Origin of the sequence: Streptomyces albipurpureus (assembly GCF_023701525.1) — a bacterium.
Lineage (GTDB): Bacteria > Actinomycetota > Actinomycetes > Streptomycetales > Streptomycetaceae > Streptomyces > Streptomyces albipurpureus.
In genome coordinates, this window is record NZ_JAMQAW010000010.1 from 1 (window position 1) to 57,671 (window position 57,671).

General features: G+C 68.5%; 47 protein-coding genes. 18 read left to right on the forward strand and 29 right to left on the reverse strand.

Translation table 11 applies throughout. The features are described 5' to 3' along the window. Positions 1–188: 188 nt before the first annotated feature. From NBG84_RS12080 to NBG84_RS12095, 4 genes are all read right to left on the reverse strand, one after another. The gene (locus tag NBG84_RS12080) at positions 189–1,277 is read right to left on the reverse strand and encodes a YlbL family protein (protein WP_250919374.1); all 1,089 of its coding nucleotides are present in this window, start codon (positions 1,275–1,277) and stop codon (positions 189–191) included. A gap of 118 nt (positions 1,278–1,395) precedes the next feature. Then, positions 1,396–1,569, reverse strand: a complete 174-nt coding sequence (locus NBG84_RS12085; RefSeq protein WP_250919375.1) for a hypothetical protein — start codon at positions 1,567–1,569, stop codon at positions 1,396–1,398. Between the two features lie 423 nt (positions 1,570–1,992). Further along, positions 1,993–2,451 (reverse strand): molybdenum cofactor biosynthesis protein MoaE, encoded by a 459-nt coding sequence (locus NBG84_RS12090; RefSeq protein WP_250919376.1) that lies wholly within the window; start codon positions 2,449–2,451, stop codon positions 1,993–1,995. Positions 2,452–2,641: 190 nt separating this feature from the next. Next, on the reverse strand, positions 2,642–3,769 hold the full coding sequence (locus tag NBG84_RS12095) for an SDR family oxidoreductase (RefSeq protein WP_250919377.1): 1,128 nt from the start codon (positions 3,767–3,769) through the stop codon (positions 2,642–2,644). Between the two features lie 191 nt (positions 3,770–3,960). Between NBG84_RS12095 and NBG84_RS12100 the strand changes: the two genes are divergently transcribed. After that, positions 3,961–5,454, forward strand: coding sequence for a zinc-dependent metalloprotease (locus NBG84_RS12100; protein ID WP_250919378.1), 1,494 nt, complete (start codon positions 3,961–3,963; stop codon positions 5,452–5,454). Continuing rightward, positions 5,451–6,047: an NUDIX hydrolase gene (locus tag NBG84_RS12105; protein WP_250919379.1), complete on the forward strand. Its 597-nt coding sequence runs from the start codon at positions 5,451–5,453 to the stop codon at positions 6,045–6,047. Before NBG84_RS12100 ends, NBG84_RS12105 begins: the two co-directional genes overlap by 4 nt. A 223-nt stretch (positions 6,048–6,270) precedes the next feature. Here NBG84_RS12105 and NBG84_RS12110 read toward each other — a convergent pair whose 3' ends face one another. The 4 genes from NBG84_RS12110 to NBG84_RS12125 form a co-directional block, all read right to left on the reverse strand. Next, positions 6,271–7,011, reverse strand: a complete 741-nt coding sequence (locus NBG84_RS12110) for an AIM24 family protein (RefSeq protein ID WP_250919380.1) — start codon at positions 7,009–7,011, stop codon at positions 6,271–6,273. Between the two features lie 17 nt (positions 7,012–7,028). Continuing rightward, positions 7,029–7,709 (reverse strand): AIM24 family protein, encoded by a 681-nt coding sequence (locus tag NBG84_RS12115; RefSeq protein WP_250919381.1) that lies wholly within the window; start codon positions 7,707–7,709, stop codon positions 7,029–7,031. A 14-nt stretch (positions 7,710–7,723) separates the two neighbouring features. Beyond that, positions 7,724–9,340: a TerD family protein gene (locus NBG84_RS12120; protein WP_250919382.1), complete on the reverse strand. Its 1,617-nt coding sequence runs from the start codon at positions 9,338–9,340 to the stop codon at positions 7,724–7,726. A gap of 289 nt (positions 9,341–9,629) precedes the next feature. Beyond that, positions 9,630–10,256 (reverse strand): M48 metallopeptidase family protein, encoded by a 627-nt coding sequence (locus tag NBG84_RS12125; RefSeq protein ID WP_425608621.1) that lies wholly within the window; start codon positions 10,254–10,256, stop codon positions 9,630–9,632. A 268-nt stretch (positions 10,257–10,524) separates the two neighbouring features. Between NBG84_RS12125 and NBG84_RS12130 the strand changes: the two genes are divergently transcribed. After that, positions 10,525–11,772: a ThiF family adenylyltransferase gene (locus NBG84_RS12130; RefSeq protein ID WP_250919383.1), complete on the forward strand. Its 1,248-nt coding sequence runs from the start codon at positions 10,525–10,527 to the stop codon at positions 11,770–11,772. Positions 11,773–11,845: 73 nt separating this feature from the next. Then, the gene (locus NBG84_RS12135; protein WP_250919384.1) at positions 11,846–13,240 is read left to right on the forward strand and encodes an ABC1 kinase family protein; all 1,395 of its coding nucleotides are present in this window, start codon (positions 11,846–11,848) and stop codon (positions 13,238–13,240) included. Between the two features lie 598 nt (positions 13,241–13,838). Here the strand turns inward: NBG84_RS12135 and NBG84_RS12140 are convergent. The 5 genes from NBG84_RS12140 to NBG84_RS12160 all read right to left on the reverse strand — a co-directional run bounded on the left by NBG84_RS12140 (position 13,839) and on the right by NBG84_RS12160 (position 17,679). Continuing rightward, positions 13,839–14,045, reverse strand: a complete 207-nt coding sequence (locus tag NBG84_RS12140) for a hypothetical protein (protein WP_250919781.1) — start codon at positions 14,043–14,045, stop codon at positions 13,839–13,841. Between the two features lie 92 nt (positions 14,046–14,137). Further along, a complete protein-coding gene (locus NBG84_RS12145) occupies positions 14,138–14,461 on the reverse strand; it encodes a hypothetical protein (protein ID WP_250919385.1) in 324 nt (107 codons plus the stop codon). Then, a complete protein-coding gene (locus tag NBG84_RS12150) occupies positions 14,458–14,826 on the reverse strand; it encodes a WhiB family transcriptional regulator (RefSeq protein ID WP_250919386.1) in 369 nt (122 codons plus the stop codon). Before NBG84_RS12150 ends, NBG84_RS12145 begins: the two co-directional genes overlap by 4 nt. A gap of 192 nt (positions 14,827–15,018) precedes the next feature. After that, entirely contained in the window at positions 15,019–15,345 is a 327-nt protein-coding gene (locus NBG84_RS12155) for a hypothetical protein (protein WP_250919387.1), read from the reverse strand. A 165-nt stretch (positions 15,346–15,510) separates the two neighbouring features. Then, a complete protein-coding gene (locus NBG84_RS12160) occupies positions 15,511–17,679 on the reverse strand; it encodes an ATP-dependent DNA helicase UvrD2 (protein ID WP_250919388.1) in 2,169 nt (722 codons plus the stop codon). A gap of 381 nt (positions 17,680–18,060) precedes the next feature. On the opposite strand from NBG84_RS12160, the gene NBG84_RS12165 reads away from it, so the two are divergent. Then, positions 18,061–18,318: a mycoredoxin gene (locus tag NBG84_RS12165; protein WP_250919389.1), complete on the forward strand. Its 258-nt coding sequence runs from the start codon at positions 18,061–18,063 to the stop codon at positions 18,316–18,318. A 307-nt stretch (positions 18,319–18,625) separates the two neighbouring features. Here NBG84_RS12165 and nudC read toward each other — a convergent pair whose 3' ends face one another. The 5 genes from nudC to NBG84_RS12190 form a co-directional block, all read right to left on the reverse strand. Then, complete coding sequence (gene nudC, locus NBG84_RS12170) at positions 18,626–19,600, reverse strand: NAD(+) diphosphatase (protein WP_425608622.1); 975 nt, start codon at positions 19,598–19,600, stop codon at positions 18,626–18,628. A gap of 43 nt (positions 19,601–19,643) precedes the next feature. Continuing rightward, on the reverse strand, positions 19,644–21,041 hold the full coding sequence (locus NBG84_RS12175) for a dipeptidase (protein WP_250919391.1): 1,398 nt from the start codon (positions 21,039–21,041) through the stop codon (positions 19,644–19,646). 10 nt (positions 21,042–21,051) lie between these two features. Then, positions 21,052–24,714: a UvrD-helicase domain-containing protein gene (locus NBG84_RS12180; protein WP_250919392.1), complete on the reverse strand. Its 3,663-nt coding sequence runs from the start codon at positions 24,712–24,714 to the stop codon at positions 21,052–21,054. A 494-nt stretch (positions 24,715–25,208) separates the two neighbouring features. Next, positions 25,209–28,955 (reverse strand): UvrD-helicase domain-containing protein, encoded by a 3,747-nt coding sequence (locus NBG84_RS12185; RefSeq protein WP_250919393.1) that lies wholly within the window; start codon positions 28,953–28,955, stop codon positions 25,209–25,211. Between the two features lie 140 nt (positions 28,956–29,095). Further along, complete coding sequence (locus NBG84_RS12190) at positions 29,096–29,677, reverse strand: MGMT family protein (protein WP_250919394.1); 582 nt, start codon at positions 29,675–29,677, stop codon at positions 29,096–29,098. Positions 29,678–29,979: 302 nt separating this feature from the next. Here NBG84_RS12190 and NBG84_RS12195 point away from each other — a divergent pair, with 302 nt between their 5' ends. The 3 genes from NBG84_RS12195 to NBG84_RS12205 all read left to right on the forward strand — a co-directional run bounded on the left by NBG84_RS12195 (position 29,980) and on the right by NBG84_RS12205 (position 36,587). After that, entirely contained in the window at positions 29,980–32,961 is a 2,982-nt protein-coding gene (locus NBG84_RS12195) for a lysylphosphatidylglycerol synthase transmembrane domain-containing protein (protein ID WP_250919395.1), read from the forward strand. Between the two features lie 135 nt (positions 32,962–33,096). Next, the gene (locus NBG84_RS12200; RefSeq protein WP_250919396.1) at positions 33,097–34,764 is read left to right on the forward strand and encodes an alpha/beta hydrolase; all 1,668 of its coding nucleotides are present in this window, start codon (positions 33,097–33,099) and stop codon (positions 34,762–34,764) included. A 227-nt stretch (positions 34,765–34,991) separates the two neighbouring features. Continuing rightward, positions 34,992–36,587, forward strand: a complete 1,596-nt coding sequence (locus NBG84_RS12205; RefSeq protein WP_250919397.1) for an alpha/beta hydrolase — start codon at positions 34,992–34,994, stop codon at positions 36,585–36,587. A 590-nt stretch (positions 36,588–37,177) separates the two neighbouring features. On the opposite strand, the gene moeZ is transcribed toward NBG84_RS12205, so the two are convergent. The 3 genes from moeZ to NBG84_RS12220 form a co-directional block, all read right to left on the reverse strand. Then, a complete protein-coding gene (gene moeZ, locus NBG84_RS12210) occupies positions 37,178–38,356 on the reverse strand; it encodes an adenylyltransferase/sulfurtransferase MoeZ (protein WP_250919398.1) in 1,179 nt (392 codons plus the stop codon). 63 nt (positions 38,357–38,419) lie between these two features. Next, positions 38,420–39,325 carry a spherulation-specific family 4 protein gene (locus NBG84_RS12215; protein ID WP_250919399.1) on the reverse strand — a complete coding sequence of 302 codons (906 nt, stop codon included), beginning with the start codon at positions 39,323–39,325 and terminating at the stop codon, positions 38,420–38,422. After that, the gene (locus NBG84_RS12220; RefSeq protein WP_250919400.1) at positions 39,313–40,281 is read right to left on the reverse strand and encodes an NAD-dependent epimerase/dehydratase family protein; all 969 of its coding nucleotides are present in this window, start codon (positions 40,279–40,281) and stop codon (positions 39,313–39,315) included. The genes NBG84_RS12215 and NBG84_RS12220 overlap by 13 nt, the downstream gene beginning before the upstream one ends. Before the next feature lie 359 nt (positions 40,282–40,640). Here NBG84_RS12220 and NBG84_RS12225 point away from each other — a divergent pair, with 359 nt between their 5' ends. After that, positions 40,641–41,234: a hypothetical protein gene (locus tag NBG84_RS12225; RefSeq protein WP_250919401.1), complete on the forward strand. Its 594-nt coding sequence runs from the start codon at positions 40,641–40,643 to the stop codon at positions 41,232–41,234. Between the two features lie 393 nt (positions 41,235–41,627). On the opposite strand, the gene NBG84_RS12230 is transcribed toward NBG84_RS12225, so the two are convergent. Together NBG84_RS12230 and NBG84_RS12235 are read right to left on the reverse strand one after the other, a co-directional pair. Beyond that, on the reverse strand, positions 41,628–43,139 hold the full coding sequence (locus NBG84_RS12230) for a DUF3152 domain-containing protein (RefSeq protein ID WP_425608623.1): 1,512 nt from the start codon (positions 43,137–43,139) through the stop codon (positions 41,628–41,630). Between the two features lie 9 nt (positions 43,140–43,148). Further along, entirely contained in the window at positions 43,149–44,123 is a 975-nt protein-coding gene (locus NBG84_RS12235; protein ID WP_250919402.1) for an alpha/beta fold hydrolase, read from the reverse strand. Positions 44,124–44,278: 155 nt separating this feature from the next. On the opposite strand from NBG84_RS12235, the gene NBG84_RS12240 reads away from it, so the two are divergent. From NBG84_RS12240 to NBG84_RS12255, 4 genes are all read left to right on the forward strand, one after another. After that, positions 44,279–44,518: a hypothetical protein gene (locus tag NBG84_RS12240; RefSeq protein ID WP_250919403.1), complete on the forward strand. Its 240-nt coding sequence runs from the start codon at positions 44,279–44,281 to the stop codon at positions 44,516–44,518. A 156-nt stretch (positions 44,519–44,674) separates the two neighbouring features. Further along, positions 44,675–45,328 (forward strand): TetR/AcrR family transcriptional regulator, encoded by a 654-nt coding sequence (locus NBG84_RS12245; RefSeq protein ID WP_250919404.1) that lies wholly within the window; start codon positions 44,675–44,677, stop codon positions 45,326–45,328. A 130-nt stretch (positions 45,329–45,458) separates the two neighbouring features. Next, positions 45,459–45,686: a DUF3107 domain-containing protein gene (locus NBG84_RS12250; protein ID WP_250919405.1), complete on the forward strand. Its 228-nt coding sequence runs from the start codon at positions 45,459–45,461 to the stop codon at positions 45,684–45,686. A gap of 610 nt (positions 45,687–46,296) precedes the next feature. Next, positions 46,297–46,566 (forward strand): hypothetical protein, encoded by a 270-nt coding sequence (locus tag NBG84_RS12255; protein WP_250919406.1) that lies wholly within the window; start codon positions 46,297–46,299, stop codon positions 46,564–46,566. A gap of 11 nt (positions 46,567–46,577) precedes the next feature. On the opposite strand, the gene NBG84_RS12260 is transcribed toward NBG84_RS12255, so the two are convergent. Further along, positions 46,578–47,303, reverse strand: coding sequence for a ferritin-like fold-containing protein (locus tag NBG84_RS12260; protein ID WP_250919407.1), 726 nt, complete (start codon positions 47,301–47,303; stop codon positions 46,578–46,580). 553 nt (positions 47,304–47,856) lie between these two features. Here NBG84_RS12260 and NBG84_RS12265 point away from each other — a divergent pair. Then, a complete protein-coding gene (locus NBG84_RS12265; protein ID WP_250919747.1) occupies positions 47,857–49,863 on the forward strand; it encodes a DEAD/DEAH box helicase in 2,007 nt (668 codons plus the stop codon). A 140-nt stretch (positions 49,864–50,003) separates the two neighbouring features. After that, positions 50,004–50,870, forward strand: coding sequence for an alpha/beta fold hydrolase (locus NBG84_RS12270; RefSeq protein WP_250919408.1), 867 nt, complete (start codon positions 50,004–50,006; stop codon positions 50,868–50,870). A 15-nt stretch (positions 50,871–50,885) separates the two neighbouring features. Here the strand turns inward: NBG84_RS12270 and NBG84_RS12275 are convergent, their stop codons facing one another. Next, positions 50,886–51,797: an NYN domain-containing protein gene (locus NBG84_RS12275; protein WP_250919409.1), complete on the reverse strand. Its 912-nt coding sequence runs from the start codon at positions 51,795–51,797 to the stop codon at positions 50,886–50,888. 189 nt (positions 51,798–51,986) lie between these two features. Between NBG84_RS12275 and NBG84_RS12280 the strand changes: the two genes are divergently transcribed. Continuing rightward, a complete protein-coding gene (locus NBG84_RS12280; RefSeq protein WP_250919410.1) occupies positions 51,987–52,139 on the forward strand; it encodes a hypothetical protein in 153 nt (50 codons plus the stop codon). An 85-nt stretch (positions 52,140–52,224) separates the two neighbouring features. Here the strand turns inward: NBG84_RS12280 and NBG84_RS12285 are convergent, their stop codons facing one another. From NBG84_RS12285 to NBG84_RS12300, 4 genes are all read right to left on the reverse strand, one after another. Then, positions 52,225–52,830: a MarC family protein gene (locus NBG84_RS12285; protein ID WP_250919411.1), complete on the reverse strand. Its 606-nt coding sequence runs from the start codon at positions 52,828–52,830 to the stop codon at positions 52,225–52,227. Between the two features lie 43 nt (positions 52,831–52,873). After that, on the reverse strand, positions 52,874–53,746 hold the full coding sequence (locus NBG84_RS12290) for a PHP domain-containing protein (RefSeq protein ID WP_250919412.1): 873 nt from the start codon (positions 53,744–53,746) through the stop codon (positions 52,874–52,876). 149 nt (positions 53,747–53,895) lie between these two features. Next, the gene (locus tag NBG84_RS12295; protein WP_250919413.1) at positions 53,896–54,534 is read right to left on the reverse strand and encodes a DUF6758 family protein; all 639 of its coding nucleotides are present in this window, start codon (positions 54,532–54,534) and stop codon (positions 53,896–53,898) included. Positions 54,535–54,815: 281 nt separating this feature from the next. Beyond that, complete coding sequence (locus NBG84_RS12300; protein ID WP_250919414.1) at positions 54,816–55,418, reverse strand: suppressor of fused domain protein; 603 nt, start codon at positions 55,416–55,418, stop codon at positions 54,816–54,818. A gap of 477 nt (positions 55,419–55,895) precedes the next feature. On the opposite strand from NBG84_RS12300, the gene NBG84_RS12305 reads away from it, so the two are divergent. Further along, positions 55,896–57,011, forward strand: coding sequence for a magnesium and cobalt transport protein CorA (locus tag NBG84_RS12305; protein ID WP_250919415.1), 1,116 nt, complete (start codon positions 55,896–55,898; stop codon positions 57,009–57,011). Positions 57,012–57,105: 94 nt separating this feature from the next. Then, a complete protein-coding gene (locus NBG84_RS12310; protein WP_250919416.1) occupies positions 57,106–57,618 on the forward strand; it encodes a hypothetical protein in 513 nt (170 codons plus the stop codon). The last annotated feature ends 53 nt before the right edge of the window (positions 57,619–57,671 follow it).

Below are 57,671 nucleotides of genomic sequence, written 5' to 3' on the forward strand. Positions count from 1 at the left end.
GGGGTCGGTCCGCTACCGACCCCACCGGGGCCCTCAGGTCTTCCGGCGCATCCCCGGCGGTTCGCGGGGGCATTTCCGTACCGAACCAGTGGTGGAACACCGCTGATCACCAGCACGGAACGTGGTGCGGTGCGGGGAGGTGTGCCGCGCTGTCAGCCGTCGGTGGTGCGGGGGCCTGCGGCTGGGGGTCAGCTGGTGGAGCAGCTGGGGAGATCGGCTGTCTTCCCGGCCTTGATCTTCCCCAGGGACTGGGTCGCATCGGCGATGGTCTTCACCCGCACCAGCGTCAGCCCATCCGGAATGTCTGATACCGCGGTGGCGCAGTTATCGCTCGGGGTGAGGAAGAACTCCGCCCCGGCCTTCCTGGCGCCCACCAGCTTCATCTCGATACCGCCGATCGGGCCGACTTTGCCGTCGTCGTCGATGGTCCCGGTCCCCGCCACGAACTTCCCACCGGTCAGATTGCCCGGGGTCAGCTTGTCGACGATGCCCAGTGCGAACATCAGCCCGGCGCTGGGCCCTCCCACATCGGCGAGGTTGATGTCGATGGTGAACGGAAACGTGTGATCGGTACCGGCCTCGATGCCGACGATCGCACGGCCGCCGGAGTCCGCCGCCACCGTCTTGATCGTGACCTTCTCGGTCTTCGTCGGCTCCTTGCCCGCCTTCTCGGCGGCCACCGCTTCCTTCGTCGGCACGATCGTGAAGACGACCTGGTCACCGGGCTTGTGCTGGGTGACCAGCCTGGCGACGTCGTCCGGCTTCTTGACCTCCGTACCGTCAACGGCACGGATCACATCACCGGCGTGCAACCGGTTCTCCGCTGGAGAGTCCTTGCGGACCGTGGCGACGATGACGCGCGCCTGGACCGGGATCCTCAACTGGTCCAGCGCGGCCACCTTCGCGCTCTCCTGCGACTGGGTGAACTCCTCGGCGTTCTCCTGCGTCGACTGCTCCTCGGTCTTCCCGTCCGGGTAGAGCGTGTCGTGCGGAACGACCACATTGTCATGGGCCAGCCAGCCGTAGACCGTCTCGACGATGTTCATCCGGTAGTCGGCGCTGGTGACCCGGACGGTCGTCATATTGAGATGACCGGTCGCGGGATAGGTCTTGCGGCCATCGATGTCAAGAACCGGCTCGCCGCCCACATCGCCCAGAGTGTTGACCGTCGGCCCGGGAGACATCTCCGCATACGGGACGGGGATGAGCACCCCTGCGCAGAGCAGCGCGATAAAGAGAAGAGTCGAGGCGAGCATCGTCGCAGTGCGGCGTGGCATGGAACGACAGTACGGGACTTGACTGTCAATGCACTGTCGGGGACCAACCCCTCCGTGGCACGCCCATCGAGGTCAGGGACCGGCGGACGGAGGGTTCCTCACCGAGGCATGAACGCCGTCACTGCGCGGGGCCGCTGCCGGTATCAGCCTTCTCCATCGCGTCCCGGAAGCGCGCGTATCCGGCCAGTTCGGCCACATCACCGGTGGTGCGGTTCCGGGAGGCCCAGCCGCCCCATATCGCAGCACCGACAACAGCGAAAAGCGGAATCAACAACCAGGCGAGTGCTGCCATCGCGACCTCCCTACCCCATGAGCAACGCAACCGAGTGATCAGCAGATTAGCCATCTGCAAGTTCAACGCTCATGGCAGGGGGACGGTTACGCAAATCGGGGCGCTTGGGTGTCATACGGGTTTCAGTCGCCGTCCCACCCGCAAGTCGTCCGCAGGCCCGCATCGCGAACCCGTCAAGGCTCCCGACATCCCCTGCCGCCCGAGCGCGCACGACGTCACACCTACGCGACCGCCGTCAACCGCCCCCGGATACAGCAACCGTACTGGACCCGGCCAAGCGGCGCCCCACACCGAAGGCCCGGCACCCGCGCTCCCGCCCCGCAACCCCAGCGCGACACCCACCCCTCCAGGGACGGCGCCGCACCCGAATGACAGCGCTACGCGCCCACCCGTCACCCGACCACCACCCTCAAAATGGCGGCGCTACGCGCCGACCCACCCTTCGGTGCCGTTGGAGAATTTCTGGTGCTTCCAGATGGGGACGTCTCGTTTGAGGTCGTCGATCAGCTTGCGGCAGGCGGTGAAGGCTTCCGCGCGGTGTGCGCAGGCCACCGCGACGACCACCGCGAGGTCCCCGATCTGTAGATCGCCTGTGCGATGGACCGCCGCCAGGGCCCGTACCGGGAACTCCGCGGTGATCTTCTCGGCCACTCGGCGCATCTCGGCCTCCGCCGAGGGGTGGCAGGAATAGCCGAGCTCGTCGACGTCCGCACCGCCGTCGTGATCACGCACGGTGCCGACGAACAGCGCGATGCCGCCCGCCGCTCTGTCAGCGACAGCGGCGAAGACCTCATCGACGGAGAGCGGTGTGTCGCGGACCGCGATGAGCCGAACGGGGTCATCAGCCGCCCGCTCACCAGGGTGGTCGTACGTATTGGCCATGGACTCATCGTGCCGTACGCCGCCGACAACCGAGCGCCCCCGGCCTTCCGGGGCCGGGTGCGGCCGCCTCGTCGACGGGGAACCGGCATCGGCCGCACGCCGGCGCCACGCTGGGGACATATCCCCCCGGTCGGGCGGCTACGGCGCACATCCCTGCGGGCGACCGGTGCGGTGGAGTCCTCTCGGCCCGCTAGATGCGTCGCCGTGCCTTTCGGGCACGCCGCACCAGTGCGGCCGTACCGAGCAGGGCGACCGTCGCTCCGGCAGCCCCTGCCGCGGTCGCGTCCTTGCGGCCGAGGCGGCGACCCGCGACCGTGTGGCGGCCCTCCACCTCGTCGAGGAGTGCGGCGAGGACCTCCTCGTTCGTCCAGCGCGGGCGCCAGCCGGCGTCATGGAGGCGGCTCACACTGACGACCCAGGGGTGCATCGTGTACGCCAGGTCTCCGGCCGGGGAGGGCGTCAGTCCGATCCGGTGGAGTCTGGCGGCGGCACCGAGTGCGACGGCGGACGGCAGTTCCATCCGTCGGATGCCGCTCAGTTCCTCGACGTCCTCCTGTTCGAGCCAGCCGTCACAACCGACGGCGAGCTCACCCTCGACCTTCTCCAGAGCGGCGTACTCCAGAGCGCTCACCAGGTCCTCGACATGGCAGAACTGCCAGGTGGGACGTGATCCGGCAACGACAAGCAGCCGGGGCGACTCGAAGTAGCGGGTGAGCGCGGTGTCCGTGCCGCCCACCAGGACGGTCGGCCGGACCACCGTGACGTTGAGCCCGGGATGAGCGCGGGGTGCTCGCCGGGCGAGGCGTTCGATCTCCAGGAGATCCCCGACGCCCGTCGCCTCGGCGGTGGCGCGGAGCTCGGCGTCCTCGGAGAGCGGGATGTCATTGTCCGGGAGCGCTCCGTAGACCATGGCCGAGGTGCACAGGACGACCCGGTGCACCCCCGCCGCGGCAGCCGCCGTCAGCACGGTCTGCGTCCCGCGTACGTTGTACGCAGTACGTGCCGCGGAGTCGGTCTCCAGGTCGAGGTCAAGCGCCAGGTGCACGACGACGTCGGCCCCTCGCAGCTTCTCCGCGATGGCCGGATCACGGACATCCAAAATATGCCATTGCGCCTCAGAGACCTCGCCACGGCGCTCGTCGATCGCGATGACCTGCTTGACCTCGTCGGACGCGGCCAGCTGCCGGGCGAGCAGTTCACCGATGCCCGTGGCGGCGCCAGTGATCGCGACGATGGGGCCACGACCCGATGGCCCCTCGCCCGGGGTCGGGGTTGAGCGGTTTCGCGCTCCGCGAACCTGCGGATCTGGGGAACTCACCAGGTGTCTCCAGCGGTTGTCTTCAGTACGTAAGCGAATGACACGTATGTACAGGTGGCGTCCATCCTGCCCCAGGCCACGCGTCAGTGAAGCACCGAGCCCATTCACGGGCCTGGCTGTCTACGCTGGGTGGTGAACACTGGGCATTCGCCGTCGGCAGGAGCCGGCGGCCCTACGAGCCGAGGAAACCCGTGAGTGACACCCCATTCGGATTCGGCCTTCCGCCAGAGGAGCCGGAGGACGGCGACAAGGGCAAGAAGAACGATCCCTCCGGCGGTGGCCACGGCGCCGGCGGCCCATCCCCCATGAATCCCTTCGGATTCGACGCCGGGGGTGGCGGCTCGGACAATCCCTTCGCCGCCATGTTCGGTTCACTCAACCCCAATGACCTGGGTGCCGCCTTCCAGCAGCTCGGCCAGATGCTGAGCTATGAGGGCGGCCCGGTCAATTGGGACATGGCCAAGCAGATCGCCCGCCAGACGGTTTCCCAAGGTACGGCAGACGGTACCAAGGACGAGAGTGTGGGCCCCGCCGACCGTACCGCGGTCGAGGAGGCGCTGCGGTTGGCCGATGTCTGGCTGGACGGGGCGACCTCCCTGCCGTCCGGTGCGAGCACCGCGGTGGCGTGGAGCCGCGCCGAGTGGGTCGAGGCGACCCTTCCCGCCTGGAAGCAGCTGGTCGACCCGGTCGCCGAGCGGGTCGGAGTGGCCATGGGCGGTGTGCTGCCAGAGGAGATGCAGGCCATGGCGGGCCCGCTGCTCGGCATGATGCGCTCCATGGGCGGAGCGATGTTCGGTCAGCAGATCGGACAGGCCGTGGGTGTGCTGGCGGGTGAGGTCGTCGGCTCGACCGACATCGGTCTGCCGCTCGGCCCCGCCGGCAAGGCCGCGCTCCTCCCGCTGAACGTCGAGGCGCTCGGTAAGGACCTGGGGGTGCCCAAGGACGAGGTTCGGCTGTACCTGGCACTACGGGAGGCCGCCCACCAGCGGCTCTTCGCCCATGTGCCGTGGCTGCGCTCTCATCTGTTCGGCGCCGTCGAGGGATACGCGCGCGGGATCAAGGTGGACACGACCAAGCTGGAGGACGTGGTCGGACAGTTTGACCCGACGCACCCCGAGCAGTTGCAGGAGGCCCTTCAGCAGGGCATGTTCCAGCCGGAGGACACTCCCCAGCAGAAGGCGGCGCTGGCCCGGCTGGAGACCGCGTTGGCGCTGGTCGAGGGCTGGGTGGACGCGGTGGTGCACGAGGCCGCCTCGTCCCGGTTGACGTCGGCCGGTGCGCTGCGGGAGACCCTGCGCAGGCGGCGGGCGTCCGGCGGTCCCGCCGAGCAGACGTTCGCGACCTTGATCGGCCTTCAGCTGCGTCCGCGACGGTTGCGGGACGCCGCTCGGCTGTGGGCCTCGCTCACCGACGCCCGGGGCGTGGACGGGCGCGACGCCCTGTGGGAGCACCCGGACATGTTGCCCACGGCCACCGATCTGGACGACCCGGACGGCTTCGTCCACCGTGAGCAGATGGACTTCTCGGAGCTGGACAAGATGCTCGGCGAGGCGGCTTCCCAGGACGGGGCGGGGAAGTCCACCGACGGCACCCAGGACGGCCCGCAGAAGGCCAAGGGCGCACAGGAGCCGGGGGACGACGACGCGGCAGACGACGAGGGCGGCAAGGGCGGATCGGGTCAGTGAGTCTCTACGACGACGCCGTACTGGTCTTGAAGGACCTCAAGGGCTTCGATGATCAGGATCCTCGGGAGCGGGATTCCGGGGGCGCCCGGAATCCCGGGGATCAGGGCTCTCAGGGGCAGGAAGAACTGCGGCAGTTCTACCTTGATCATCTGGCGATGCACCCCGACGGCATGTGGAAGTCCTGTGAGTCGGGTCATCTGACCGCCAGCGCGCTGGTCATCGACCCGGAGCAGGGGCGGGTGCTGCTGACGTTGCACAGAAAGCTCGGCATATGGCTCCAAATGGGTGGCCACTGCGAGCAGGGGGACTCCACGGTCGCGCGGGCCGCCTTGCGTGAGGCCACCGAGGAGTCGGGCATCAGCGGCTTGACGCTGCTGCGCTCCGGTGAGCCGGTGCGGCTTGACCGGCATCCGATCCCCGCCCCGTGCAACTGGCACCTCGATGTGCAGTACGCGGCGCTGGCGCCGTCCGGTGCCGTCGCCGAGATCAGCGAGGAGTCCCTCGACCTGCGCTGGTTCGCCTATGACGAGGTGCCGGACGTGGCGGATGAATCGGTCGTGCGCCTTCTGGAGAACACCCGAAGGGTCCTGTAACGCCGCATGGGTGAGGGGCGGCCTCCCGGATCGGAGAGACCGCCCCTCACCCACAACGGCTGTACGGCCCAGTGGCCGTCCCAGCGCTTTAACAGTCCCCCCGCGCTACTTTGCTCCGCAGGTGTCCCATTCGCGCCGGTACGCTTTTGGCAGCCCTTGAGCGCCGAAGCACTGGTTGTTCAGTGGTCCGCGTTCATGAGATCTCACACGCTGCCGGTGTCACTCAGCTCCAGGCGTTGTTCTGGTTCTGGCCGCTGTTGCCGAACTGACCGCGCAGCCCCTCGCCGATCTCAGCGTTCTGCGGGGGCATGACCTCGCTGGGCTGCACCAGCGCGAATCCCTGGCCGGCGAAGCTCAACTCCCAGCCCTCGCCGGTGCTGCCCCGGCGCCGCAAGATGTTCGAAGAGTGCGTCTGGGCCTGCATCTGCACCCGCAGTTGGGTGGACCAGGCGACGATCGCATCGGCGTCCACGCTGACGTACTTCTCGGGTGTGACCTGCATCATCAGCGGCTGGCCTGAGGTCATCAGAGCGACCTTGCCGCGGCCGGTGATGTTGAGTTGGTACTTTCCCGAGCCGGAGATTCCATACTGGCTGTCCACCGCAATGACCTCGGTGTGCAGCGCGGAATCAAGTGCCAGGACATAGGCGCTGTCGACGGTCAGCCCCTCCTGGTCGACATCGACGACATGGACGTACTGCGCGAGATTGGCCAAGTAGACCGTGCCCTGGCCCGAGCAGCGCATCAGATCGAGGCCCTCGCCGGTACGTTCACTGGTGCTGCGATGGCTGCTGGACTGGTACTCGCCGTCGAAGTCGACCGTCCCCTGATAGGCGACCATCGCGCCCTTGCGGGCGAGGATGTCCTCATGGCCGGTGAGCGCGACCCGGAGCAGCTGTGGGTTCTGGAGGGCATAGCGCTCCTGGGTCTGCTGCTCCCCATGGTTGAAAAGTGGGCTCTGCATGGTGTTCCCGTTCCCCCTCAGCCCCGAAGACGCAGACGGTCGGTGCTGTCCTCATTCGGCTGTACGACGACGATGCCCTGTCCGGAGAAGGCCATCTGGAAGGCCTCGCCGCTGCCCCGCCCGATGAGGGACGAGGCCTTGAAGCTTCGCTTGCCCTTCACTTTGAGGTTGGGCGACCAGGCGACGAGGGCGTCCGGGTCGACATAGGTCTCGTCCTCGCCGCGTCCGCAGTCGACGACGATCGGCGTACCGCGGGAGGTGACGGCGACCCATCCGGTGCCCGCGATCTCCACATTCCACAGGCCCTGACCGGCGAGCTTGGCCAGGCCCTTGACCTTCTCCACGCCCCAGGTGAGATGGGCGTCGAAGGCGAGGATGTTGGTGCCGTTGACCGAGATGGACTCGTTGTTGAGGTTGATCACCAGCACATCGGCGCCGTAGTCGGCGAGGTAGAGGAGCCCGTCGCCGGCGCACTTCATGATGGGTGCGCCCTCGCCCGTCGCCCACTGGGCGGCGGCCTGGCGGGCGGCCGGCGGATTCGGTTCGTACTGGATGAAGCCCTCGTACGACACCATGGAACCGGTGCGAGCGAAGAGGTCCTGCCCGGTGGCCATGGCGACCTTGAGCATGGTCCGGCCGTGGTTCTCCATCCGGGTCGTGATGGGGGTCGGGGCGAAGCCCGCGAGTTGCTGGTTCATTTCTTCGGGCTCCCTCAGACCTCGTAGGGCTGGACGACGATGAAGTTGCCGGGTGCACCCCGGAACTGGAGGTTGACCGCCTCACCGCTGTGGCCGGGGTAGGCGTTGCGGCGTAGCCGAACCTGGGTCGCGATGATCACTTGGGCCGCGGACGACCAGGCGACGATCGCGTTGGAGTCGGCGTAGGTGGACGGTGTGACGGGCAGGACGACGGGAATGCCCTGCGTCTTGACCACGACGGTGCCGGTGCCGGTGAACTGCATGGTGAACAGCGCGCCGCCGGGAATGCCGTGTCCCTCGATACGGCGGATCTCGTACTGGAGGTCCTCGTCGAACGCGAGGACATTCTCCGCGGAGACACAGATGCCGTCTCCCTGGAGCTCAATGGGGTGCAGATGAGCGGCGTCCTCGGCGAGGAAGACCTGGCCCCGGCCGGTGCAGCGCATCAGCTGCATCTCCTGGCCAGTGGCGTTGCCGAGCTTACGACCGACGAAGCCCGCGCTCTTGCTGCTGAAGTCGACCTTGCCCTGGTACATCACCATGCTGCCCTGCCGGGCGAGAACACCGCCACCGCCCAACGCGAGCTCGACCCGCATCAGATGCTGGTTCTGTGGCGTCCAGCGAAGGCCAGTGGGGGTCTCTCGGTATGGCTGGAGCGCCGCCTGGAGACCGGGACCCGCCTGTGGCATCCCTTGGGGGGCGCCGACTGGCTGTCCGTAGGGGGCCTGCGCGGGTTGGCCATAGGGAGCAGGCGCAGGTTGGCCATAGGGAGCAGGCGCGCCTGGCGGCATGGCCTGGCCCGGGAACTGACCTTGAGGCTGACCGGGGACCTGGCCGAACTGCGGCTGCGGCTGCCCGTAGGCGGGCGCTGACTGGGGCGGAACAGCAGTACCCGGTGGGGTCCCGATGGCGGGCGCCGCGTACTGCTGTGGTGCGGGCGCGGGCGCGGGCACAGGCGCCTGCGCCACCGAGGCGGCTGGGGCGGCCGGGGCCCCGAACGAGGGCGCGGGCTGGGGAGCCGGGGGCGCTGCGGCTTGGGCCGGCGGCGCGAAGGAGGGCGTCGGCTGGGGTGGCTGCGGAGCGGCCTGTGCGGCGGGCTGGTCATCAGCGACCTCACCGCCGAAGTTACGCAGGAGGGCGTCCAATCCACCGTCGAAGCCCTGACCGATGGCGGCGAAGCGCCAGACGTCCTTCAGGTAGAAGTCACCGAGCATCACCGCCCGCTCGGTGGTGAACTCCGCCCCGTTGAAGGGGTAGCGGACGACTTCTTCGCCACCGGCGACGATACGGATGTATCCGGGGCCGATCTGGGACATCTGGCCGGCACCATCGATGGTGGCGGTGAAGGACAGCTTGTGGATGTTCGCAGGAATGCGGTCCAGAGTGACTCGGAACGACTCCGTGTCACCCGCCTGGGCGCCGAGCTGCTGAATGGACTCCTCAGGCGACTTCGGTTGGTTGAAGAAGATGAAGTACCGGTCGTCCGAGAGCTGTTCGTTGGCGTCGAGCCCGAAGCAGCTGATGTCGAAGGACAGACCAGGAGCCGCGATCTGCACGCCTACGTACAGATCCGTTCCCGGAGTGAGATCACTGATCTTGGCCTTGTGGCCGCGTTGGAATTCCCTGGCCATGCGTAACGACCGTCCCCCATCCCAGAAATATGAATCGTCGCGTCAGGCTAAGCCGCATGTGACATTCAGCCAAGCCCGATCATCCATTGGGACAGATTCGGTACGAGATGCCCAACGAAGAACACCGTGCGAACGTTCCGGTCAACTCTGGGTCACTGTGTGACGCTGGGAAGCGGACGCCTCTTCCTTCTTCCCTCTTCCCTTCGAACGCCGATTCTCCACGAATGCACGACGCGCAGCGGAGGCACGACTCACGGCGAGGCGCGACTCACGCCGAAAGGGCTGTTGGTCACCGTTCCCCGTCCGTCACCGGCAGGTGCGGCAGTCGCTCCGCGGCGATGACTCCCTCCAGATATCCACGGGCCCGCTCGGTACGGGGATAGGACTCCAGCAGTCGCCAAAAACGCGGGCCGTGACCGGGCACCAGCAGATGTGCCAACTCATGCACCAGGACATAGTCGACAACGTACTCCGGCATCCCCTGAAGACGGTGCGAGAGTCGGATACTGCCCTCGGCGGGGGTGCAGGATCCCCAACGGGTGTTCTGATTCGTCACCCACCTCACCGATGTCGGCGTCACCCGCCCGCTGAAGTACTGCGAGGACAACCGCTCGGCTCGCTCGGTCAACTCGCCGTCACCGAGGATCCGTCTACTCTCCTGGGCGGCGAGCTTGTCGAGCATGACACCGACCCAGCGCCGCTCCTCGGCTTCCGACATCCGTGCGGGGATCAGAACAATGGTCCGGTCACCCTCCCGGTACGCGGACACGGTCCTACTCCGCCGCGCGCTCCTACGGACCTCGACCGCACTCGTTCCCGTTGCGCGGGGCGGGCGCTCTGCCGCCTCGCTCGGTTGACCTCCCGCAGGGTGCGACAGGGATTCCCCGGTGATGCGAGGCGATGGGTCGACGGACACGCCACGACGTTACCCGTTGGCAGCGGGGTAAGTCCCGCCTCGGGAACGGTTCCGCGTGATCCACTCCATGGCTGCACTATTTTTACGACTAATACACCGAGCCTGTGGATAACTTTTCACCCACTTCACCCCAGCCATGCATTCTGAGAACAGTTCACCCGCAGGATCAGACGGGAGTCCAAGTCGGTGATCCCGTCGAGTCCAGTGACACGCGAGTGACACATGAGTGCCTTCTGCACGTTCCGCATGTTCAACGGGGGAAGTCGATATGCATCCCATGGTGAAGCCCGCGCTCAGGAGGGCGTGGCGAGAGCGACAGACCGTTCAGTTCGGAGTGACGCCCGCACACGCGGTGGCAGTGGGGCCGATGGACACCGCCACCGGCACACTGCTCCAGCTGTTCGACGGGACCCGCGGACTGCCGTTGCTACGGGCGGAGGCCCGCGCGATGGGTCTACCCGAAGGGCGGACGGACGCGCTGGTCAACCGGCTCAGCAAGGCCGGGCTGCTGGACGATCCGACCGCGGGCGGTGTCGCCGCCGACGCCCTGCGAAGGAAATCCAGTGCGCTCGACCGGCTGCGCCCCGATCTGGCATCACTCTCGGTGGTTCATCGAGAGCCGGGTGGAGGAATACGGCAGCTGGCGGCGAGACACTCCATGCGCGTCCAGGTCCGCGGCGCGGGACGGGTGGGGGCGACGGTGGCGGCGCTGCTGTCGGCTGCGGGGGTGGGACAAGTCGATGTCCTCGACGGAGGCTGCGCGCAGCCGTGGGATGTGGCACCGGGCGGCCTGCCGGCGAAGGCCGTCGGAGAGCGGCGGGACTCCGCAGTCCGCCAGGTAGTGCACCGCTGTGCGCCGCTCCGGTCTCCCCGCGCCGTGGCCCGGACCAAACATGCCCCTTCAGACATGTCACCGAGCCCAGTCAACAACAAGGGCGCGGCGGCGATCGACGGGGACGGGACGGCACAGGTTCCCGCCGGAGGACCCATCCGAGACCGGATGGCGGGCAGCGGGGAACCCGGTTTGACGTTGATCGTCATCTGCCCGCGTGACGGCCTGGCGGCTTATGCGCCCGAGCCGGACAGCGCTCAGCAGTGGATCACGAGCGGCATCCCCCACCTCTACGCGGGGGTGGTGGAGGCGACGGGTGTGATCGGGCCGCTGGTGCTTCCCGGCGGGTCGGCCTGCGCCGGCTGCTTGGAACGGGGCCGGGCCGATCGGGATCCAGGATGGCCACGGCTGCTCGCACAGTGGCGCTCCGGCGGCCGACGCGCTGCTGTGCCCGCATGTGACATCTCTCTCGCCACGACCGTAGCGGGGCTGACCGCGGCCCATGCCTTGTCATTTCTGGACGGGGATCTCCCCATGAGTGTTGGTGCACGCTGGGAGGTTGCCCTGCCCGCACTGACCTGGCGGTGCGAACCGATCACGCCACACAAGGATTGCGGCTGCGGCTCATCACGGAAAAGCGAGGGGGCGGGCACCTCGGCTCCGGGCGAAGTCACGAGACACTAGGTAGGTACCGCAGTCAACGGAGTCAGGGCCGTATGGCACATGCGGCGCAACTGTCTGGGATTTGGAGGGGCATATGTCTGATCTTCCCCGGAAGGCGGTCACCCGAACTGCCAAGTTGGCCGCACTGCCATTGGGGTTCGCCGGCCGTGCCACATGGGGGCTGGGCAAGCGGATCGGTGGCAAGTCCGCGGAAATCGTTGCCCGAGAGCTCCAACAACGCACGGCTGACCAACTCTTCAAGGTCCTAGGCGAGTTGAAAGGGGGCGCTATGAAGTTCGGACAGGCACTGTCAGTCTTCGAGTCAGCCCTCCCCGAAGACATCGCCGGCCCGTACCGCGCCGCGCTGACCAAGCTCCAAGACGCCGCTCCCCCCATGCCGACCCGGACGGTGCACAAGGTGCTGACCGAGCGGTTGGGCGAAGAGTGGCGCGAGCTGTTCCTGAACTTCGAGGACAAACCGTCGGCAGCCGCATCCATCGGACAGGTTCACCGCGCGGTGTGGCACGACGGGCGCGAAGTCGCGGTGAAGGTGCAGTATCCGGGGGCGGGAGAGGCACTGCTCTCCGATCTGACCCAGCTCAGTCGATTCGCCAAACTACTGGGCCCGCTTATCCCAGGGATGGATCTCAAGCCGCTCATCAATGAGCTGCGCGACCGAGTGTCGGAGGAACTGGACTACGGTCTGGAAGCCCAGGCGCAGCGGGAGCATGCGGCGGAGTTCGCGGATGATCCTGATGTGCTGGTGCCGGATGTGGTGCATCAGTCAGATCAGGTGCTGGTGACCGAGTGGATCGATGGGATTCCGCTAGCCGAAGTGATCGCGGACGGCACCGAGGACCAGCGAAATCGAGCAGGTCAGCTGCTCGCACGCTTCCTGTTCTCAGGACCCGCCCGCACGGGACTGCTGCACGCTGATCCTCATCCGGGGAATTTCCGGCTGCTTCCCGACGACGACGGTGCGGGCTGGCGACTAGGGGTGCTGGACTTTGGCACCGTGGACCGGCTGCCTGGGGGGCTGCCGCAAACCATCGGTGACTGTCTACGGATGACCTTGGAGGGTGAGGCAGAGACGGTCTACGAGCTGCTGTGCGAGGAGGGCTTCGTCAAGGAGGAGATAGAGCTCGACCCCGACGCAGTGCTGGAGTACCTCTTGCCGATCATCGAGCCCGCCGAGGTGGAGGAGTTCACCTTTACCCGGCACTGGATGCGTAGCCAGGCAGCTCGGATAGCCGACATCCGGTCTCCCGCCCACCAACTCGGCAAGCAACTGAACCTGCCACCCGCCTATCTGCTGATACACCGGGTGACGCTCAGCACTATCGGGGTGCTCTGTCAGCTCAACGCCACCGTGCGGCTGCGCGACGAACTGGAGTCATGGATGCCGGGCTTCCTGCCGGAGTACGAAGAGGAAGCCGACTCGGAGAACCTGGAGAGCACAGCCAGCACAGTCAGCGCGTCCGAGGCCTAGCTCAGGGGCGAGGACTGCCCAGCCAGCACCGTTCAGGCTGGCGCAGGGCGGCGACCCGCCACCTCGCACCGACGCATCTGATCAGTCAGGTCTGAACAGCCAGGGCTGGGCTGGGCTGGGGATTCAACCTGGGTGGGGCACGCCTGCGAGCGACCCACTCCGGAGCAGAACGAAAATACCGGGGGTGGGGGGAGGGGGAGGGGGGAGGGCCCCGATGTAGAGACGGAGCTTTCGCCAGCCCCTCGGCTTCGTCTCTTGCCCACCTCACATCTGACTCGTCTCTCGCCCATCCGAGTATCCGAGTATCCGGCATCCGGCATCCGGCATCCGGCATCCGGCTCGACGGTGTGCTCCGGTCAGGACCGGGGGCTACGGGGGCAGCCGAGGGGCTCGGGTACCTCTGCCGGGTCCACGATTGCTGGGTCCACGATCCGCTGGAAGAGTCCCGGTCCATGGACTTCGCCGGGCAAGCGGCGGGTTTGGGTGCGGATGGGAGCGATGGTCGGGCGGGATACTGCCGAGGAACTGGTCGGTGCCCAGCGTGATGTCCCAGTGTTCGCGGCCGGTGGTAGCGCAGGAGCCCAAGGGCGGCCGGCCATCACCATGAGGCCGAGTCGAGTCTCCCCTCGATCGCCCGGATGTTGGCGCGGGAGCAGTTGTCGCAGAAGTAGCGGCGTTCGCCGTTCTCCATGGAGTAGGTCCAGGTGAGTGGTGTTCCCTCGCTGTGCGCGGCCCTGCCGCAGCGGAAACACTTGATGCGAGCGGCTTCCGACTGCCCCGGGTGGTGGGTCTGCTGCTGGTCCACCTTGTGACAATAACCCTGCGGGCTGCGACCTGCGGGGACAACGCACCGCGGGGGCCGGTCCGTTCGGACCGGCCCCCGCCTGATGTGCGTTGTCAGTTCATGACGGCCATGGCGAGCGCGCGGCGGGCGCGCATCGAAACGCGCTCGGCGCGGCGCTGCATACGCCGGGCGGTGATGAGGCGCACGGCTCTGCGCTCGGTCTCCGCCTCGCGCATGCGGTCGTGCATATGTGCACGAGCCAGCGCTTCTGGGATGAGTTGCATCTCGCGGGTCCTGTTCTGGCGCGAGGCGTTCGCGCCGGTGGTGCTGACGTCTGGGGTGGCAGAGCCGGAAGGCTCGCTCGTGGAAGTGGGCATTGGGGCCTGCTTCTTGGGATCGTGCGTGAGGGGGCGGTCGATGGTCCCGATGACGTTCATGCCGAGACCGGGTTCTTGCGCGGACGGCCACGGGGCCGCTTGCGGGCCACGACCACACCCTGGACGAAGAGCTCTCCGCCCCATACGCCCCACGGCTCGCGCCGCTCTTTGGCGCCAGCGAGGCATGCCTCCATGAGCGGGCAGGTGCGGCAGAGGGCCTTGGCGTACTCCACGTCGGCCGGCGACTCGGCGAAGAAGACCTCAGGGTCATAGGAACGGCAGGGGACGGGTACGCCGAGGTTCTCGATGGCGTCATCGAGCGCGGTGAGCGCAGTGAGCGGGGTCAAGGTGGAGTCCTCCGGGCGGACAGGCGGGGGGATGGTCTCGGAAGTCGGTACGGACGGGGCGTGCGCTTCGAGTTGCACGGTGGTGTCTTTCCTCGTCTTGTCGGTCCGGCCTGTTGGCCGGTTGGTGGTCCCCCGCGGAGCGGGGGAGCTGGTACCGGGTGGTACTTGTCCCGAGGCCCCTTCGCTCTGACTCCCCTGGTTGAGGGAAAACAGAAGGGCCGCGGTACCCGAGTGGGGTTCCGCGGCCCTGAAGGCGCCGGCCTGATCACCTCAGGCTGGATGACTCCAGGGTTTGAGCCCGCGGAAGGCCCACTTCGTGTGGTGCTGTGTCTGCTTCGGGTTGCCGGCACTGGCTGCTGCGAAGGCATAGGCCTTCGCTTCTGCGGCTGCTACTCCTGCTTCCAGTGCCTTGGTCCGTCGCTCGACCGGCTCCAGGACGGGGAACCCTCCCAGAGGAGCCAGAGGCATCTCGGTGAAGAAGCCGGACACACCGGTGCCAAGAGGCGACGCGGAGAAGCCGAGCGAGCAGGCGGAGACGACGACCGAGCGATCGGTCAATTTCACGGCGTTGATGAAGCTGGTGTTGTTGCTGATCACTGGACTCGCCTCCTCTCGGCGTCTCGGGACCGGCCGGGGCCGATCGCTTGTATTCGGAATAAGTACAACACGAGGACAGTGCTTCGGAGAAGCTGCTGTTCGCGTGGTTAAGAACCTATGGGGACTGCTGGGGGGTGCGCAAACTATTTTTCCGACGATTTTGTCTCAGTCTTCCGCAACGCCCTCTTCAAGCTCCTGACCTGCGCAGAGAGTGAGGACATCGGCTCCAAAGCGCTCCAGCTTGCGCCCGCCGACGCCGGAGATGGCCGACAGCTCCCGCTCATCGCCCGGCACTGCCTCGGCGATCGCCATCAAGGTCTTGTCGGTGAACACGCAATACGCGGGTTGGCCTAGCTCCTTCGCCTGGTCGGAGCGCCACTCCCGCAGGCGTTCGTAGAGGGCCTCGTCCATGTCGGACGGGCAGTCCTCGCACCGCATCAGTTTCATCTCACCCGCATCGGTGAGCGTCTTTCCGCAGACCCGGCAGAGCGCCGGCCCGCGCCGCTTACGTCGACTGCCTCGCTCGGTTCCGCCTTCGCCGCCAGCGCTGCGGGCTCCAGGCGCTGCGGAGCCCGGTCGCATGCCGTTCAGGAAACGCGTGGGGCGTCGGGATGCCCTGCCCCCAGGTGACCGGGAGAGAGCCCAGGACAGAGCGAGGTGGAGCCGCGCGCGGGTGACGCCGACATAGAGCAGCCGTCGCTCTTCTTCGATCTGCTCGTCGGTCTTGGCGTAGGTGATGGGCATCATGCCCTCGGTGAGGCCGACGAGGAACACCGCGTCCCATTCGAGGCCCTTCGCTGAGTGCAGCGAGGCGAGGGTGACGCCTTGCACGGTGGGTGCGTGCTGGGCGGCGGCCCGCTCGTCGAGTTCGGCGACAAGATCGCTGAGAGTGGCGCCGGTCTTGGCCTGGGCGAAGTCCTGGGCGAGGCGGACCAGTGCGGCCAGGGACTCCCAGCGGTCCCGCACTGCGCCGGAGCCGGCTGGGGGCTCGCTGGTCCACCCCTTGGTGGACAGGACCGCCCGTACCTGGGACGGGAGGTCTTCGGCATCGTCGAGCAGGGAGTCATTGCCGCCGGCACGGGCGGCGCCGCGCAGGGCGACGCCTGCCTCCCGCACTTCCTGCCGTTCGAAGAAGCGCTCGGCTCCCCTCAACTGATAGGGGACTCCGGCGTCGGCGAGGGCCTGCTCATAGACCTCGGACTGGGCGTTGATGCGGTAAAGCACCGCGATCTCGCCGGCGGGTGTGCCGGCGGCGATCAGGTCGCGGATGCGGCGGGCGGTGCCTTCGGCCTCGGCCGGCTCATCCGCGTACTCGGCGTAGACGGGCTCGGGGCCGGGGTCGCGCTGGGAGATCAGCTCCAGGCGGTGCTCGGCCGCTCGGCCGCTCGCCTGGCTCAGCAGGCCGTTGGCGAGGTGAACGACCTGGGGAGTGGAGCGGTAGTCGCGGACCAGTTTGACCACGGTGGCCGATGGGTGCCTCGTGCGGAAGTTCAGCAGGTGGTCGGGGGTGGCGCCGGTGAAGGAGTAGATCGTCTGGCTGGCGTCGCCCACGACGCAGAGGCTTTCCCGGTCGCCGAGCCAGAGGTCGAGCAGGCGCTGTTGGAGTGGGCTGACGTCCTGGTACTCGTCGACCACGAAGTGCTGGTACTGGCGACGGATCTGGTCGGCGATGTCATGGCGGTCTTGGAGGATGCCGACGGTCAGGAGCAGAACATCCTCGAAGTCAATCACCGCGCGATCGCGCTTCAGCTGCTCGTACATCCCGTAGATCTGGCTGATCTCCGATGTATCGCGGGGGGCGTCGCGGAGGGATTTGGCGACCACCGCGGGATAGTCGGCGGGCACGGTCTGGGTGACCTTCGCCCATTCGATTTCGCCGGTGACATCGCGCAGTTCGTTGCGGTCCAGCCGGATGCGGCAGCGGGCAGCGGCCTCAGCGACGAGTTGGATCTTGCGCTCCAGCAGTCGGGGCATATCGCCGCCGACGACTTTCGGCCAAAAGTACTGGAGCTGGCGTAGCGCTGCCGAGTGGAAGGTTCGCGCTTGGACACCGCCCGCACCGAGCTGTCGAAGTCTCCCTCGCATCTCGCCCGCGGCACGGTTGGTGAAGGTGACGGCCAGCACACTGCTCGGTTGGAGGATTCCCGCGCGGACTCCGTACGCGATGCGATGGGTGATCGCTCGTGTCTTGCCCGTGCCGGCACCGGCCAGCACGCACACCGGACCGTGCAGGGCGGTCGCCACTTCGCGCTGTTCGGGATCGAGCCCGTCTAGCACCGCGTCGGCCGACTCGGGGACCTGCGGGAAAAGGGAGGAGTGCGTTGCTGATGTCACCCTGCCATGCTGCCAGGTCTTCGGAGGCGGCTGCGGCGGTTGTCCACAGCGGAGTGAGAGTAGTCGTATGAGTTCCCGGGCTGCTCCCCGAACTGCATCCTGCTGCCACTCTGGTGGTCACGGGTCACTAGCGGGTGCTGGGAGGGCATTCACCTCCCCGCCGGGGGAGCCTGACGCCTCGATGGCCGACGACAGCCACAGCGGTTACGGCGGTTACGGCGGTTACGGCGGTTACGGCGGTTACGGCGGTTACGGCGCGGAGAACGGCCGCCACCGCCGAACGGCATGGGAATGGTCGAGGGGCCGTATTCGTTCTACGCGGTGCGCACGCATGAGCGAGTGCGACGAGGGACGCCGTGAGACGAAGGAGCACGAGGGACGATGTCGGGCACTGTGACGATGTACAGCACCACATGGTGCGGATACTGCCGTCGGCTGAAGGGCCAGATGGATCGCGAGGGCATCGCGTACACCGAGATCAACATCGAGCAGGACCCCGAATCTGCGGCCTTCGTGGAGAAGGCGAACGGCGGCAACCAGACCGTACCCACGGTTCAGGTGGTGCCCGCGGGTGGTGGACCCGAGGTCGTGATGACCAATCCGAGCCTTGCCCAGGTGAAGCAGGCACTCGGCATCTGACGGCCAAAACTGGCCATCGGAGTCTGGCAACGGTGTGAGTTGGAACACGGTCACCCGTTATGCGTGCTGATGAGCACCGCAGGCGGCGAGGGAGCGGAGCGGGCACCGACACGGTCCCGGGAAGGGATTTCCCGGGGCCGTCGTGCGTTCCCCTTCGGCATGGAGGCCCACTCGTGACGGACGCTCCATGAGGGCGGCCCAGAGGGTGGGCCCACCCCCCTTGCAGACTTCCTGGGCCGGTGTCAGCGGGCAGTTTCGACGATCGGCGGTTACCGTCCCGCGGTTGGAGGCAGTTACCGTCCCGCGGTTAGAGGCTGGTGCCGGGCTTGGGCAGTGGCTGGCCGTACCACTGCTCGATCAAGCGGGCCGCGATGGAGATTCCGTGCGGGGGTAGCACCTCGCCGGACTCAAACGCCTTCCGCAGGTCCTCCCGGGAGAACCAGCGCGCCTCGTGCAGTTCCTCACCGTCCACGGTGATGTTCGATGAGGTGGCGCGGGCGGTGAAGCCGAGCATCAGGCTGGAGGGGAAGGGCCAGGGCTGGCTGGCGATGTAGGTGACCTCTCCGACCGTCACACCGGCCTCCTCCCAGACCTCGCGGCGCACCGACTGCTCAATGGACTCGCCAGGCTCCACGAAGCCGGCGAGGGTGGAGAACCGGCCTTCCGGCCAGTGCACCTGGCGACCGAGGAGCGCTCGGTCGTCCTCGTCGGTGACCAGCATGATCACCGCGGGGTCCGTACGCGGATAGTGCTCGGCGCCACAGGCCTGGCAGCGGCGGATATGGCCTGCCGCGGCGATCACGGTGCGGTCGCCGCAGCGTGAGCAGAAGCGGTGCAGCCGCTGCCAGTTCTCCAATGCAACCGCGTGGACCAGCAGCGCGGTGTCACGCGGGGAGAGCAGCAGTCCGGCTTCGCGCAGTCCCGCCGGGCGGGCCGACTGGTCGATCCGCCCTGGCAGCGCGTCCTTCTGTAGAGCGAAGTAGCGCACACCGTCCTGGTCGGTGCCGAGGAAGTAGCGGTGGGTTTCGGTGACGGGGGCTTCGAAGGCCGGGGTCATCACCAGTTCGGTGCGGCCGTCGGTGGTGTCGTCGATCAGTGCCTGGCCGCCGCAGACCACGAAGACCCTGGTGGTTGGGTGACTCCAGGCAGCCGCTAGCCACGCCTCGTCGAGACGGTGGTGCGCCTCGCGGTCGATTCCGCTCGGCGCGGTGAGACTCATGGACGGCGCGGTGGGGCCCGAGCCGGCTGCTCGGTCGGCGGTTGCATGGCCGTTAGTGCTCACGTACTTCCAACTCCCCCGGTGGATCGGGTCTAGGTTCAGCGGATCAGCTATGGGCGGCGGCGAGGTCGCTCCACAGATGGGCGGCCGTCTCTACCCCTTTGAGCAGGAGGTTCACCTCGACCTTTTCATTGGGTGCGTGCCAGCCGTCGGACGGTACGGAGATCCCCAGGAAGAGCACGGGCGCGCCCAGCACGTCTTGGAGGTCCGCCGCGGGTCCGGAGCCGCCCTCGCGGGTGAAGCGGATCTTCTGTCCGTCGAAGGCGCGGCTCATGGCGTGTACGAGGGACTGGAGCGCGGGGTGGTCGAGTGGGGTGAGACAGGGGCGGGTGGATGGGGCGAAGGCGAGGTTGAAGCGGATGCCTGCGGGGACGCGGTCGGCGATCCAGCGGCTCACCGCCACTTCGATCGCGTTGGGGTCCTGCCCGGCGACCAGGCGGAACGTGAGCTTCAGTCGGGCGGACGAGGGAATGATCGTCTTACCGCCGGGGCCTTGGTAGCCACCGCCGATGCCGTTGACCTCGGCGGTGGGGCGGGCCCAGATGCGCTCCAGCGTCGTGTAGCCGCTTTCGCCGAGGGTGGCGTGGGACTTGGCGGCGGCCAGCCAGGTGTCCTCGTCGAACGGCAACTCCGCGAACAGGCCGCGCTCGGCGTCGGTCAGGGGTTGGACACCGTCGTAGAAGCCGGGGATGGTGACGCGTTCGTCGGCATCGTGGAGTGCGCCGGCGATACGGGCGGCGACGGTGGCCGGGTTGGGCACCGCGCCGCCAAACGATCCTGAATGAATGTCCTGGTCAGGGCCGTCTAGTTCGATCTCGCAGTCCACCAGGCCGCGCATGCCGGTGCAGACGGTGGGAGTCGATTCCGACCACATGCCGGTGTCCGAGACGATCACGGTGTCGGCGGCCAGCCGGTCGGTGTGGGATTCGATCAGGGCACGGAAGTTCAAAGAGCCCGATTCTTCCTCGCCTTCGATGAGCAGTTTGAGGTTCACGGCCGGGGCGGTCCGTCCCGTGGCGGCTAGGTGCGCTTGGACGCCGAGGGTGTGGAAGAAGACCTGGCCCTTGTCGTCCGCCGCGCCGCGGGCGTAGAGCTTGCCCCCTTCGGTCCGTGGTTCGAACGGGTCGCTGTGCCACCCGTCCTCCAGCGCGGCGGGCTGTACATCGTGGTGACCGTAGACCAGGACGGTCGGCGCGCCGGGGGCGTCGGACGGCCATTCGGCGAACACCGCGGGCGCACCGGGCGTGGCCCACACCTCGGCTACGGGGAATCCGCTTTCGCGGAGCTTGGCCGCGAGCCAGTCGGCGCTGCGCCGTACGTCCGCCGCGTGCTCGGGCTGGGCCGACACGGAGGGGATGCGCAGCCATTCCACGAGGTCGTCGAGGAATGCGGCGCGGTGGTGCTCGATGTACTGGCGGACGGCGCTGTCCGGGGTGTCGCTCATGTAAGTGAGCCTAACGGGCGTCGGCGGGCCCCTCACCCGCCGTCTCGCCCAGCAGGATGCGCTCCAGGGCGGCACGGTCGGGGAGGTCTCGGGGGCGTACGACCTCGCCGCTGCGTACGAAGACGAAGGCGGCGTCGACGGCGTCTGGGGGGAGGTCGTGCTGCTCGGCCCAGGCGAGGCGGTAGATGGCGAGCTGAAGGGGATCGGCGGTGAGGGCGCGGCTGGTCTTCCAGTCGACGATCTCGTATCTGTGCGCGGGGGTGCCGTCAGGTGTGGTGGCGGGGGTGCGGTAGACGGCGTCGATACGGCCCCTGATGGCCCGGCCGGCGAGGGTGATGTGGAAGGGGGTCTCCACTCGGTGGGGGGTGCGGCGGGCGTAGGGGGTGCGTTCAAAGGCTTCCTTGAGCGCGGCGAGGTCACGTTCGTCGGTGATCTCCGGGGTGTCGGTGCCGTCGGCGCCGGGCAGTTCGTCCGGGCCGAGCATGGGGAGTGGCATCTCCTCGAACCGGGATTCCACCCAGGCGTGGAAGCGGGTGCCTCGGCGGGCCGCGGGCTGCGGGGGGCGGGGCATGGGACGGGCGAGTTCCTGCGCGAATCCATGGGGGTCGGCGGCGAGGCGCATCAGTTGGGAGGCGGTGAGGGACGCGGGGAGCAGGACCTCGCGGGTGGTGGAGCGTCCGCGCTGGAGCTCACGGGTGAGGGCGCGGAGGTCGCGGTCCCAGGAGGCGATGGTGCGGTTCTCCTCCGGGGTGCGTTCCTGTTCGGGGGGACTCGCCTCGGGGTTTCGGGCCTGCGCTGGGGCCTGTTCCGAAGGCCGCTCCGGGGCCTGTTCTGAGGGCTTTTGCGGGAGCTGTTCGGCGGCGGCGTCCCCGGCGGCCTCGGGTGGGCGGGGGTGGGGCAGGGTGGTCCACTCCGCTGGGGCGCCCGGCACCGCCGGGCTCCGAAGCGGATCGGGCTGCGCCAGGTCCCCCGTGCCCGTGGACTGCTCGTTGCCGTGGCGTGCCGCGAGCTCGTCCCCGTAGGGGTCGGTCTCCATGGGGTCGGGCTCGTCTGGATCGGGCTCGTCGAAGGGGTCCGGCTCCACCAGGCCGTCCGGGAAGAGGTCGTCTTCCGCGTAGGAGTCCTCACCCCCGGTGGCCGGCCTGGGTTGTGCGTCGCTCGATGCGTCCCATGGATCGGGGGCCGTCGCCACATAGGAGCGCACCAGCTCCGCTGCCTGTCGGCGACGGACCAGCGAGATCGGGTCAAGTGGAAGCGGCCAGGCCCGGTCAGGGCCGGACTCCAGAAGAAAGGGGTTCTCGGCATCGGCTGGCGGCTCGTCCGCCCAGGCCTCGATCTCGCCGTGTCCCTGTGCGCAGTGTTCGTACAGCGCTTTCAAGAACGCTGACGGTCCCCGCTTGCGCTTCTGTGTGGGGCCCCACCAGTGGCCCGAAGCCAGCAGTTGTGAACGAGGTCTGGTGAAGGTGACGTAGCCGAGTCTGAGCTCTTCGGTGTGCTGATGGGACTTCATGGCGTCCTTGAACGCCTTGATCCCCTTCGCGTCCCAGGCCTCGATCTCGGGGAGGGTGGCAGCGTCGCCTCGTAGCGCGTGGGGCAGAACCCGGGCGTGGGCGGTCCAGGCCTCGCGGGGCTGATCGCTGGGGAAGTGTTTGGCGACCAGTCCGGGGACGGCGACCACATCCCACTCCAGGCCCTTGGACTTGTGGGCGGTCAGCACCTTGACGGTGTTCTCACCGCCGGGCAGGGCGTTGTCCAGGCCCTTTTCGTACTGGGCTGACGTACGGAGGAAGGCGAGGAAGGCGAGGAGTGTGGCGTCGGTGTCGAGCGCGGCGAATCCGGCTGCCACATCCAGGAAGTTGCCCAGGGTCTCGCGGCGGCGGGCAGCCAGTGCGTGGGGGGAAGCGGAGAGTTCGACATCGAGGCCGGTCGCGCCGAGCACCCGGTGCAGCACATCCATGAGCGGGTCGGCGAGGGAGCGTCTGAGCTCGCGCAGTTCGGCGGCGAGGCGGGCGAAGCGGCGCCTCGCCGCCGCGGAGAAGGGCAGGCCGTCGTCGGGGGGCCCGCCGCCGGCGTCGAGGAAGGTGTCGAGGGCGTCGGCGAGGGAGATGACCTCGGCGGGGTCGACGCCTTCGACGGCCGCTGCCAGCCGCTCGTCGAGGTCGCTGCCATCGGCGCCGGCCCGATGCACGAGGAGCCGGGCGCGGCGGCCGAGGAGCGCCAGGTCCCGAGGGCCGATCCGCCAGCGCGGGCCGGTCAGAAGGCGTACGAGGGAGGCATTGGCGCCCGGGTCCTGAAGGACTTCGCAGACCGCGACGAGGTCGGCGACCTCGGGGAGGTGGAGCAGCCCGGAGAGTCCGACGACTTCTACGGGGATGTCTCGGGCCACGAGCGCGCCCTGGATCTCGGGGAAGTCGGCTGCGGTACGGCAGAGGACGGCGATCTCGCTGGGTGCCTTTCCGGTGTGCACCAGGTGGGCGATGGAGTCGGCGAGCCAGGTGATCTCTTCGGCGTGGGAGGGCAGCAGGGCGATGTGGACTGATCCATCGCGCTCGGCGCCGGGCGCGGGGCGTAGCGCTTCGACGCCCTGGTGCATGGCGCGCAGGGGGGCGGCGAGGCCGTTGGCGAGGTGGAGGAGACGGCCGCCGCTGCGACGGTTCTCGCTGAGGGAGAACCGGGTGGCTGGGGTGCCGTCCGCGGCGGCGAAGTGGGTGGGGAAGTCGTCGAGGTTGGCGACGGACGCTCCCCGCCAGCCGTAGATGGCCTGGCAGGGGTCGCCGACCGCGGTCACTGCGTGGCCGGTGCCTTGGCCGAAGAGGCCGGAGAGCATCAGTCGCTGCGCTACGGAGGTGTCCTGGTACTCGTCGAGCAGGACGACACGGAATTCGTCGCGGAGGGTAGCGCCGACCGCGGGTCTGGTGAGGGCGAGGCGGGCCGAGAGCGCGATCTGGTCACCGAAGTCGAGCAGTTCGCGGGCGTTCTTCGCGGCGCGGTAGCGCATGGTCAGTTCGAGTAGCTCGCGGCGGGCGGATGCCGTTTCGGGGATCTTCCGCAGGTCCGCGTTGGAGAGGGTGCGGGTGTCGAGGTCGCGCAGTAGTTCGGAGTCGTAGGCGCTGAGCCTCTCCGGCGGTACGAGGTGTTCCGACAGCTCGGCGTCCAGCGCGAGGAGATCGCTGACGAGCAGGGAGAAGGAGCGGGTCAGCGCGGGGTACGGCCCGGGGGCCTCGCGCAGCACGCGGGCGGCGAGCTGGTAGCGCGTCGCGTCGGCGAGCAGTCGGGCGGTCGGTTCAAGACCTATCCGTAGTCCGTGGTCGGTGAGCAGTTGCCCGGCGAAGGCGTGGTAGGTGGAGATGCGGGGCTCGCCCGGGGGATTGTCCGGGTCGATGACATCGGGGTCGGTGACGCCGGCCCTGATGAGGGCTTTGCGGACGCGTTCGGCCAGTTCGCCTGCGGCTTTGTTGGTGAAGGTGAGGCCGAGGACCTGTTCGGGTGCGACCTGGCCGGTGCCGACGAGCCACACCACACGCGCGGCCATGACCGTCGTCTTCCCCGATCCGGCGCCGGCCACGATGACCTGCGGCGCGGGCGGCGCGGTGATACAGGCCGTCTGCTCCGGGGTGAAGGGGATGCCGAGGAGCTCCTTGAGCTGCTCGGGGTCGGTCATGCGTGCGGTCACAACGAAAGAGGCTAACGGGAGGGACTGACAGTCGAGCCCGTTGCCGCTCGTTCGGGGGGTGCGGGTGGGATGTCTGTCTCCGCTGGGGGTCCCGGGTGGATCGGTGTCGCCGCTGGCGCCCGAGGCTGCTCTGAGCGCGGTGACGGCCGAGGTCTCCCGCTCAGCTGGTTGGCCCGGCCGGAGGTGGGTCCAGGGTGATGGGTGAAGTCGCTCCCGGGTCAGCCGCGCTGACCGAGCTGACCGCGGATCTGGTACCTGAGACCGCAGATGGGTACCCGCGAAGCGCAGACGTGCGCTGTGCGCCGACGAGCGGTCAGGTAGGAGGCGACCGCTGCGCCTGACCGCGCTGACGGGCCGCAGGGGCATGAAGCTGAGGCCGCACGTCCTTGACACATCGCGGGACCGTCGCGTTCTTCGCCGGCGGGGCGACCGCGCTCCCTACCGGGCACGGTTTCGGGTGCCGTACTCGGTTTCAGCTGCCGCGGGCGAGGCTCTCACTCCACTATGTGGCGGCCTTCGGGGCGGGCGCTGCACGAGGCGCGGAAGGCGCAGTTGGTGCAGTGCTGCCCGGTGGACGGGGTGAAGCGTTCGTCGAGTACCCGGCCGGCCGCGGTGGCGAGGAGTCCGCCGATCCACTCCCCCGCGAGCGGTTCCTGCGCCTGGACCTTGGGCAGCGTTTCGCCGCCCTCCTTCTTCGGGGCGGGCTGGCGCAGATGGACGAGTTCGGCGCCGCCCGGCTCGGGTCGCTGGCCGTCGAACGCCTCGTCGAGTGCGCCTTCGCGCACGGCCAGCTGGTAGACGGCGAGCTGGGGATGGTGGGCGACCTGATCGCTGGTGGGTGCTTGCTTGCCGGTCTTGAAGTCGACGACGTACGCCCGGCCGTCGGCGGCCCGTTCGACGCGGTCCATGGAGCCGCGGATGCGTACCTCGTACTCGCCGGCTTCCAGGGTGACGGCGAATTCCTGTTCCGTGGCGATGGGTGTGCGACCGGCGCGGTCCATCACGTGCCAGCGCAGGAATCGCTCCAGGGCATCGCGTGCGTGCTGTTTCTCCTGCTCTGATTTCCATGGGGCGTCGAAGACGAGCCCGTCCCAGACGGAGTCCAGGCGTTCCATGAGGACGGCTAGGTCGGCGGGGGTGTGACCGGATGCGACCTCGTCGGCGAGTACATGGATGACGTTCCCGAAGCCCTGCGCGGCGGTGGCCGGGGCGTCGGCCTTCACCTCGCGGCCGAGGAACCACTGGAGTGCGCAGGTGTTGGCGAGTTGGTCCAGAGCGCTGCCGGAGAGGGTGACGGGCTGGTCCCGATCGCGTAGGGGGACCCGGCTGTGGGTGGGTTCGTCGAGGCCCCACCAGCGATCTGGGTGGGCCGATGGCACCAGTGGCGTGCCTTCGTCGTCGGCGAGGGCTGCGAGATGGGCCAGCCGACGGGCGGCGGCGTCACGTAGGGCGGGGGTCGCCTGAGGGTCGACTGTGGTGGCTCGTAGTTCGGCGACGAGCGGGGCGACAGCGAGGGGCCTTCGGGGGCGGCCCGTGATGTCCTGGGGTTCCTCTCCGAGTTCGGTCAGAAAGCGGGAGGGCTGGTCGCCGTCGTCAGCGGGGGCCTTCACTGCGGTCACCACCAGCCGGTCCCGGGCGCGGGTGGCGGCGACGTAGAAGAGTCTGCGTTCCTCAGCGAGGAGGGCTCCTGGCGTCAGGGGTTCGGCGAGTCCATCGCGGCCGATGCGGTCGGCTTCGAGGAGGGAGCCGCGGCGGCGGAGATCGGGCCAGAGGCCCTCCTGTGCTCCGGCGATGACGACCAGGCTCCATTCGAGGCCCTTGGAGCGGTGGGCGGTCATCAGTCGCACGGTGTCGGGTCGGGTCTCACGGCCGGAGAGGGTGTCGGCGGCGATGTCCTGGGCTTCGATCTCCTCGATGAAGTTCAGGGCGCCTCGGCCGCCGGTGCGCTCCTCGGCGCGGGCGGCCGTGTCGAACAGTGCGCATACCGCGTCGAGGTCCCGGTCGGCGTTGCGTCCGGCGGCGCCGCCACGGAGGGCGGCTCGTTCCAGCCGGCCCGGCCAGGTGGTGCCGCTCCAGAGCTCCCAGAGGGCTTCTTCCGCGGTGCCTCCTCGCTCCAGGAGTGCTCGGGTCCTGTGCAGGAGCCGGCCTAGTTCCTGGGCTCTGCGTGCGTAGGAGGGGTCGTGTGCGACAAGCCGTTCGGGCTCGGCGAGGGCACGGGCGAGCAGCAGGTCGGAGGGCGGCGGTATGCGGTTTCCTGCGGCGCGTTCCTCGTCGCGGAGGGCGCGGCCGAGCCGCCGTAGGTCGGCGGTGTCCATTCCGGCGAGGGGGGAGGCGAGGAGCGTGAGCGCCGTCTCGATGTCCAACCAGGGTGGAGGGGTGGGGTCGGGCTCGATCGCCACCGCTCCCACGATGACGGCGTCTTCGCCGCCACCCACGCCTTCAGGACCAGCCACGCCCTCAGGACCGGCCACGCCCTCAGGTCCACCCGAACCCTCAGGACCGGCCACGCCCTCAGGTCCGGCCGTACTCTCCGGTCCGGCCGTATCCGCGGGATGAACCGCGTCTGTGAGATCGAATCGAACAGCCGTTTCGTCCGTGGGTGACTGGTCTGGGGCCGTCACCGACACAGCCCTGGAGCCCATGCCAGCGACGCCTTCGGGTTCGGTCGAGTCAGCCCTGTCAGCCCCGTCAGCCACCGGAAGCGGGATGGACGGCCGGGCATCGGTGGCGGCCTGCTCGCTCGTCTCCTCGGCTGCCATCGGGTGCTGGCCGGTCTCACTACCGCTGGCCGGGCTGGTCGTGTCCATCGACGAAGCGGGCGCGGGGATGACCGGCGAGGCCTTGCCGGTGCCGGCGGCGGTCGCCACCGCCCTCAGCGCGGTCAGCAGCGGAGCCACCGCGGGCTCATGGCGCAGCGGCACATCGGCTCCATCCACCTCAAGGGGCACTCCCGCCGAGGTGAGCGCCCGACGGATCGAGGGGAGGTTGCGGGTGCCCGCTCGGGCCAGGACCGCCATCTCATGCCAGGGGACACCGTCCTCCAGATGTGCCCGGCGCAGGATGTCGGCGATGTTCTCAAGCTCGGTGGAGGCGGTCGGGAAGGTGTACGCCTCGACCTGGCCGCCTTCGCGGACGGCCGCCAGCTCCCGGTGGGCCCGCACCTTGTCCGCGGGCAGTTGGGTGAGCGGCATCCGGCGGGTGAGCAGTCTGGTCGCTTCGAGGAGCTTGGCTCCGCTGCGGCGGGATGTGGTGAGGACCGCGACCTTCGACGGGGTGCCGTCGAGATGCCGAAAGGCGTAGCGGAAGTTGAGGATGCCGTTCACATCCGCGCCCCGGAAGGCATAGATCGACTGGTCCGGGTCGCCGAAGGCCACCAGGGTCCGTCCCCCGCCCGCGAGTGCCTGGAGCAGTCGTACCTGTGAGGGGTCGGTGTCCTGGTACTCGTCCACGAAGACCGCGTCGTACGGGAAGATCCTCGGTGCGGCCCTCCGCTCGGCGAGGAGTACCGCCCGGTGGACCAGTTCGGCGTAGTCGAGGACTCCCTGGAGGTCGAGGACGTCCAGATACTCGGCGAGGAACGAGGCCGCGGCCCGCCAGTCGGGCCGTCCCGTACGCGCCGCGAACCGGGCGAGGGAGGCTGGGCCGAGGCCCAGTTCCCGACTGCGGGCGAGCACGGCCCGCACCTCGTCGGCGAACCCGCGCGTGGTCAGGCAGGCGCGTAGTTCATCGGGCCACGGATGGCGGGCCAGACCGTCGGCTTCCAGGTCCAGCTGCCCGGTCAGCAGTTCCCGTACGGCCACGTCCTGCTCGGGGCCGGAGAGTAGCCGCAGGGGTTCGGCGAAGAGGTCGGCGTCCTGATGGGCGCGGACCAGGGCGTAGCAGAAGGAGTGGAAGGTGGTGGCCTGTGGGCCCCGGGTGCCGCCGAGGCGCAGGGCCATGCGGTCGCGTAGCTCCACGGCGGCCCTGCGGCTGAAGGTGAGGACGAGGATGCGCTCCGGGTCGGCGCCCGCGGCCACTCGGCTGGCCACGGCCTCCACCAGAGTCGTGGTCTTGCCTGTGCCGGGACCTGCGAGGACGAGCAGCGGACCGGATGTGTGGTCAACCACCGCGCGCTGTGCCGCGTCCAGCACAGGGGAGCCCACAGCGCCCGGCTGCGTACGCACCAGCCGGTATGCGCCCGGGGTCCGCCGCCGTACCTGTCGCTGGTACGGGGGATACCCGGTGGTGGAGGAGGAGCTCACGTGGATCGCCGGTCCTGGTGGGTGTGCTGGTGGTGAAGGAGTGGCGGCAGCCGCCTGTCGACGACGCTACGCCGCCACATGACTGGGGTGAGCCAGCTGTCTGGAGCACGGTGGGATGCGCCGGGTTGATCGCCGGGGTGTCACTCCGTACGGGTTTCCGTGTCGCGCCCCGCGTTGCTGTGCTTGGTGCGGTTCGTCTTCCGTCTCGTCCCCCCTGCCGTGCTGCGGGCCTGACCGCTCTGGCCTTTGGTGCTCCGATTCCGCGTGGTCCTGGTGCTGCGGCCTTTCGCCTCGGCGGCCTGCTTACTCCGAACGGGTCTCACAGTGCCCGCGCCGGCGGCCGCGGGCGGAAGCTGTCTGGTGTGACCGCCGTCGACCGCACCCTCGCTGCCTTCGCCGTCCCATCGGGCGCGTTTCATATCGAGCCGGGGCAGATGGCCTTCGGCGCTGAGCGGGGCCTGGCGCAGGGGGGTGCCTTCGGTGCGGTAGGCGACGAGCGCGCGCTGCTCGTGGCCGGGCAGCAGGACGCCGTCCGCGCGCACGACACGCCACCAGGACACGGCGGCGCCGTAGAGCGCCATGGCGCGGCCGACCTGGCGCGGCCCGCCTTCGCCCAACCACTCGGCGACATCGCCGTATGTCATCACCCGGCCGGGCGGGATCAGCTCGGCGACATCAAGCACCCTCTCGGCGTACTCGGGGTATTCCGGCAGTTCTTTCATCTCTCCCATCCTGCCGCACCGCACCGACAGGCCCTGGGGTGCCTGTGGATAAACAGTCGTGGGAGAGGCCGGGGTGGACAATGGGGCTCATTCGACAAAGTGCTTCTTATCACCCGGTCTATGTCGCCGCGATACGCCCTGATTCCCCGCTCTGTCCTCAGGTCGTGCCACCATCGTGCAGGCGGTGACTGGTGATACGAGATCAAGAAGAGTTCGAGACGACTGAGGAGCAGGGCGTGCAGCCAGGCGGGGCGGCGAGCACCCCTGTAACCGAGACGTACCCGGACTCATCTGTTCCGCCCATGGGTCCCGCTCCGGTGGCGGACCCGGATCGAACCGACCTCACCTCACCCGAGCCCGAGTCCGAGTCCGAGTCCGAGTCCGAGTCCGAGTCCCAGCCCGAGTCGGCGTCCCAGCCCGAGTCGGCGTCCCAGCCCGAGTCGGCGTCCGAGCCCGAGTCCGAGACCGAGACCGAGTCGACAACGGCGTCGGCGTCGGCGTCGGCAGACGAGACCGGGCCACCGTCCGTCGATCAGCACCCGACCCGGGAGAAGGAACCGTCCGCAGAGGCGTCCGTCGCAGCAGCGGCGGCTGATGGAAGCCAGACCGCCGTGAAGAAGCCGCCGAGGGAACCGGCCGACGAGCCCGACGACCCCTGCGAGGACGTTCCCGACATCGGCGGGGTCGATCGCGTCTCGGGCGATGAGCCCCTACTCGCCGCTCGGGTGCATCGACCGTCCGATCTGCTGCGCCTGCTCATCGGCGTCCTCGCCATCGCCGTGGTGCTCGCGATCGCCGCCTTCGCCAGCGGAACCACATCCGGCTTGGAAGACGACATCAACAAGGGCACCGGCCAGGCCCCCGATCTGCTGGTGAAGCTCGCCGGTCTGGTCTCCAGCATCGCCGTACTGCTGGTCCCGGTCGCCTTTGCGATCGAGCGGCTGATCAAACGGGACGGACTGCGCATCGCCGACGGCGTTCTCGCCGCCGTACTGGCGCACGGGGTCACGCTCGCCACCGATCTCTGGGTCGCCAGAGCCGCCCCCGGAACCCTTCAGGACGCTCTCACCCAGACCCAGACCAACGGCGGGCTCACCGACCCCGTCCATGGCTATCTGGCACCCGTCATCGCCTATATGACGGCTGTCGGGATGGCGCGAAGACCACGTTGGCGGGTGATCCTCTGGGTGGTGCTGCTGCTCGACGCGTTCGCCATGCTGGTCGCCGGATACACCACACCCTTCTCGATCATCCTCACCGTGCTGCTCGGCTGGACCGTCGCCTACGGAACCCTGTACGCCGTCGGTTCACCCAACGTACGGCCGACCGGCCAGACCCTGATGGCGGGACTGCGCCACGTCGGATTCCATCCGGTCAAGGCGATGCGTGCCGAGGACGTCCCCGAGCTGGTGTCCCTACGCCAAGACGGAGCGGGCTCCTCCGATCAGAACGACCGGGGGCGTCGCTATCTGGTCACCCTGGAGGACGGCCCTCCGCTCGATGTCACCGTCGTCGACCGAGAACAGCAGGCCCAGGGCTTCTTCTACCGCGTCTGGCGCCGGCTGACCCTCCGTACGATCACCACCCGCCGTTCCCTCCAGTCGCTGCGCCAGGCGCTGGAGCAGGAGGCACTGCTCGCCTACGCGGCCATCGCCGCGGGAGCCAACGCACCCAAGTTGATCGCCACATCGGAGCTGGGGCCCGATGCGGTGATGCTCGTGTACGAGCACCTCGGTGGGCGCTCGCTCGACGCGATGACCGACGACGCGATGACCGACGAGGTGATGCACGGTGCCTGGCAGCAGGTCAAAGCGCTCCAGTCGCGCCGAATCGCGCATCGCAGACTGAACGGCGACGCCATCTTGGTGGATCGTTCCGGCAAGGTGATCCTGACCGATCTGCGCGGCGGCGAGATCGCGGCGGGCGATGTGGTGCTCCGCATGGACATCGCCCAGCTGCTGACCACCATCGGACTGCGGGTGGGCGCCGGGCGGGCGGTGGCCACCGCGGTCGAGGTGCTCGGCCCCGACAAGGTGGCCGACTGCCTGCCGCTGCTCCAGCCGATCGCGCTCACCCGGTCCACCCGGGCGACGCTGCGCAAGCTCGCCCGCGCGCGCTCCGAGCGGGAGCGGGAAGCAACGCTGGAGGCGTCCGCAGCCGCCAAGCGCGCCCGCGCGGAAGCCGCGGCAGCCGATGACGGCGTCAAGGAGGCACGCAAGGCCGAGAAGCAGGCCGACAAGAAGGCCATCGACGAGGCCCTCGATGAGACCCGCGAAGAGGATCTGCTCACCCAGATCCGCCACCAGGTGCTGCTGATCAGACCGCAGGCTCCGGTGGAACCCGTGCGGTTGGAGCGGATCCGACCCCGGACGCTGGTGAGTCTGATCGCCGGCGCTGTCGCCGCCTACTTCCTGCTCTCCCAACTCGCGGGCAATGACTTCAGTACGGAGTTCAGCCATGCGCACTGGGGCTGGGTGGCCGCCGCCGCGGCGTTCTCCGCGTTGACGTACGTGGCGGCGGCGATGAGCCTGCTGGGCTTCGTCCCCGAGCGAGTGCCCTTCCCCCGCACGGTGGCCGCACAGGTCGCCGGGTCCTTCGTCAAGATCGTCGCTCCTGCCGCGGTGGGCGGTGTCGCGCTGAACACCCGATTCCTCCAGCGCTCAGGGGTACGGCCGGGGCTCGCGGTGGCGAGTGTGGGAGCGTCACAGCTCTTTGGCCTCGGGGCGCACATCCTGCTGCTGCTCACCTTCGGCTATCTCACCGGTACGGAGAAGACTCCGTCGCTCAATCCGTCCAGGACGGTGATCGCGGGCCTGCTGACGGTCGCGGTGTTGGTTCTGGTGGTGACGGCGATCCCGTTCCTGCGGAAGTTCGTCGCGACCCGGCTGCGGTCACTGTTCGCCGGTGTGGTGCCGCGCATGCTCGATGTGCTCCAGCGACCGGGGAAGCTGCTCACGGGCATCGGCGGAATGCTGCTGCTGACCGGCGCGTTCGTGATGTGCCTGGACGCCTCGATCCGGGCGTTCGGCGACGGACACCAGCCATTGAGCTATGCGAGCCTGGCCGTGGTCTTCCTGGCCGGCAACGCGATCGGCTCAGCGGCGCCCACACCGGGCGGGGTGGGCGCGGTCGAGGGCGCCTTGATTCTGGGGCTGTTCGCGGCCGGGGTGCCCAAGGAGGTCGCCACCGCCTCGGTGCTGCTGTACCGAATGCTGACGTTGTGGCTCCCGGTGCTGCCGGGGTGGTTCATGTTCAACCATCTGACCCGCAAGGGCGCCCTGTAGCCCTGGCCCGGTGCACCTCCGGCCTTGGCGTGCACAGGTCCGGCACAGGGCCCTGTGCCGGACGGCAGGGGCCCTGAACCACCCGCTTGGCCCGCCACAGGGGCGGTGCGCTCCGCCGCACCGGACGATGGCGTCATGCCGACCACTTCCTCCGCCGTGCGTGCCGTCGCCTTCGCCGCCTCCCTCGCCGTACTCCTGGCAGCAGGCTGCTCGGACGGCGGCGACAAGGACAAGGGCACCGACAGCGGATCGGACAGATCACGGCTGGAGGACTTCGCCGACCAGCGACTGAAGTGGACCGCGTGTCCGCCACCCTCCGAAGCGGAAGGCGGAGGTCCGTCACCCTCGCCGCTACCTGGCGGCGCTGCCTGGCAGTGCTCCTTCATGGACGTCCCCTTGGACTACGGCAAACCCGACGGGGAAACCATGGAGCTGGCGTTGATCCGCGCGCGGGCAGTCGATGAGCAGAATCGGATCGGCTCGCTGATCTTCAATTTCGGTGGCCCGGGCGGCTCCGGCGTCGCCACCCTGCCATCCCTCGCCCCGGACTACGCCACCCTGCGCGGCCGCTACGACCTGGTGAGCTTTGACCCACGCGGGGTGGGGCGCAGCGTGCCGGTGGAGTGCGAGGACAACCAGCAACTCGATGTGTACTACGCCCAGGACGCGACTCCCGACAACGCGGCCGAGGAGAGGACCTACACCGACAGTCTGACGTCGTACGCCCATGCCTGTGAGGAGAACTCGGGTACGGAACTCCCCCACGTCGGCACCACCAACGCGGCCCGGGACATGGAATTGATGCGCCAAGTCCTCGGTGACGACAAGCTGTACTACTTCGGCATCTCCTACGGCACCGAGTTGGGCGGGGTCTATGCCCATCTGTACCCCGGGAACGTCGGCCGGGCGGTCTTCGACGCCGTTGTCGATCCCACGAAGGACGCGGAGCAGAGCTCGCTCGGACAGACCCGGGGATTTCAGCTCGCCCTCACCAGGTTCGCCGAGAACTGTGTCGCCCGCGGTGATGAGTGTCCGCTCCCCGGGACCTCGGTGCGGGAGATCCAGGACGGCATTCTCCAGCTCCTTCGGCAACTGGACAAGAAGCCGATCCCGGGCATCGGTGACCGCGAACTGACCCAGACCCAGGCCACCAACGGCATCGCGCAGTCGCTGTACTCCACCGAGTACTGGGAACTGCTGGAGCAGGGACTCGATGAGGCGGACGGCGGCGACGGCGCTCTCCTGCTCGCGCTCTCCGACGCGATGAACGGCCGTAGCGACAACGGCCACTACAGCAATTCCGGTGCTGCCAACGCGGCCATCAACTGTGTCGATTCCAAGGAGCGCTACTCGTTGAAGCAGACGAAGGAGAAGCTGCCGGAGTTCCGCGCGGCTTCGCCCGTCTTCGGCGACTATCTCGGCTGGGGCCTGCTGGGCTGTACGAAGTGGCCGGTGCCCGGTGAGTGGACCTCGCCCGATGTCTCCGCGCCGGGAGCGCCACCGATCCTCATCATCGGCAACACCGGTGACCCGGCCACCCCCTATGAGGGTGCGAAGGCCATGGCCCAGGCGCTGGGCAAGGGGGTGGGCATCGAGTTGACCTACGACGGTGACGGGCACGGCGCCTACAACAGCGGCAACCGGTGTGTCCAGCAGGCCGTGAACGCCTATCTCCTCCAAGGCACGGTCCCCGCCTCCGGAACCGTCTGCAAGGAGGGCGGAACACCCCAGGCCCAGCGAATGGCGGACCGGGGGACATCATCCGTACAGCAGCTGGGAACCAGCCATAGGCACCTGGCATAACGACTGTCGCACCCCGGCTGTACGGGAATGCCCTGGGCCACGCCGCTGGCCGAGGTCGTCAGTCCACCGCCGGACAGCCTGGCACCCGAGGTCAGAACCGTGCGCGGTACCCCTGTACTGCGGGATCTCGTCGCCTGAGGCGGGGCGGCCGCCGGGTGGGGTGTCAGTGCGGCCGCTTAGGATGTCGGAAGATCACAAAAGCCATGGGGGGCGCGGTGTACAGGACCATGCGAGTGCGTGCTGGCGTGCTGGCCACGGCAGGAGTGCTGCTGGTCGGGGCGGCGGGATGCAGCGACGGCTCGGGCCAGGACGACAAGCCGAGGGCCGAGAGCAGCAGCGCCGCGCCGTCGGCGGCCAAGCCCACCGCGCCCGGTGCCACCGCGTCGACAGCGCAGGCGCCCCTGCCCGCCGCGCTCACGGACCAGGAGCTCGGCTGGAAGCGGTGCAAGGCGCCCACCAAGGCCTATGGCAGCTATGCGCAGAAGCCGAGCGCGGAGTGGCAGTGCGCCACGCTGAAGGCGCCATTGGACTACGGCAAGCCCTCCGGGGAGACGATCGGCATCGCCATGATCCGGGCGAAGGCGAAGAACCCGGGCAAGCGTCTTGGCTCCCTGCTGTTCAACTTCGGCGGGCCTGGCGGTTCCGGTGTCGCCGCGCTGCCGGGTGGCTCCGAGGACTTCAAGACCTTGCAGAGCCGCTATGACCTGGTCAGTTTTGATCCGCGCGGAGTCGCCGAGAGCTCTGCGGTGGTGTGCCGTGACAGCAAGCAGGCCGAGGCGGCCTTCCGGTTGGACAACACCCCGGACACTCCGGCGGAGGAGCAGGCCTACCTCAAGGACTCCCGGGCCTTCGGCGCGGGCTGCGCGAAGAGGTCGGGCAAGGTGCTCCCCCATGTCGGCACCTCCAACGCGGCTCGGGACATGGATCTGATGCGTCAGGTCCTCGGCGACAGCAAGCTCCACTACCTGGGCTTCTCCTACGGCACCGAGTTGGGCGCCGTCTACGCCCACTTGTTCCCGGGCAAGGTGGGCCGACTCGTCCTCGACGCGGTGGTGGACCCCAGCGCCGACTACGTGGGACACGCCCGTAACCAGACGCTGGGCTTTCAGCGGGCTCTGGACAACTACTTCAAGAGCCGGGGCATCAGCGCGAAGGACGGCACCGCCTCGGTCGTCAAGCTGCTGGACCGGCTGGACCGCAAGCCGATGTCCACGGACACGGGTCGTGATCTGACCGAGAGCCTGGCACTCACCGGAATAGTCCTCCCGCTGTATTCGGAAAGCCAGTGGGAGTATCTGACGGACGCCTTGAAGAAAGCGGAGAAAGGCGACGGCACCCAACTACTGCTGCTCGCGGACTCCTACAACGGGCGGGACGACAAGGGCGACTACACCACTCGTGACCACTCGCAGCGCGCGATATCGTGCGCCGACACCAAGGGGAAGGTGTCGGCAGCGGATGTCAGGGCTCGCCACCTAGCCGATTTCACCAAGGTGTCCCCGGTCTTTGGCCCGTATCTGGCCTGGGACTTGGCCGGATGGTGTGCGGACTGGCCGGTGCCCGGCGAGTGGGTGACGCCGGAGGTGTCGGCAAAGAGTGCCGACCCCATTCTGGTCATCGGCACCACGGGCGACCCGGCCACTCCCTACGAAGGGGCCCAGAAGATGGCGGATGAGCTGGGACAGGGCGTGGGTGTGCTGGTGACCAACAAGGGCGAGGGCCACGGCGCCTACGGCACCAGCAAGTGCGTCACCAAGACGGTGGACGGCTACCTGCTGGAGGGGAAGGTCCCGGTCGACGGAAAGACCTGTTCCGACGCGTGAGGCACGGGTGTCGCCACGGCGGACGAGTAGCCAGCTCAGAGGCTCACGGCGCATGGTCAGACGTCACGTTCGATGCTGATCGTGGATCGCCCGGTTGCGGAGGTCATGCGCAGGGCCAGCGCCCATCCCGGTCGGCCGCTCTCCGCACGGGTGCCGGTTCAGTCAGCGCGTCGAACCACCGATGGACGCGCCGCGCCCCGACCGAGCCCCTGGCTCACCGACATCTTCTGCCATGAGCGATGCGACAGGCGTTCTGGACCGGCTGCAAGGCCAGGTCGATGCGGACGGTCCCACCCGGTTGCCGAGCGTGCCAGGACCTCAACCGAGGCCCGCAGGACTGGCTCTGTGGGGGGTGCCGCCGAGAAGGCCTTCCATGCCGTAGGCGGCCTGACCGAGACCCTCATCTGTTCCGCTCCTGGCGGCCGGGGCTGCCTCCTGAGCCGCCCCACCGAGCGGGAGGGGGGACCAGCGGCACCTCGGGCAGCAACCGAGGGAGGAAGATCGTCGGCCCCTCGCTCCTGGCCTCGGCACGGCAGAAGGCCGGGGCCCCGATCGACAACGATCGGGGCCCCGGCTGATGGCTGCGAATATCAGTAGATCGGCTTGCTGGGCTCGATCTGGTGGACCCAACCGATCACGCCGCCGCCGACGTGCACGGCATCGGCGAAACCTGCCGACTTCAGGACCGCCAGCACCTCCGCGCTCCGGACACCCGTCTTGCAATGCAGGACGATCTTCTTGTCCTGCGGCAGGCCCTGGAGCGCCGTCCCCATGAGGAACTCGTTCTTGGGAATCAGCGTGGCGCCGGGGATGGAGACGATCTCGTACTCGTTGACCTCACGGACATCGATGATCTCGATGTTCTCGCCCTCGTCGATCCACTCCTTGAGCTGCTTGGGAGTGATGGTCGAACCGGCCGCCGCTTCCTGGGCCTCTTCGGAGACGACTCCGCAGAAGGCCTCGTAGTCGATGAGTTCGGTGACGGTGGGGTTCTCGCCACACACCGCGCAGTTCGGGTCCTTGCGGATCTTGACCTGGCGGTACTGCATCTCCAGGGCGTCGTAGATCATCAGCCGTCCGACGAGCGAGTCGCCGACTCCGGTGAGGACCTTGATCGCCTCGGTGACCTGGATGGAGCCGATGGAGGCGCAGAGCACACCGAGCACACCGCCCTCGGCGCAGCTGGGGACCATGCCCGGCGGCGGGGGCTCGGGGTAGAGGCAGCGGTAGCAGGGTCCGTGCTCGGACCAGAAGACGGAGGCCTGACCGTCGAAGCGGTAGATGGAGCCCCAGACGTACGGCTTGTTCAGCAGCACGCAGGCGTCATTGACGAGGTAACGGGTGGCGAAGTTGTCCGTGCCGTCCACGATCAGGTCGTACTGGCTGAAGATGTCCATCACGTTCTCGGCTTCGAGCCGGTCCTTGTGAAGGACGACATTCACGTACGGGTTGATGCCCAGGACCGAGTCCTTGGCGGACTCGGCCTTGGAGCGGCCGATGTCGGCCTGGCTGTGAATGATCTGGCGCTGAAGGTTCGACTCGTCGACCTCGTCGAACTCCACGATGCCGAGCGTGCCGACACCGGCCGCCGCAAGGTACATCAATGCCGGCGACCCGAGGCCGCCGGCGCCGACACACAGCACCTTGGCGTTCTTCAGCCGCTTCTGCCCGTCCATCCCGACGTCGGGGATGATCAGGTGGCGGGAGTACCTGCGGACCTCGTCGACGGTGAGCTCAGCAGCTGGCTCGACCAGGGGTGGCAGCGACACGGGGACTCCGTTGCGTCGGTAAGTCAGTAGGGTTGTTCTCCGGTAACACTGCCACGCGCCTCCTCATTCCGAGACACCCGGTCCGATCTGCGAGACGAATTCGTCCCAGTAGCCGGGCAGCGTCTCAAAGGGGGCTATCTGCCCGCTCTGCGCTCCGCCGAGTCGTAGAGCACTCTGGTGTCGCTGCCCCTGGAGGGCCCCCATCCCCGTCCCATCGACCAGCTCGTCGAGAGATGGGGGAGGTTCTGGACGGTCGGCGTCGGCGTCGCCGTCACCATCGAGTCTGCCCAAGCGGTCAAGCCGGTCGGTGCGGTCCGTGAAGAAGATGGTGCCCGCACCCTGCCAGCGGGCGATGCGGGTCGCCTCTTCCAGATGAGTGCGGGGCACCCCATGGACAAAGTGCGCAAATCGCTCCGGTGGATGGTTGGCGGTCCACTCGGCCACCTGCGACCAGCGGTAGTCGGCCCACGGCCCGGAGAAGGTGACCAGCTGATCGGCGGCTTCCATGTATCCGGGGTAGGGGTGGGTGCCGTGCCCCAGCACCAGATGCCCTCCGTCCGACAGCGCTGCCAGGGTCCCCGTCACCCGGCGTACCGCGGGCAGATCCACCCGGTCCACCGGACAGCGATCCAGCAGGAACCCGCCCACCCGGTACCACTGGAGATAGTGCTGCGCCTCGGCGATCAGATCGTGGTGGGAGCGCCAGCCATACGCCAGGTCAAGGTGCCCCAGCACCCGCACCCCAGCGTTCGTCAGCCGCCCCGCCGCCGCCAGGCAGTGCGGATCGGGTCGCTCTCCCGGCCCGTTGGCGACATTGAGGACGACCCAGTGCAGCGGGGCGCCGGGGCGGGACAGCCCCGCCCACTCGGTGGGTGCGAGCAGCGGATGGGCACACCCGGGGACCCCGAGGCCGAGCTCCTCCGCGCCGGTCGCGGACAGTTGGGTGCCCCTGGTCGTCAGATGCGACATGCCGCCTCCATCCAGATGTCGGCGAGCGACTCCTCCAGGTTGATGCGGGGGCGCCAGCCGAGCCGGTCGCGCGCGGTGCGTACATCCGCCTGCTGCCAGCCGCCGCACCCGTCGGGGTAGGGGACGGGGGTGGCGCCCAGCTGCTCCAGTACGGATTCGGAGCGCGGTGCTCCGATCCCCATGCCCGGTGGCCGGCCGGGCGGGGTGTCCACCTCGTGCAGGGAGCCGGCGAATCCGGCGACCCTGGCCAGTACCGACGCCGCATCGCGTAGCCGTACCGCGCGGCCCGTCCCGATGTTCACCACCCCCTGGGCCGCCGAGAGCGAGGCCGCGTGCACTGCCCTGGCCACATCCCGTACGTCAACGAAGTCGCGTTGCACCCCCAGGCCGCTGAGCTTGAGTTCGCCGTCGCCCGACTGCATCGCGCGGCGCATCGCCTCGGCGAGCCGGCCCAGGGGGGAACCGGCCGGGGTGCCCGGTCCCACCGGTGAGAAGACCCTCAGCACCACGGCGTCCAGACCGGAGCCCAGGACCAGTTCGGTCGCTGCGAGCTTGCTCACCCCATAGGGGCCGCCCGGTCTCGGGATGGCGTCCTCGGCGGTGGACGAACCCTGCTGGGACGGCCCGTACTCGGAGGCGCAGCCGAGTTGGACGAGCCGGGCCCCGCAGCCGCTGCGGCGCAGCGCCTCGCAGACGGTGGCAACGGCAACGGTGTTGTGCCTGGTCAGCTCGCGGGCGCCACCGCGAGTCGCGCCGGCGCAGTTGATGACGACACCCGGGTGGACAGCGCTGAGGAAGCGGGTCAGCGCGCCCGGGCTGCCGCCGGCGAGATCGAAGCGGACATCGGCGTCGTCGCCGCGACCGAGAGCGGTCAGGTGCACGGCGGGGTCGGCGAGCAGCCGGTCGGCGACGAAACGGCCGAGGAACCCGTTGGCTCCGAGCAACAGCACCCTCATCGCGTGCCCCTTCTGTGCCGACGGGTCGCGGTCGGAGGTTGGGTGGTCATGTGGTGTTTCTCCTTTTGCGGGTTGATGCAGGCAGTTGCTGTTACTGGGTTCTCGCCCGCGGTGTCGGCGCCGCGGGTGGTCTTGGTGGCCGGTGAGCTACGGCCTGGGGGCCTGGGCGATGGATGCGGGTCACGCGGTCCGTGGTCGACAGCCCGCGAAGCGGTAGACAGGGGCTGGTCATTCGGTGCGGGTCGGGGCCTGGGTCAGGGCCCCTTTCGCGGGGTCAGGTGGTGCGACGGTGTGAGCGGGACCTCGAAGAAGCGTTTAGCCAACAAGTCGTGGAGGGTCGGCTGTCCGCTGGATGCGGCATGGCGATGGCCGGTCGCACTCAGGGCACCGGCGCAACCGGCGGGGTCGCCGTGCTGGCCATGGCGCCGCTGGGCACGCTCGCCGTGCCTGCTGGAGGAGGGGTGGCGCTGGGCCCGCTCCGAGGTGTCGGCGGGGGCGAGAGGGTCTGGGGCCGGGGCGGGGAGGGAGCGGGGGCCCCGGCCGACGGCGCCTTGGTTGCGCGTGACGGGTTCGGCGCGGAGCGCGGCGCCGTGGTCGCGGGCGAGTACGGCGAAACCGTGGAGATCATCGCTACGGCTCACACGGACGGGCTGCTGAAGGTGGTGGGCGAAGCGGTGCCGTGCGCGGCGCCCGTGGGGGCGTACCCCGTGCCCGTCCGGCCGGGGAGGGACGGTGCTGACACATCGAGGCTCAAGCGGGGGTCGGGGCCCAGCGGAGTGGTGGATGGCGAACTGGTGCTGGGTGAGTCCACGCGCCAGATGGCCGCAGCCGGGCCGGCAGCCACGTGGCGCACAGGGATGAACACCGTCCGTGAGCAGCGTAGTCCGCACCGATCCCGCCCCCGATCTCCCTTGGTGACAGCCACCGTTGATCCGGTGACCACAGCGGGATGACGGTAAGCCGGTGTGATGGTGGCGCGATGGACGGTTGTCCGTCGCGCCACCGGAAGGGGTGAATACACGTAACTTTCACACCCACATGGCGTTTCGTCGCGCTAAGAGAGATCACCGACACGGAGTGTCATGCTCCGTATGGGTGGGGGCCTGGTCGGGTGGGCGATGAACAGGCGATACGACGAATGGCCGACCAGGAGGCGCATCGCTCCCCACCGAAACAGCTGTTCAGGGCCCCGAAGGGCTGTACGACCCGGCTCGGCCAGGGGCATCGCGAGGGAGCGGCGGCACGGGCCGGGGGGCGCCGATGGAGGTCCACTCCCTCGACAGGGAACGCCCTTCTCGAATCACGAGAAGGGCGTCCCGGAATGCGGTCGAAGCGGGCTGGGAGGGCTATCCCTCCGGGTGGGCCCAGGGGTTGGGCCGGCAGGTGATCCCCTTGATCTTCAGGGACTTCGTCTGCTGCTGCATCACCGGCGCGAGCGCCCCCTTGGTCGAGCAGTTCACATGGCCATGGCCAAGGCGGTGCCCGACTTCATGATTGATGAGCATCTGACGGTAGGCGTACATGGCCTGAGGGCCGTAGGTGTCCGAGCCCTGCGCCCAGCGGAAAGCGTTGATCATTACCCGGTCGGTCGATGCGGAATCACAACTGACCTTTTCGATCGAGGTGTCAAGATCGGATTTTGCGCACCACACATCAGTGGTGCCCGGACTGGCGAGGGTAATGATGAAATCGGGCTCGCCAGAGGAAATCCGCTCAAATGTCATGGCACCTTTGTGCGCCCAACTCCGCTCATCATTAAGGGTTTTCTGAACGGCGGTCGCAAAAAGCAGGCCGTCCATTCCCAGACCCTTCTCAATATCCACTTGATAGCGGATCTTTCGGCCCTTACCCGGCGCCTTGTCGAATCCAGGAACCGCTTCAAAGGTGCCGCCGGCGGTCAACTCCGGATCAATGGGGAACGGTGCCGCCATCAACTGCTCATAAGTGGGTGCGGCCGGTTCCAACTGCTGCGCGGGGGCCGGTCGGCCATCCGAACGAGAGGCCGGGCCCTCGCCGCCGCGCTCCTCGCTGGTGGTGGCGGTGCCGGGTTCCTTCTCCGTCTCCTCCGCGACCTGACCGGCCACGACGATGGCGAGGACCGTGGTCACGGCCGCCGCTGCGACACCGGTGAACGTACGCCCCTTGCTGGTCTTGGGCCTCTGCGGGGAGATGCGGACATCGACGGGTACCGCCAGGTCGGGCGTGCCCTGCTCGACGGTCTCCGTGGTGTCGGGCCAGGTGGTGACGGAGGCGTAGGCCTCGTCCGGGGATGCGGGCGGGCGGCCGCCGTCGAATGCCTCAACGAACTCCTTGCGCGGTCCCGGTATCCGCGGCCCCTGGGCCATGGCGCCCCGCACACCCGGCATCCCCGCGGGAGCGCCGGCCCGCTGCGGCTTGCGCACGCCGCTCTGGCGATCCCTACGGCCGGGGGATCCACCCGCTTCACCCGCGCGGCCCGGCTCGCCAGGTACGCCATTGGCTCGCGGCGGCTGCGGAGTTCCCCAACCGCCGCCCGCTTCCCGCTGTTCGGGGTGCCCTCCGCGGGCCTGCGCTGGTCCATATCCAGCGGCCGCGTGTTCGGGCCGGGTCGGCTGCGCATTGCGCCGGGCCGGACCGCCGTCAATGGGCGGGGAAGGGAAGGCGGCCGGTTGATAGCCAGCGGGTGCCGCCGGCAGGGAACGGGCCGCGGCATCGGGCTCGTAGGAGCGGGATTCACGTGGACGAGAAGCGGGATTGACTGCGCCCGACGCACCGGAGCCGTACGTACCGGATTCTCGAATATCGGACTTCTGTGCGCCGGGTTGTGGATCGCGGTCCGGGCCCTTGGGTGCGGGACCTTTGCGGCTGTGTCGTCCCACGGGCCCCGATCAGCTCCTACCAATGTCGTCAAACAGTTCTCGGACGGCCTGCGCAACCGTCTCCGGGTACTCCATCATCGCCACATGCCCGGCGTCCGGCAGCGTCAGCAGCCGCGAGTCCCGGAATGTCGCGGCCGCACGGCCTGCCATACGGTACGAGACAAGCTGGTCCCGCCCGCCGTAGACCAAGAGCGTTGGCGCGAGCACCCGCTCCGCCTGTCGCCACAGTCCGTGTTGGCCACCCAGCGTGTAGGCATCGACGATACCCCGCGCCGAGCGGGCCATCGCATCCCAGAAATAGGGGAGTTGGACGCGGCGCTGCATCTCGTCCACCGCATGCCGCAACGCTTCGTCGGAGACTCGGGAGGGGTCTCCGTAACAGAGAGCCATCACTCCCCTGGTGCGCTGTTCCGGAGTCCAGTCCTTGGTCAATCTACTGAACAGCCGGGCGATTCCGGGCAGTGCGAGCATCCCCGTGGGCACCGCACTGCGCTGCACCCGGATCTCGGGCAGCGCGGGCGAGACGAGCGTGAGCGTGCGTACAAGATCGGGCCGCACCGCCGCGACCCGGACGCACACGGCGCCCCCGAGGGAGTTTCCGAGCAGATGGACGGGTGGGCGGCCCGAGGAGTCGAGATAGCGGATGACCGCCCGGGCATGTCCGGTCACCGAGTAGTTGCCGTCGTCCGGCGGCGGAGAGTCACCGAACCCGGGGAGGTCAACCGCCTCGCCGTCCACGATGTCCTCAAGCAGCGGCATCAGCGGCGACCAGTTCTGCGAGGAGCCGCCGAGGCCGTGGACGTAGAGCGCGGGTGGCAGTCCGACGCGCGCCGGCGGGCGGGATCTGACCGAAAGGGTGCATCCGGCCAGCGCGACGGAGCGCAACTGCTCCCCTTCGGCGACCCGCGCGGTTCGGGGTCTGACAGGTGTGGGTGCCTCGTCGGCGGTGGCGGAGAGGGTGTCCGGCAGCTCGGTCGAAGACATGGGTGCAATGTTACGAGAGGATCACACCGCGAATCGTGTGTTCGGCATCACACATCACGTAGCGCCGCGAATCAGTAGCTCCTACGCTTCATAGACAAGGACCATCACTAAAGCTCCAAGGATGAGCAAACCTGCTCTCGGGAAAGCGGCGCCTTATGGCTATCGATCCCACCGAACCAGAGACCGTCTACGACGACGAGACCAACGGGGACAACTCAAGCGGGGCCGGCTCAAGCGGCGGCGAGGTCCCCGAAGCAGACGCCGCCGAGCAGCAGCAGGACGTGCGTCCGGAGCGTGATGACCCACAGCCCCACATCGACAAAGACCGCTCGAATGAGGCGGACGCCATAGAACAGGCAAGGGTGGTCGCCCTCGATGAGGACGACTATCGATGACCTGACTGACCTTGACCTCTTTGCCCACCAATAGGGAGCTACCGCGACTGTCCGGTCCATGAAATTCTGCGTCCGCGACGCCCACGCCTGGGTTACCCAAAAGTACGATGGCAGGCGCGGCGCACAGCGCGCACATTACAGATTTTGGGAGGCGGCGTGACAGCCATCGAGCAGACAGAGGCAGCGCGCCCGCGAGGCACGCGTCTGCCACGCCGAGCCCGCAGGAACCAGCTTCTGGGCGCGGCCCAGGAAGTATTCGTGGCACAGGGTTACCACTCGGCCGCAATGGATGACATCGCCGAGCGGGCAGGCGTCAGCAAGCCCGTGCTCTACCAGCACTTTCCGGGCAAGCTGGACCTCTATCTCGCCCTCCTGGACCAGCACTGCGAGGCGCTGCTCCAGGCGGTCCGCACCGCGCTCGCGTCAACCAGCGACAACAAGCAGCGGGTCGCGGCGACCATGGACGCCTACTTCGCCTACGTCCAGGACGAGGGCGGAGCCTTCCGGCTGGTCTTCGAGTCGGACCTCACCAATGAACCCGCGGTGCGCGAGCGGGTCGAGCGGGTCTCCCTCCAGTGCGCCGAGGCGATCTCCGAGGTGATCGCGGAGGACACCGGACTGTCCAAGGACGAGTCCATGTTGCTGGCCGTGGGTCTGGGCGGGGTCTCCCAGGTGGTCGCCCGGTACTGGTTGTCCAGCCGATCGAGCATCCCTCGGGAGACGGCGGTGCAGCTGCTGACCTCGCTTGCCTGGCGGGGCATCGCAGGCTTCCCGCTGCACGGTGCGGAGTCCCTGACCGAACAGAGTTGAGCGCAGGGGCGGCGCTGTTCGCTCATGGCGTTCACCCGGGGCGGCAGCCCACTGCCCCGACCCGGCTAATGTGTGCTGGGTACGGCGCGAATGACCGCGCAACGCACTGACCGTTCGGAGGGACATAGCCGTGGAGGTCAAGATCGGCGTGCAGCACGCGCCCCGGGAGATCGTTCTGGAGAGCGGGGACTCCGCCGAGGACGTGGAGCGCGCCGTGGGTGAGGCGCTGGCCGGCAAGGCTCAGCTGCTCAGCCTCTCGGACGACAAGGGCCGCAAGATTCTGGTCCCTTCGGACCGGATCGCGTACGTGGAGATCGGCGAGTCCGCGACACGGCGGGTGGGCTTCGGCGCGCTGTAGGACGACTTCAGTCGAGCAGTTCGGGGCCCCGGCGGAGCACTTGCGCCGGGGCCCCGGACCGTGGGCGAACCGGCAGCACGGGTGAGTAGCCGCGCGACACCACGCTTCACCGCGGCCGGTGCGATGCCCCGTCAGCTGGCAGCGTCATGGTTCTCGCGGGAGCGGGAGCGGGAGCCGATGTTCTCCCGCTCCGAAGAACATCAGCAGGGTTACGTTCTCCCACTCCGGGACGCCTGACGACACGGGAACGGCCAGGGGAGGGATCTGGAGACGGTCCCGGGGCTTGAGCGACTGACTCGATGTGCGAGCCCGGTCATGTGTGAGTCCGGTCGATCGGCTGGTTCTGGGCCGGTGCCCGCCCCTCTTGCGCTGGGGCTGAGCCCCGGCATGGGTGGTCCTTGGACGGCAGGGCGGCCAGCGAAACCGTCCCATCAGGGCACCGCTCAGCTCGGGCCGGGTTCCCTTCCCGTTCGCTGGCCGGTTCATCCTTCCCCAAGAGCGGTAACCAGCCAGCTCCGCCTGCCCTTACGCGGATGATTGCTTTCCGTGGTCAACGGGTAGTACCGGCTAGACCGACTTGGCCGTATCAGTGTCCGCGAGGTGATCAGCAGTGCTCTGGGAAGCGCTCGGTTCCGTTCTGCTCGGCCTCGCGCTCGCGTGGCTGGCCGACCGTCATCTCGCGGACCGTCTTCCGGAGCGCCGCGCCGTCTTCCTCACCGGCTCGCTCGGTGCGCTCTTCGGGGCCTATGTGACGCATGCGGCGCTTGGCCCCGGCCAGTTCCTCGGGACGCTGGTGGGTGCGGTCCTGATCGGGGCCGTACTGCTCTCGCTGCTGCTGCGGCCGTCAGCCCGACGACTGCGGCGGGTCATTCACTTCTGACCCAGCAGGTCTCAAGCCGCGAGCCCCAGTGCGGCCATTCGCCTGGTGTGCGCCTTGGTGATCCGGGTGAACATCTCACCCACCGCGGCCAGGTCGAATCCACCTTCCACTCCCCCGACCAACATGGTGGAGAGAGCGTCCCGCTCGGCCACGACCCGCTGTGCCTGGGACAGTGCCTCGCCCATCAGCCGGCGCGCCCACAGGGCGAGCCGCCCGCCAAGACGCGGATCGGCGTCAATGGCAGCCCGCACCTTCTCCACCGCGAAGTTCCCGTGCCCCGTGTCATCGAGCACCGCCAGCACCAGCGCCCTGGTGTCCGAGTCAAGACGGGCGGCGACCTCACGGTAGAAATCACTGGCGATCGAGTCGCCCACATAGGCTTTGACCAGCCCCTCCAGCCAATCGGACGGAGCGGTCTGGCGGTGGAAGTCATCCAGCGCCTGGGCGAAGGGCTCCATCGCGGCCGTCGGCTCCGCGTCGATGGCGGTGAGCTGATTCCGCAGGCGCTCGAAGTGCCCGAACTCCGCAGAGGCCATTTTGGCCAGCTCCGCTTTGTCACCGAGGGTGGGCGCGAGCTTGGCGTCTTCGGCAAGCCGCTCAAAGGCGGCCAGCTCGCCATAGGCAAGCGCGCCGAGAAGATCTACTACCGCGGCGCGGTACTGGGGGTCCGCGGATGCGGTGGCCCAGTTTTGGGCGGCGATCCCGGTCGGTTCTGTGGCGTTGTCAGGCGTCTCCATGACGGGCACAATAGCCCGCTTACCGAGGGTGGTAAGGGCCTGGTCAGGAGTGCTCGGAGCCCATTCCTACCAGGACGCTGCCCCGGTTCCTACGGATTCGCCCAACACACATGCGCGAATCCGGGGTACAGTGGTATTGCGCCTGCTGAGTGTTCTGATTTCTCGGCGGGCGATCACAGTGTTTGACAGTGATTGTTGGGAAGATCTTTATCTTCCCGACTCCCCATGAGGATGCCCGGTCGGTGGCACGATCGGCTCCGACCCGACCGCCCTCCGTGCGGATATGCGCCCCCGCGTATCACCGCAGATGAGGGGCCCCTCAGCGGCACGAGCGCTTGAGCGAAGGCAGTGGTCCCGCGCCATCCGGCCAATCCACGGTCGGCCTAGTACCCAGGTGCGGCACGACCCCCATCGTTCGCGTCACGTCGCGTCTCACAGAAGAGGCAACACCCTGACTACGCAGCCTATGACTTTCCGGGATCTTGGAATCCTGGACGAAACCGCCGAGGCACTCGAAGCCGTCGGCATTCTGTCCCCCTTCCCCATTCAGGAGATGACGCTTCCCGTCGCGCTCTCCGGCACCGATGTGATCGGCCAGGCCAAGACAGGCACTGGCAAGACCCTCGGTTTCGGTCTGCCGCTACTGGAGCGCGTCACCGTCCCCGCTGACGTTGAGGCCGGCCGGGCCACGCCCGAGCAGCTCACCAACGCGCCGCAGGCGCTCGTGGTGGTTCCCACCCGCGAGCTGTGCACCCAGGTGACCAATGACCTGCTCACCGCGGGCAAGGTACGCAATGTCCGCGTGCTCGCGATCTACGGGGGCCGCGCCTACGAGCCTCAGGTCGAGGCCCTGCGCAAGGGCGTCGATGTGATCGTCGGCACCCCCGGTCGCCTGCTCGACCTCGCCGGTCAGAAGAAGCTCGATCTTTCCAAGATCCGCTCGCTTGTGCTCGACGAGGCCGACGAGATGCTCGACCTCGGCTTCCTGCCGGACGTTGAGAAGATCATCCAGCTGCTGCCTCCGAAGCGGCAGACCATGCTCTTCTCGGCAACGATGCCGGGCGCGGTCATCGGGCTGGCTCGCCGCTATATGACCCAGCCCACACACATCTCCGCGACCTCGCCGGACGATGCGGGCGCGACGGTGGCCAACACCACCCAGCGTGTCTACCGGGCCCACTCCATGGACAAGCCGGAGCTGGTCTCACGGATTCTCCAGGCGGACGGCCGTGGCCTCGCCATGATCTTCTGCCGTACGAAGCGAACCGCTGCCGATATCGCCGAGCAGCTCGCTCGCCGAGGATTCGCCTCCGGGGCGGTCCACGGCGACCTGGGCCAGGGCGCGCGCGAGCAAGCCCTGCGGGCGTTCCGCAACGGCAAGGTGGACGTACTGGTCTGCACCGATGTCGCCGCGCGCGGCATCGATGTGGAGGGCGTGACCCATGTCATCAACTACCAGTCCCCCGAGGATGAGAAGACCTACCTCCACCGCATCGGCCGCACCGGACGCGCCGGCGCCCTGGGCACCGCGGTCACTCTGGTGGACTGGGATGACATCCCCCGCTGGCAGCTGATCAACAAGGCGCTCGACCTCAAGTTCCCGGACCCGGTCGAGACCTACTCCACCTCCGAGCACCTCTTCGAGGAACTGGGCATCCCGCGGGACACCAAGGGTGTGCTGCCCCGGGCCGAGCGGACTCGCGCGGGCCTGGCGGCTGAGGAAGTGGAAGACCTGGGCGAGACCGGCGGACGGGGCCGCAAGGCCGCGGCCACCACCACGGCCCCGGCCGTGGAAGAACGCCCGGCGCGTACGAGGACCCCGCGTCAGCGTCGCCGCACCCGGGGTGGCACATCGGCGGAGACCACCACCGAGAGCCTGGAATCCCCGGCGCTGGATTCTCCCGCACTGGATTCCTCGGCGAGTGAAGAGGTTTCACAGCCTCGTTCGCCCAGGCGCCGGCGCAGGACCCGCGTGGGAAGCACTGGTGCGGACACTGCCATCGCGTCGGCAGCCCCCACCATGGTGGAGACCGCCGAACCGACCGTCGCCCCGGCGCCGGTCGGTCAGGTACCGGCTCAGCCTGCCGAGCCGATCCAAGAGGCCGACTCGGAGAGCAAGCCGCGTCGGCGGCGCACTCGCGCGGTCAAGGCCGTGGAGACCGTGGTGGAAGCCGTAGAGGCTGCTGTGGAGGCCGTCACCGCACCGGAGGCGCCGGCCGAAACCAAGCCGCGCCGCCGCACCCGCGCTGTGCAGGCCGTGGAGACGGCCGAGGCCGAGGTGGCACCCGCCACCGACGCCGAGGCCGAAACCAAGCCCCGCCGCCGCACCCGCGCGGTCAAGGCCGTGGAGGCGGTGACATCGCCCGAGGCCGTCGAGGCAAAGCCCCGTCGGACCCGCGCGGTGAAGGCTGTCCAAGCCGTCACCACCCCGGAAGCCGAGGTCAAGCCACCGCGCCGGACCCGCAAGACAGTGGCCGCAACGGCCGAGGTCCCGGCCGCGGAGGCGACGCCCCGCCGCCGCACCCGCACCGCAAAGGCAACGGCCCAACCGGAAGCCTGACCCGGTCTGCTGGACGACCCGGCCCCTGAATGGGGTCGGGTCGTTCTGCGTTGGGGCCTGGCGGCCCTTTGTGCCTCGTGTTGGGTCGTCCTCACCCCGAGCCCCAAAAAACCAACCCCAGCCCCAGTACCCTCAGCCTCATGAGTCGTCCCCCGACCTTCGCCCCGCCGTCCTGTGCCCGTGCCCGTACGCTGCGTACCTCGCGCGGGGACTTCGCCGTACTCGATGCGCGGCCTGCGGAGGCACGTGGGGGCGCGGGTACCGCGCTCTTGTTGCCTGGTTTCACGGGGAGCAAGGAGGACTTCATCGCCATGCTCGATCCGCTCACCGGGGCCGGATTCCGGGTGGTCTCGGTGGATGGGCGGGGGCAGTTCGAGTCGGACGGGCCTTCGGATGGTCATGCGTACTCGCAGGACGAGTTGGCGCTCGATGTGTTGGCGCAGGTGGAAGCCGTCGCGGCCGACGGGCCGGTGCATCTGCTCGGGCACTCGCTCGGGGGGCAGATCGCTCGGGCCGCCGTTCTCAAGGCGGTCGCGGGGCAGGCTCCGCTGCCCTTTCGGACGCTCACGCTGATGGCTTCCGGCCCCGCGCAGATCAGCCCTGCTCAGCAGGAGAAGGTACGGCTGCTGACCGAGGCGCTCTCGGTGTTGGGCATGGACGAGGTCTGGGAGGCGATGAGGGCGTTCGAGACACCGGAGGAGACGGACATCGACGGGCGGGATCTACGCCGGCGGTGGTTGCGTCACAACCCGGCCCAGCTCATCACCACCGGTCGTCAGCTGACCGTGGAACCGGACCGGGTCGACGAGCTGGCGGCCGTACCGGGGCTTCCCGTTCATGTGGTCAGCGGCGAGCGCGACGACACCTGGCCGGTTCCGCTGCTCGATGACATGGCGAAGCGGCTCGGTGCGCGCCGTACCGTCGTCGCCGGGGCTGATCACTCGCCGAACACCGACCGTCCACGCGAGACGTCGGAGGCCGTCGCGGGGTTCTGGGCCGGTCACTGAGGCCGCCCGCCAGGGTCAGAACTGGGACTGAAGGTGCTGCCAGAACCCGTCTCGTAGCGCGCGTCTGAGCACCGCGTGCCCGCGCAGTGAGCGTTGCAGCAGCCCCTCCGCCTCGATCAGCAGGTCCTGATCGACGGGCCCCGGCAGATAGGGGTGTCCCGGCAGTAGCTCGGCGAGGGAGTCGCTTCCCCGTTCGGCCAGCCAGGTGGCCGCGATCCGGGCCCCCACGAATCGCACCTCTTCGCGCGAGGGCGGCGGCGCGCCTTCGTTCTCGTAGGTCGTCACGGCGCGCCGGGTGAGATAGGGGCGGCAGAAGTCCAGGTCGAAGGTGCGGGTGCTGTCGACTTCCCAGCGCAGTGCTTCGGCCTGGTTGCTGCCGTCGGCCGCGTCGATGCCCCAGAGATGGACGCGGGCCCCGTACCCCTGAGCCGCCTCGACCGCGGAGACCAGGTCCTCGTCGCCGCCTACCAGAGCCGCGTCGCTGATCGCCCGATGCCGGGCGAGTGATTCCAGGTCGGTGCGGATGAGCGAGTCGACGCCCTTCTGCTGGTTGTTGGCGTTGAGGTTGCCGAGTCGCACTTTGACATCGGGCAGTTCGGCGATCGACTGCTGCTCCGGTGTGGGGATGCGGCGTCGGGCGCCGTCGTACCAGTAGACCCGGAGCAACCTGCTGTCGGCGAAGATCGTGCGGGCCTTGTCGATGAACGCGTCGATCATGCCTTCCGCGTCCAGATCGAAGGAGCGTCTGTCCTCGGTGCCGGCAACTAGCAATCCTGCCGCAGCGTAGACGTAACCCGCGTCCACGAAGATGGCATGGGTGGACGGCGTTTTGGCCACCTCGGCGAGCATCCTGTGCAGTAGCTCGTTGGTGCGCTCCAGACGGGCACTGATCTGGGCCATAGCTGTGTCGATCGTTGCGTCGTTCATACGGAGCTCATTCTCCGGGCGCTCGGCGGTACCCGCCAGTAGTTAGGGTGCCAAAGATTTTCTTTAGTGTAAGGAATATTTGCAGCGTGCATCGCAGTTGAGAAACAGTGGAACCCGCGTACATACCGTAGTGAGACGTGTGCGCCACCATCAGTTCTCCATCTGGAGGATCAGACGAAGGGAGAAGCCTTGCGCTTCGAAATCATGCGACTCGACGATGTCGACGGCAGCGCCGTGGACAGCACCGTCGTAGACGCCGCCTCCGTCAATCGGATCGTGCAGCAGGCCGCGGCTACCGGCCAGCGCATCTATATCCGTCCGGCCGAATCGTCGGCCTTGTAGTGCCATCGACGCACTCCTGACGTGACACGCCCCCGCACTGGACATCGGTCCGCGCGGGGGCGCTGTCGTTGTGCCCTGGCCGATGTCAGGCACCCTGTACGACCTGAGTGACACCGTTGATGATCTGTTGCACGGCGATCGCGGAGAGCATCATGCCCGCGAGCCGGGTCACCAGCACCACACCGCCGTCCTTGATCAGCCGAATGATCCCCAGCGAGTAGCGCATCGTCAGCCACAGCACCACGTGCATGGCCACGATCGCGCCCCAGACGGCAAACTGCTGCGGGGGGCCTTCGGCGTTCTGCACGGCGAGGATGACCGAGACGATCGCACCCGGTCCGGCGAGCAGCGGCATGCCCAGCGGTACGAGGGCGACGTTGACGTCCTTGGTCTGTTTGGGTTCGTCCGTCTTCCCCGTCAGCAGATCAAGGGCGATGAGGAGCAGCAGCAGCCCGCCGGCGATCATCAGGGCGGGGACGGAGACATGGAGATAGTCCAGGATCTGCTGGCCGAGCAGCCCGAAGACGGTGATCACGCCAAAGGCGACGGCGACCGCCTGCCAGGCCATTCGGCGCTGGACCTTCACGGGTCGCCCCGAGGTCAGGGCGAGGAAGATCGGCGTGATACCGGGCGGGTCCATGATCACGAAAAGGGTGAGGAAGAGGGAGCCGAAAACGGCGGCGTCGAACACGGTGATGCCTTGCGGGAAGAAGGGTCGAACAGGGCGGCGAGGGTCAGGCGCGACGTCCGCCCGCGCCGGGGACGGGGAAGGCACCGGTGGCTCGGCGGGTGATCTCGCCGTAGATCTCGGGGTCGGTGGTGTACTCGGCGAGTGCGACCGTCTTGCGGCTGCCGTGGTAGTCGCTGGACCCCGTGGTCAGCAGTCCCAGTTCGGCGGCGAGGCCGCGCAGTCGCTCCCGGGTCGGACCGTCATGGTCCATGTGGTCGACCTCGATGCCGTCGAGCCCGGCCGCGGCCAGTTCGGTGATCGCCTGCTCCGGCACCGTACGACCGCGCTTGACGGCCGCGGGGTGAGCGAAGACCGACACTCCTCCGGCCGCCTTCACCAGACGTACGGCGGTGAAGGGGTCCAGTTCGTGCTTGGTGATGTGTGCCCGCCCGCCGTCCGCGATCCACTCCTGGGTGAAGGCGCCGGAGACGGTGGCGACGACCCCGAGCTCCACGAGGGCGGTCGCGATGTGCGGACGGCCGACCGAGCCGTCTCCCGCGATGCGGGCGACCTGTTCCCACGTGATGGGCGCGCCCAGCTCCTGGAGCCTCGCCACCATGGCCTGGGCGCGTGGCACCCGGTCATCCCGCACCAGCTCGCGCTCGCGCAGGAGCGCCGGCTCCTGAGGGTCGAAGAGGTACGCCAGCAGATGCAGGCTCACTCCGTCGAGGGCGCAGGAGATCTCGGCGCCGGTGACCAGGGTCAGATCGCGGGGCAGGTCCTGGAGCGCGGCGATCGCCTCGGCGTGGCCGCGTGTGGTGTCGTGATCGGTGAGGGCGATGACGTCGAGTCCGGCGGCCGCGGCGTTGCGCATCAGCTCGGCGGGGGTGTCCGTACCGTCCGATGCCGTGGAGTGGGTGTGCAGATCGATGCGCACGAGCGGCACTCCAGGGGCGACGGCGGATGGGGAACGGCTCAGTGTATCGGGCACCCGAGACCGGCCCGGCCGCGCACTTCCCCTTGCTGTCCACTCGCCCCGGTGTTGCTCGGGGCGAGTGGACAGCAGCAGGTCGGACGGGGTGGCCGTCAGGACAGCAGCCGGGGCGAGAGCGCGCCGCAGGGCACCAGCTCGACCTCCGTCCCCGCGTCCCGCAGGTCGGTCAGCACCAGTTCGTCGTACATCAGCAGTCCGGACTGCTCGGGCCAGAGGATCGCCCACAGCCAGAGCCCGCGTGCCTCACCGGCGAAGACGGCCCGGTCGGAGGGGGCCGCTTTGACATGCCACAGGGGGGTGGGGCGGCCCGATGCGAGCAGTTTGGCGTGGGCGGGTCTGTTGATGTCGAGGTGTTCTCCCGGGTCGGGTCCATCGATGCCCGCGTACCGCGAACCGAGGCCGACGCCCAACTCTTCGGCGATCAGTAGCAGTTCGCCGATGCCGCCGAGTGGACCTGGTCCGGAGCAGGCGACGGCGGTCGCTCGGCCTCCGCTGCGGTCATCGCCGGCATAGGCGACACCGGTGAAGAGCCAACCGACCGGTAGTGGCCAGGGCATCCACACCGGGACCCTGGCCCGGTGCACTACGACCCCGAGGGCTTCGACACTGGGCGGGATCACCGGCTGGAGCGGATGCACGGTGCCGTGCACATCACACTGCCAGGCTTCGGCAAAGAGACCGGGCGCCCTGACCCGGCCACCGCACTTCGGGCAACTGGGTTCGCCCCTCATAGCTCTCCACGGTCCTACCCGTCCGGCGCCGCGTCAAGGACGATCACCCGTCCGGAGTGCGCTGCTCACTCAGAGCCAACCAAGCTCAACTGAGCGTCAGCCCTCTGGCCGGCCGGCAGGGGCGCATTCATCGGGGCCGTCGCGCCCGCGTGCGGTGGTCATGGCGGGCGTCTCACCAGGTCAGGGCCCCGGGGCAGGCAGCAACATCCACGGTGACCGCCCCGGAGGGCCTCCGGCGGTCCCGGAAGGCGTCAAGGCGGCCCGCGGAGATGGACCGCGGGTCAGTCCAGCGGTACGGAGCTTCGGCGGGGGTCCCGTAGGTCCGTCCCCCGCGCCAGCCAGCGTTCCTGGAGTCGCTGGGCTCCGTGCACCCGCTTCCAGGCGGCCTCATTGGGGGTCATGGGCAGCAGGGGAAGGAAGCACACCGGGTCCAGCGGCGGATCCAGCTCCAGGTCTTCGACCAGCCCGCCCGGTTCCGCGACCAGGACCGAGGTGAAGGGCGCGGTCGGCCAGAGCGGTGCACCAACGTCCAGCGCGGCACCGGGGGCGATCACCACGCCTTCGACCTGCGGAGACGCGGCGAGCACGGCAAGCGGCCGCAGCACCTGATCGATGTCGGCGAACCCGGCTCGTACGGAGAGCACGAGTTCGGCGCGCGGGCCCCGCACGGGGTCCGCGATCGTCGCGGTCGGATCGGCCATGGGATGGGCGGACATCCCGAGCGTGGCGTAGCGGACCAGATCGCCTCCGTGCTCATCGCCGTCGGCGCGAAAGCGAAGGACCTCGATCCGGTCCGTACCGAGGAAGGTCACCGCGGCCCGGGCGTCCGGCTCCCCGAGCGCCATACACAGCCTGGCCTCGACCAGAGCAAGAACTTCTGCCATCTGGGGAGCATAGAGCGCGTATGGATGGGGCAATCACAGGGATTGACCGTCAGTCGGCTGATAGTCTTGGCCGCTGGCCGGGGTGGCGTGCTTGGAGCACGCGGATCGGTGGCGCCAAGGCGTCTCCCTCCTCTCCCGGCGTCACGTGTATCCCCTACGGGGGACCGGCCGGAGGAGGTGGGGTCTGCGGTGGATCGAAGTCGACCGTGCAGTACCAACCGCTCTTCCGTACGGCGTCACTTCCCGGTGGTCTGAGCCCTTTTCCACGGGCCCATGGCATTCCGACGGCGTTCCGTACCACGGCGTTCCGTAGACGGAATCTCGCACGACGGAAGAGCACCCTCGTTTTTGCCTGTCTGTAGCGAACGCCGTCACCGCGATTCCGCGGTGCCGCCCGCTTTGCGGACGTAATGCCCACGTCCCCATTCCGGGCTGTGCCACGCCACTCGCGACGGCCTCTCCGTGAAGGAGCCAGCCATGTCGATGATCCGTGACCTCCGCGCCGCCGTCCGCCCCGCCCTGCGCAGGAGCAACACCCCCTACAGCTCGTACGACAGCACCCGGGACCCGTCCACCTCCAGCGCGGTCGTCGACTGCGCCGTCTACCGCGACGGCCGCAGGCTCGAATGCGAGAGCCCCCAGACGCCCCGTGAGGCGATGCTGCGGGTACGTGAGGGCGGTGGCTTCGTCTGGATCGGCCTGCACGAGCCGACGGAGGAGGAATTCGCCGGGATCGCCGGGGAGTTCGGGCTGCACCCGCTGGCGGTGGAGGACGCGGTCCACGCCCATCAGCGACCCAAGTTGGAGCGCTACGACGACACGCTGTTCACCGTCTTCAAGACCGTCCACTACGTGGAGCACGACGAACTGACCGCGACCAGCGAGGTCGTCGAGACCGGTGAGGTGATGTGCTTCACCGGTCGGGACTTCGTGATCACCGTTCGGCACGGCGGCAAGGGCTCGCTGCGCGCGCTGCGGTTCGGTCTTGAGAAGGACACCGAACTGCTGTCGAAGGGCCCTTCCGCGGTACTGCACGCCATTGCCGACCATGTCGTCGATGGCTACATCGCGGTCGTCGCGGCCGTCCAGGACGATATCGACGAGGTCGAGATCGATGTCTTCTCGGCGCCGTCGAAGGGGCGGCAGCGCGGTAGCGATGCGGGACGGATCTACCAGCTCAAGCGCGAGGTGCTGGAGTTCAAGCGGGCCGTCTCCCCGCTGCTACGGCCGATGCAGCTCCTGAGCGAGCGGCCGATGCGGCTGATCGACCCGGACATCCAGAAGTACTTCCGTGACGTCGCCGACCATCTCGCGCGGGTTCAGGAAGAGGTCATCGGCTTTGACGAGTTGTTGAACTCGATCCTCCAGGCGAATCTGGCGCAAGCGACGGTGGCGCAGAACGAGGACATGCGCAAGATCACCTCCTGGGCGGCGATCATCGCGGTGCCCACGGCGGTGTGCGGGGTGTACGGGATGAACTTCAACTACATGCCGGAGCTCCAGTGGAAGTACGGCTACCCGATGGTGCTCACCGCCATCATCGGTATCTGCTTCACCATCCACCGGACCCTCAAGCGGAACGGCTGGCTCTAGCCCCGGCGGCCCGCCCCTCGGCCCCCGGCGATCCCGTCTCATGTCTCCCGTCTCATGTCTCATGTCTCACGAGCGGCTGGATAGGCTGCGGGGTATGACAGAAACGCTGCTCAGTCAGGCGCTCGTTGAGGAAGCCACCAAGAAGTCCGGCCTCATCTGGGTACGGGGCACCGGTCCCGAGCGCACGCTGTGGCACGTGTGGCACGAGGGTGCGGCCCTGGTGGTCGGCGACGGCCCCGGGGAGCAGCCGCTGCCGGGGCTGATCGACGGCGGCACGGCCGAGGTCGTCGTCCGCAGCAAGGACAAGGGCGGCCGGCTGGTGTCCTGGACCGCCTCGGTGAGTGAGTTGGAGCCGGGTTCCGAGCCATGGGAGTCGGCGGTGGCGGAACTCAAGGGGAAGCGGCTGAACGCCGTGGACGCCGAGCATGTGCCGGAGCGCTGGCGCCGGGAGTGCCGGGTGCTACGGCTCACCCCCGGCCGGTCGACCACCGACCATCCCGAGACCGCACTCTCCGCACCGCCGCTCCCCACCTCGGCGACGACCCGTCAGCCGGCGCCTGCGGCCCTGCCCCGGCTGCTGCTCTCCCGGAAGAAGAAGCGCCGCTAGCGCTCCGCTCCTACCGGACTCGGCGGCGACCCGCCCATCAGCCGCGTACACAA

Bases quoted from the DNA above. Each gene is read 5' to 3' on its own strand.
- NBG84_RS12235 (WP_250919402.1), bottom strand. From the start codon at position 44,123: ATGTCTTCGACCGAGCTGCCGGACACCCTCTCCGCCACCGCCGACGAG.
- NBG84_RS12110 (WP_250919380.1), bottom strand. From the start codon at position 7,011: ATGCAGAGCCCACTTTTCAACCATGGGGAGCAGCAGACCCAGGAGCGC.
- NBG84_RS12175 (WP_250919391.1), bottom strand. From the start codon at position 21,041: ATGAGCGACACCCCGGACAGCGCCGTCCGCCAGTACATCGAGCACCAC.
- NBG84_RS12225 (WP_250919401.1), top strand. From the start codon at position 40,641: ATGGCGATGGCCGGTCGCACTCAGGGCACCGGCGCAACCGGCGGGGTC.
- NBG84_RS12090 (WP_250919376.1), bottom strand. From the start codon at position 2,451: ATGGCCAATACGTACGACCACCCTGGTGAGCGGGCGGCTGATGACCCC.
- NBG84_RS12265 (WP_250919747.1), top strand. From the start codon at position 47,857: ATGACGCTTCCCGTCGCGCTCTCCGGCACCGATGTGATCGGCCAGGCC.
- NBG84_RS12190 (WP_250919394.1), bottom strand. From the start codon at position 29,677: ATGAAAGAACTGCCGGAATACCCCGAGTACGCCGAGAGGGTGCTTGAT.
- NBG84_RS12130 (WP_250919383.1), top strand. From the start codon at position 10,525: ATGCATCCCATGGTGAAGCCCGCGCTCAGGAGGGCGTGGCGAGAGCGA.
- NBG84_RS12165 (WP_250919389.1), top strand. From the start codon at position 18,061: ATGTCGGGCACTGTGACGATGTACAGCACCACATGGTGCGGATACTGC.
- NBG84_RS12240 (WP_250919403.1), top strand. From the start codon at position 44,279: ATGGCTATCGATCCCACCGAACCAGAGACCGTCTACGACGACGAGACC.
- NBG84_RS12220 (WP_250919400.1), bottom strand. From the start codon at position 40,281: ATGAGGGTGCTGTTGCTCGGAGCCAACGGGTTCCTCGGCCGTTTCGTC.
- NBG84_RS12080 (WP_250919374.1), bottom strand. From the start codon at position 1,277: ATGCCACGCCGCACTGCGACGATGCTCGCCTCGACTCTTCTCTTTATC.
- NBG84_RS12120 (WP_250919382.1), bottom strand. From the start codon at position 9,340: ATGGCCAGGGAATTCCAACGCGGCCACAAGGCCAAGATCAGTGATCTC.
- NBG84_RS12145 (WP_250919385.1), bottom strand. From the start codon at position 14,461: ATGAACGTCATCGGGACCATCGACCGCCCCCTCACGCACGATCCCAAG.
- NBG84_RS12275 (WP_250919409.1), bottom strand. From the start codon at position 51,797: ATGAACGACGCAACGATCGACACAGCTATGGCCCAGATCAGTGCCCGT.
- NBG84_RS12085 (WP_250919375.1), bottom strand. From the start codon at position 1,569: ATGGCAGCACTCGCCTGGTTGTTGATTCCGCTTTTCGCTGTTGTCGGT.
- NBG84_RS12200 (WP_250919396.1), top strand. From the start codon at position 33,097: ATGCCGACCACTTCCTCCGCCGTGCGTGCCGTCGCCTTCGCCGCCTCC.
- NBG84_RS12135 (WP_250919384.1), top strand. From the start codon at position 11,846: ATGTCTGATCTTCCCCGGAAGGCGGTCACCCGAACTGCCAAGTTGGCC.
- NBG84_RS12195 (WP_250919395.1), top strand. From the start codon at position 29,980: ATGGGTCCCGCTCCGGTGGCGGACCCGGATCGAACCGACCTCACCTCA.
- NBG84_RS12270 (WP_250919408.1), top strand. From the start codon at position 50,004: ATGAGTCGTCCCCCGACCTTCGCCCCGCCGTCCTGTGCCCGTGCCCGT.
- NBG84_RS12310 (WP_250919416.1), top strand. From the start codon at position 57,106: ATGACAGAAACGCTGCTCAGTCAGGCGCTCGTTGAGGAAGCCACCAAG.
- NBG84_RS12205 (WP_250919397.1), top strand. From the start codon at position 34,992: ATGCGAGTGCGTGCTGGCGTGCTGGCCACGGCAGGAGTGCTGCTGGTC.
- NBG84_RS12215 (WP_250919399.1), bottom strand. From the start codon at position 39,325: ATGTCGCATCTGACGACCAGGGGCACCCAACTGTCCGCGACCGGCGCG.
- NBG84_RS12260 (WP_250919407.1), bottom strand. From the start codon at position 47,303: ATGGAGACGCCTGACAACGCCACAGAACCGACCGGGATCGCCGCCCAA.
- NBG84_RS12300 (WP_250919414.1), bottom strand. From the start codon at position 55,418: ATGGCAGAAGTTCTTGCTCTGGTCGAGGCCAGGCTGTGTATGGCGCTC.
- NBG84_RS12115 (WP_250919381.1), bottom strand. From the start codon at position 7,709: ATGAACCAGCAACTCGCGGGCTTCGCCCCGACCCCCATCACGACCCGG.
- NBG84_RS12295 (WP_250919413.1), bottom strand. From the start codon at position 54,534: ATGAGGGGCGAACCCAGTTGCCCGAAGTGCGGTGGCCGGGTCAGGGCG.
- NBG84_RS12305 (WP_250919415.1), top strand. From the start codon at position 55,896: ATGTCGATGATCCGTGACCTCCGCGCCGCCGTCCGCCCCGCCCTGCGC.